62 protein-coding genes and 2 pseudogenes are annotated in these 54,503 nt (G+C 54.9%); 29 read left to right on the top strand and 35 right to left on the bottom strand.

Going from position 1 to position 54,503, the window contains the following annotated elements; genetic code table 11:
* Positions 1-280: 280 nt before the first annotated feature.
* From hsdR to BLW97_RS02640, 3 genes are read right to left on the bottom strand one after another with little or no spacing between them, the layout of a single operon-like run.
* Entirely contained in the window at positions 281-2,578 is a 2,298-nt protein-coding gene (gene hsdR / locus BLW97_RS02650) for an EcoAI/FtnUII family type I restriction enzme subunit R (RefSeq protein WP_075322211.1), read from the bottom strand.
* Between the two features lie 9 nt (positions 2,579-2,587).
* Positions 2,588-3,757, bottom strand: a complete 1,170-nt coding sequence (locus BLW97_RS02645) for a restriction endonuclease subunit S (RefSeq protein ID WP_242947822.1) — start codon at positions 3,755-3,757, stop codon at positions 2,588-2,590.
* Between the two features lie 32 nt (positions 3,758-3,789).
* The gene (locus BLW97_RS02640) at positions 3,790-5,244 is read right to left on the bottom strand and encodes a type I restriction-modification system subunit M (protein ID WP_075322209.1); all 1,455 of its coding nucleotides are present in this window, start codon (positions 5,242-5,244) and stop codon (positions 3,790-3,792) included.
* A gap of 75 nt (positions 5,245-5,319) precedes the next feature.
* Between BLW97_RS02640 and BLW97_RS02635 the strand changes: the two genes are divergently transcribed.
* The 3 genes from BLW97_RS02635 to BLW97_RS02625 all read left to right on the top strand — a co-directional run bounded on the left by BLW97_RS02635 (position 5,320) and on the right by BLW97_RS02625 (position 6,677).
* A complete protein-coding gene (locus BLW97_RS02635) occupies positions 5,320-5,730 on the top strand; it encodes a hypothetical protein (RefSeq protein WP_242947659.1) in 411 nt (136 codons plus the stop codon).
* Entirely contained in the window at positions 5,727-6,041 is a 315-nt protein-coding gene (locus tag BLW97_RS02630) for a CopG family antitoxin (RefSeq protein WP_075322207.1), read from the top strand. Before BLW97_RS02635 ends, BLW97_RS02630 begins: the two co-directional genes overlap by 4 nt.
* 168 nt (positions 6,042-6,209) lie before the next feature.
* Positions 6,210-6,677 carry a rhodanese-like domain-containing protein gene (locus BLW97_RS02625; protein WP_010641610.1) on the top strand — a complete coding sequence of 156 codons (468 nt, stop codon included), beginning with the start codon at positions 6,210-6,212 and terminating at the stop codon, positions 6,675-6,677.
* A gap of 37 nt (positions 6,678-6,714) precedes the next feature.
* Here the strand turns inward: BLW97_RS02625 and BLW97_RS02620 are convergent, their stop codons facing one another.
* Positions 6,715-7,518: a DNA-formamidopyrimidine glycosylase family protein gene (locus BLW97_RS02620; RefSeq protein ID WP_010641608.1), complete on the bottom strand. Its 804-nt coding sequence runs from the start codon at positions 7,516-7,518 to the stop codon at positions 6,715-6,717.
* A gap of 166 nt (positions 7,519-7,684) precedes the next feature.
* Between BLW97_RS02620 and leuS the strand changes: the two genes are divergently transcribed.
* The 19 genes from leuS (at position 7,685) to rfbB (ending at position 27,082) form a co-directional block, all read left to right on the top strand.
* Positions 7,685-10,150, top strand: coding sequence for a leucine--tRNA ligase (gene leuS / locus BLW97_RS02615; protein ID WP_075322206.1), 2,466 nt, complete (start codon positions 7,685-7,687; stop codon positions 10,148-10,150).
* Positions 10,147-10,665 carry an LPS-assembly lipoprotein LptE gene (locus tag BLW97_RS02610; RefSeq protein WP_075322205.1) on the top strand — a complete coding sequence of 173 codons (519 nt, stop codon included), beginning with the start codon at positions 10,147-10,149 and terminating at the stop codon, positions 10,663-10,665. The genes leuS and BLW97_RS02610 overlap by 4 nt, the downstream gene beginning before the upstream one ends.
* A gap of 1 nt (position 10,666) precedes the next feature.
* Positions 10,667-11,662, top strand: coding sequence for a DNA polymerase III subunit delta (gene holA / locus BLW97_RS02605; protein WP_031572519.1), 996 nt, complete (start codon positions 10,667-10,669; stop codon positions 11,660-11,662).
* 122 nt (positions 11,663-11,784) lie between these two features.
* Complete coding sequence (locus BLW97_RS02600; RefSeq protein ID WP_226825860.1) at positions 11,785-13,044, top strand: glutamate-5-semialdehyde dehydrogenase; 1,260 nt, start codon at positions 11,785-11,787, stop codon at positions 13,042-13,044.
* On the top strand, positions 13,013-13,960 hold the full coding sequence (locus BLW97_RS02595; RefSeq protein ID WP_075322204.1) for a biotin--[acetyl-CoA-carboxylase] ligase: 948 nt from the start codon (positions 13,013-13,015) through the stop codon (positions 13,958-13,960). The genes BLW97_RS02600 and BLW97_RS02595 overlap by 32 nt, the downstream gene beginning before the upstream one ends.
* Positions 13,915-14,679, top strand: a complete 765-nt coding sequence (locus BLW97_RS02590) for a type III pantothenate kinase (RefSeq protein WP_207650540.1) — start codon at positions 13,915-13,917, stop codon at positions 14,677-14,679. The genes BLW97_RS02595 and BLW97_RS02590 overlap by 46 nt, the downstream gene beginning before the upstream one ends.
* A gap of 79 nt (positions 14,680-14,758) precedes the next feature.
* Positions 14,759-15,646: an NAD(+)/NADH kinase gene (locus BLW97_RS02585; protein WP_075322203.1), complete on the top strand. Its 888-nt coding sequence runs from the start codon at positions 14,759-14,761 to the stop codon at positions 15,644-15,646.
* Positions 15,647-17,326 carry a DNA repair protein RecN gene (gene recN / locus BLW97_RS02580; RefSeq protein WP_075322202.1) on the top strand — a complete coding sequence of 560 codons (1,680 nt, stop codon included), beginning with the start codon at positions 15,647-15,649 and terminating at the stop codon, positions 17,324-17,326. It begins immediately after the preceding gene.
* A gap of 136 nt (positions 17,327-17,462) precedes the next feature.
* Positions 17,463-18,968: a sensor histidine kinase gene (locus tag BLW97_RS02575; protein WP_075322201.1), complete on the top strand. Its 1,506-nt coding sequence runs from the start codon at positions 17,463-17,465 to the stop codon at positions 18,966-18,968.
* A gap of 71 nt (positions 18,969-19,039) precedes the next feature.
* The gene (locus BLW97_RS02570) at positions 19,040-19,492 is read left to right on the top strand and encodes a hypothetical protein (protein WP_226852317.1); all 453 of its coding nucleotides are present in this window, start codon (positions 19,040-19,042) and stop codon (positions 19,490-19,492) included.
* On the top strand, positions 19,473-20,882 hold the full coding sequence (locus BLW97_RS02565; RefSeq protein ID WP_075322199.1) for a sigma-54-dependent transcriptional regulator: 1,410 nt from the start codon (positions 19,473-19,475) through the stop codon (positions 20,880-20,882). The genes BLW97_RS02570 and BLW97_RS02565 overlap by 20 nt, the downstream gene beginning before the upstream one ends.
* Positions 20,883-20,945: 63 nt before the next feature.
* Entirely contained in the window at positions 20,946-21,635 is a 690-nt protein-coding gene (locus BLW97_RS02560; RefSeq protein WP_031572532.1) for a DUF502 domain-containing protein, read from the top strand.
* Positions 21,636-21,760: 125 nt separating this feature from the next.
* Positions 21,761-22,672 carry a UTP--glucose-1-phosphate uridylyltransferase GalU gene (gene galU, locus BLW97_RS02555; protein WP_010641585.1) on the top strand — a complete coding sequence of 304 codons (912 nt, stop codon included), beginning with the start codon at positions 21,761-21,763 and terminating at the stop codon, positions 22,670-22,672.
* On the top strand, positions 22,662-23,546 hold the full coding sequence (gene rfbA, locus BLW97_RS02550) for a glucose-1-phosphate thymidylyltransferase RfbA (RefSeq protein WP_010641583.1): 885 nt from the start codon (positions 22,662-22,664) through the stop codon (positions 23,544-23,546). Before galU ends, rfbA begins: the two co-directional genes overlap by 11 nt.
* Positions 23,543-24,091: a dTDP-4-dehydrorhamnose 3,5-epimerase gene (gene rfbC / locus BLW97_RS02545; RefSeq protein WP_075322198.1), complete on the top strand. Its 549-nt coding sequence runs from the start codon at positions 23,543-23,545 to the stop codon at positions 24,089-24,091. The genes rfbA and rfbC overlap by 4 nt, the downstream gene beginning before the upstream one ends.
* Positions 24,092-24,154: 63 nt before the next feature.
* A complete protein-coding gene (locus BLW97_RS02540; protein ID WP_010641580.1) occupies positions 24,155-24,493 on the top strand; it encodes a DUF3579 domain-containing protein in 339 nt (112 codons plus the stop codon).
* The gene (locus BLW97_RS02535; protein ID WP_010641579.1) at positions 24,493-24,999 is read left to right on the top strand and encodes a hypothetical protein; all 507 of its coding nucleotides are present in this window, start codon (positions 24,493-24,495) and stop codon (positions 24,997-24,999) included. The genes BLW97_RS02540 and BLW97_RS02535 overlap by 1 nt, the downstream gene beginning before the upstream one ends.
* A 42-nt stretch (positions 25,000-25,041) precedes the next feature.
* Positions 25,042-25,932: a dTDP-4-dehydrorhamnose reductase gene (gene rfbD / locus BLW97_RS02530; protein WP_207650539.1), complete on the top strand. Its 891-nt coding sequence runs from the start codon at positions 25,042-25,044 to the stop codon at positions 25,930-25,932.
* A gap of 13 nt (positions 25,933-25,945) precedes the next feature.
* A complete protein-coding gene (gene rfbB / locus BLW97_RS02525; RefSeq protein WP_075322197.1) occupies positions 25,946-27,082 on the top strand; it encodes a dTDP-glucose 4,6-dehydratase in 1,137 nt (378 codons plus the stop codon).
* A 273-nt stretch (positions 27,083-27,355) separates the two neighbouring features.
* Here rfbB and def read toward each other — a convergent pair whose 3' ends face one another.
* From def to rluD, 8 genes are read right to left on the bottom strand one after another with little or no spacing between them, the layout of a single operon-like run.
* Entirely contained in the window at positions 27,356-27,862 is a 507-nt protein-coding gene (gene def, locus BLW97_RS02520) for a peptide deformylase (protein ID WP_024893563.1), read from the bottom strand.
* Entirely contained in the window at positions 27,862-28,383 is a 522-nt protein-coding gene (locus tag BLW97_RS02515; protein ID WP_075322196.1) for a glycine cleavage system transcriptional repressor, read from the bottom strand. Before BLW97_RS02515 ends, def begins: the two co-directional genes overlap by 1 nt.
* Positions 28,380-29,009: a methylthioribulose 1-phosphate dehydratase gene (gene mtnB, locus BLW97_RS02510; RefSeq protein ID WP_075322195.1), complete on the bottom strand. Its 630-nt coding sequence runs from the start codon at positions 29,007-29,009 to the stop codon at positions 28,380-28,382. The genes BLW97_RS02515 and mtnB overlap by 4 nt, the downstream gene beginning before the upstream one ends.
* Complete coding sequence (locus BLW97_RS02505) at positions 28,999-29,655, bottom strand: HAD-IB family phosphatase (RefSeq protein ID WP_040429679.1); 657 nt, start codon at positions 29,653-29,655, stop codon at positions 28,999-29,001. Before BLW97_RS02505 ends, mtnB begins: the two co-directional genes overlap by 11 nt.
* Complete coding sequence (locus tag BLW97_RS02500) at positions 29,655-30,827, bottom strand: RuBisCO large subunit C-terminal-like domain-containing protein (RefSeq protein WP_075322194.1); 1,173 nt, start codon at positions 30,825-30,827, stop codon at positions 29,655-29,657. The genes BLW97_RS02505 and BLW97_RS02500 overlap by 1 nt, the downstream gene beginning before the upstream one ends.
* Positions 30,824-31,375 carry a cupin domain-containing protein gene (locus tag BLW97_RS02495; protein ID WP_075322193.1) on the bottom strand — a complete coding sequence of 184 codons (552 nt, stop codon included), beginning with the start codon at positions 31,373-31,375 and terminating at the stop codon, positions 30,824-30,826. Before BLW97_RS02495 ends, BLW97_RS02500 begins: the two co-directional genes overlap by 4 nt.
* A gap of 6 nt (positions 31,376-31,381) precedes the next feature.
* Complete coding sequence (pgeF, locus tag BLW97_RS02490) at positions 31,382-32,131, bottom strand: peptidoglycan editing factor PgeF (RefSeq protein ID WP_075322192.1); 750 nt, start codon at positions 32,129-32,131, stop codon at positions 31,382-31,384.
* Complete coding sequence (gene rluD, locus BLW97_RS02485; RefSeq protein ID WP_010641558.1) at positions 32,121-33,080, bottom strand: 23S rRNA pseudouridine(1911/1915/1917) synthase RluD; 960 nt, start codon at positions 33,078-33,080, stop codon at positions 32,121-32,123. Before rluD ends, pgeF begins: the two co-directional genes overlap by 11 nt.
* A 28-nt stretch (positions 33,081-33,108) precedes the next feature.
* On the opposite strand from rluD, the gene BLW97_RS02480 reads away from it, so the two are divergent.
* Positions 33,109-33,855 (top strand): outer membrane protein assembly factor BamD, encoded by a 747-nt coding sequence (locus BLW97_RS02480; RefSeq protein ID WP_075322191.1) that lies wholly within the window; start codon positions 33,109-33,111, stop codon positions 33,853-33,855.
* Positions 33,856-34,000: 145 nt separating this feature from the next.
* On the opposite strand, the gene BLW97_RS02475 is transcribed toward BLW97_RS02480, so the two are convergent.
* From BLW97_RS02475 to BLW97_RS20355, 9 genes are all read right to left on the bottom strand, one after another.
* The gene (locus BLW97_RS02475; RefSeq protein WP_010641551.1) at positions 34,001-34,339 is read right to left on the bottom strand and encodes a P-II family nitrogen regulator; all 339 of its coding nucleotides are present in this window, start codon (positions 34,337-34,339) and stop codon (positions 34,001-34,003) included.
* Positions 34,326-35,987 (bottom strand): NAD+ synthase, encoded by a 1,662-nt coding sequence (locus tag BLW97_RS02470; protein WP_075322190.1) that lies wholly within the window; start codon positions 35,985-35,987, stop codon positions 34,326-34,328. Before BLW97_RS02470 ends, BLW97_RS02475 begins: the two co-directional genes overlap by 14 nt.
* Complete coding sequence (sucD, locus tag BLW97_RS02465; RefSeq protein ID WP_024893553.1) at positions 35,987-36,859, bottom strand: succinate--CoA ligase subunit alpha; 873 nt, start codon at positions 36,857-36,859, stop codon at positions 35,987-35,989. Before sucD ends, BLW97_RS02470 begins: the two co-directional genes overlap by 1 nt.
* Entirely contained in the window at positions 36,856-37,200 is a 345-nt protein-coding gene (locus BLW97_RS02460; RefSeq protein ID WP_010641548.1) for a hypothetical protein, read from the bottom strand. The genes sucD and BLW97_RS02460 overlap by 4 nt, the downstream gene beginning before the upstream one ends.
* 1 nt (position 37,201) lies before the next feature.
* A complete protein-coding gene (gene sucC, locus BLW97_RS02455; RefSeq protein ID WP_065973436.1) occupies positions 37,202-38,365 on the bottom strand; it encodes an ADP-forming succinate--CoA ligase subunit beta in 1,164 nt (387 codons plus the stop codon).
* Positions 38,366-38,375: 10 nt separating this feature from the next.
* Positions 38,376-39,665 (bottom strand): NADP-dependent isocitrate dehydrogenase, encoded by a 1,290-nt coding sequence (gene icd, locus BLW97_RS02450; RefSeq protein ID WP_075322189.1) that lies wholly within the window; start codon positions 39,663-39,665, stop codon positions 38,376-38,378.
* Positions 39,662-41,599, bottom strand: coding sequence for an aconitate hydratase (locus tag BLW97_RS02445; RefSeq protein WP_075322188.1), 1,938 nt, complete (start codon positions 41,597-41,599; stop codon positions 39,662-39,664). Before BLW97_RS02445 ends, icd begins: the two co-directional genes overlap by 4 nt.
* Positions 41,600-41,756: 157 nt before the next feature.
* A complete protein-coding gene (gltX, locus tag BLW97_RS02440) occupies positions 41,757-43,166 on the bottom strand; it encodes a glutamate--tRNA ligase (protein ID WP_010641544.1) in 1,410 nt (469 codons plus the stop codon).
* 6 nt (positions 43,167-43,172) lie between these two features.
* A complete protein-coding gene (locus BLW97_RS20355; protein WP_423230358.1) occupies positions 43,173-43,301 on the bottom strand; it encodes a hypothetical protein in 129 nt (42 codons plus the stop codon).
* 38 nt (positions 43,302-43,339) lie between these two features.
* Between BLW97_RS20355 and BLW97_RS20350 the strand changes: the two are divergent.
* Positions 43,340-43,747 (top strand): annotated as a pseudogene (locus BLW97_RS20350) (IS91 family transposase); the annotation flags it as partial.
* Positions 43,748-44,045: 298 nt separating this feature from the next.
* Here the strand turns inward: BLW97_RS20350 and BLW97_RS02425 are convergent.
* From BLW97_RS02425 to BLW97_RS02415, 3 genes are all read right to left on the bottom strand, one after another.
* Positions 44,046-44,621 carry a Swt1 family HEPN domain-containing protein gene (locus tag BLW97_RS02425; RefSeq protein ID WP_075322186.1) on the bottom strand — a complete coding sequence of 192 codons (576 nt, stop codon included), beginning with the start codon at positions 44,619-44,621 and terminating at the stop codon, positions 44,046-44,048.
* Positions 44,618-45,271 (bottom strand): DUF5343 domain-containing protein, encoded by a 654-nt coding sequence (locus BLW97_RS02420; protein WP_075322185.1) that lies wholly within the window; start codon positions 45,269-45,271, stop codon positions 44,618-44,620. The genes BLW97_RS02425 and BLW97_RS02420 overlap by 4 nt, the downstream gene beginning before the upstream one ends.
* 82 nt (positions 45,272-45,353) lie before the next feature.
* Positions 45,354-45,980: an FMN-binding negative transcriptional regulator gene (locus BLW97_RS02415; RefSeq protein ID WP_075322184.1), complete on the bottom strand. Its 627-nt coding sequence runs from the start codon at positions 45,978-45,980 to the stop codon at positions 45,354-45,356.
* Positions 45,981-46,126: 146 nt separating this feature from the next.
* Between BLW97_RS02415 and BLW97_RS02410 the strand changes: the two genes are divergently transcribed.
* The 4 genes from BLW97_RS02410 to BLW97_RS02395 all read left to right on the top strand — a co-directional run bounded on the left by BLW97_RS02410 (position 46,127) and on the right by BLW97_RS02395 (position 48,292).
* Positions 46,127-47,110, top strand: a complete 984-nt coding sequence (locus BLW97_RS02410) for an integron integrase (RefSeq protein WP_075322183.1) — start codon at positions 46,127-46,129, stop codon at positions 47,108-47,110.
* Between the two features lie 85 nt (positions 47,111-47,195).
* Positions 47,196-47,417 carry a toxin-antitoxin system HicB family antitoxin gene (locus BLW97_RS02405; RefSeq protein WP_075322182.1) on the top strand — a complete coding sequence of 74 codons (222 nt, stop codon included), beginning with the start codon at positions 47,196-47,198 and terminating at the stop codon, positions 47,415-47,417.
* A 243-nt stretch (positions 47,418-47,660) separates the two neighbouring features.
* Complete coding sequence (locus BLW97_RS02400; RefSeq protein ID WP_075322181.1) at positions 47,661-47,906, top strand: FitA-like ribbon-helix-helix domain-containing protein; 246 nt, start codon at positions 47,661-47,663, stop codon at positions 47,904-47,906.
* On the top strand, positions 47,903-48,292 hold the full coding sequence (locus BLW97_RS02395; protein WP_075322180.1) for a type II toxin-antitoxin system VapC family toxin: 390 nt from the start codon (positions 47,903-47,905) through the stop codon (positions 48,290-48,292). The genes BLW97_RS02400 and BLW97_RS02395 overlap by 4 nt, the downstream gene beginning before the upstream one ends.
* Positions 48,293-48,349: 57 nt before the next feature.
* On the opposite strand, the gene BLW97_RS02390 is transcribed toward BLW97_RS02395, so the two are convergent.
* From BLW97_RS02390 to BLW97_RS02355, 9 genes and pseudogenes are all read right to left on the bottom strand, one after another.
* A complete protein-coding gene (locus tag BLW97_RS02390; protein WP_031575770.1) occupies positions 48,350-48,625 on the bottom strand; it encodes a DUF2442 domain-containing protein in 276 nt (91 codons plus the stop codon).
* Positions 48,626-48,764: 139 nt separating this feature from the next.
* Positions 48,765-49,049 carry a Txe/YoeB family addiction module toxin gene (locus BLW97_RS02385; protein ID WP_226831181.1) on the bottom strand — a complete coding sequence of 95 codons (285 nt, stop codon included), beginning with the start codon at positions 49,047-49,049 and terminating at the stop codon, positions 48,765-48,767.
* Positions 49,025-49,267 carry a type II toxin-antitoxin system Phd/YefM family antitoxin gene (locus tag BLW97_RS02380; RefSeq protein ID WP_031575778.1) on the bottom strand — a complete coding sequence of 81 codons (243 nt, stop codon included), beginning with the start codon at positions 49,265-49,267 and terminating at the stop codon, positions 49,025-49,027. Before BLW97_RS02380 ends, BLW97_RS02385 begins: the two co-directional genes overlap by 25 nt.
* 165 nt (positions 49,268-49,432) lie before the next feature.
* Positions 49,433-49,525, bottom strand: a pseudogene (locus tag BLW97_RS20345) (hypothetical protein); the annotation flags it as partial.
* 157 nt (positions 49,526-49,682) lie between these two features.
* Positions 49,683-50,126: a DUF6884 domain-containing protein gene (locus BLW97_RS02375; RefSeq protein ID WP_010639615.1), complete on the bottom strand. Its 444-nt coding sequence runs from the start codon at positions 50,124-50,126 to the stop codon at positions 49,683-49,685.
* A 7-nt stretch (positions 50,127-50,133) separates the two neighbouring features.
* Positions 50,134-50,694 (bottom strand): GIY-YIG nuclease family protein, encoded by a 561-nt coding sequence (locus BLW97_RS02370; RefSeq protein WP_075322179.1) that lies wholly within the window; start codon positions 50,692-50,694, stop codon positions 50,134-50,136.
* Between the two features lie 97 nt (positions 50,695-50,791).
* On the bottom strand, positions 50,792-50,977 hold the full coding sequence (locus BLW97_RS20340; protein WP_010639619.1) for a type II toxin-antitoxin system HicA family toxin: 186 nt from the start codon (positions 50,975-50,977) through the stop codon (positions 50,792-50,794).
* 30 nt (positions 50,978-51,007) lie between these two features.
* Complete coding sequence (locus BLW97_RS02360; RefSeq protein ID WP_010639621.1) at positions 51,008-51,214, bottom strand: hypothetical protein; 207 nt, start codon at positions 51,212-51,214, stop codon at positions 51,008-51,010.
* A 493-nt stretch (positions 51,215-51,707) separates the two neighbouring features.
* Entirely contained in the window at positions 51,708-52,121 is a 414-nt protein-coding gene (locus BLW97_RS02355; protein ID WP_075322178.1) for a GFA family protein, read from the bottom strand.
* Positions 52,122-52,244: 123 nt separating this feature from the next.
* Here BLW97_RS02355 and BLW97_RS02350 point away from each other — a divergent pair, with 123 nt between their 5' ends.
* Complete coding sequence (locus tag BLW97_RS02350) at positions 52,245-53,198, top strand: IS1595 family transposase (RefSeq protein ID WP_075322177.1); 954 nt, start codon at positions 52,245-52,247, stop codon at positions 53,196-53,198.
* Positions 53,199-53,266: 68 nt separating this feature from the next.
* Here BLW97_RS02350 and BLW97_RS02345 read toward each other — a convergent pair whose 3' ends face one another.
* Together BLW97_RS02345 and BLW97_RS18895 are read right to left on the bottom strand one after the other, a co-directional pair.
* Positions 53,267-54,046 (bottom strand): PhzF family phenazine biosynthesis protein, encoded by a 780-nt coding sequence (locus BLW97_RS02345; RefSeq protein ID WP_010641537.1) that lies wholly within the window; start codon positions 54,044-54,046, stop codon positions 53,267-53,269.
* A 361-nt stretch (positions 54,047-54,407) separates the two neighbouring features.
* A partial coding sequence (locus BLW97_RS18895) for an ATP-binding protein (RefSeq protein ID WP_242947821.1) occupies positions 54,408-54,503 on the bottom strand: 96 nt, incomplete at its 5' end.

Below are 54,503 nucleotides of genomic sequence, written 5' to 3'. Positions count from 1 at the left end.
TATCTGGGTCAGTCTTCTGGCTATATTCCACTGCCGCGAGATCATCCCCCCGCTTTCGATTTTGCCGTGGTTCCAGGGCCTCAATAAGTATTGCTTCCAATGCAGGAATCAGCTTTTCCGCTGGATATGATGCTGGCATAACCCCAATACTGCCGGTCTCGTGGTAAACAGCGTTCACAGTAGCCGCTGGAGTAGCGCCCAGTGTAGTGTAACGGCATAGATGATTCCGCCAATACTTCATCTATGGCAGCACGCCATTTCTTGTCCGTTACGCTCATCTTTATTCCCTTTGCCGTGCATCATACAAATACCGCTGAAACCCGCTGAACACTTCCCTTACCTGTACCGGGGTGCCCAGCTCCGCAAACGCATCGGCGATAGCGTTGTTGTACTTCAGCCGGAGTAGGGGCGATAATTTTTCGGTATCCAGTTCCGCATCTCCCACTTTCACGTATTGCGCCAGCACAAAGTCCAGAAAGCCCCGCTGCTTGTCGGTGAACTGCTGGTCCATACTCTGCTTGGCGTGCTCAGCCCGCTCTGATCTGGGAACCGGCTGCAAGGCAAAGGCCACATAGGCCAGCACGTCATAGAGATCACTATTCTGCGCGTCGATGATTTGCTGCATCTCCATGAGCAGTTCCCGGTTATAGCCCTTCTCGGCCAGTCCCTGCAGAAAGCCCTTCCGCGTCTCAGGATCGCTCCATATCTGGCGAAGTGCGTCCTCATCCTTGAAGAACTCCGGCAGTGTGCCAAAGAGCCCTTCCAGAAACTGCGCTGCCGTAACGGGGTTGCCATCGGGTCCGAAATAGATGGTGGAGGATATGCTTTGAATGCTGCGCTCTTTCCCATCCCGCAGTTTCACCCGGATTTTGACGGGCCGCTCCGTCGGCGGTAAAGGTAGCCGGGGTTCCCGCACTTCGCCGCTTCCCCCTGTAGGTTCCGGTTCCAGCGGCTCGCCATCCCATTCCGGATCACCAAAATGATGATGCGCCTTCACGAAGTCATAGACGGTGAAAAAGTCCTTCCCCTCATACAGCCGGGTGCCCCGACCGATAATCTGTTTGAATTCGATCATGCTGTTGATTTGGCGAAGCAGAACAATATTGCGAATGTTCCGGGCATCGACGCCGGTGCTCAGTTTTTGGCTGGTGGTCAGGATGGTGGGGATATTTTTTTCGTTGTCCTGGAAGTCTTTCAGATACTGATCGCCCACGCTGCCGTCATTGGCCGTGACGCGGACACAGTAGAGGGGATCGGTGCTGGTCTTCTCCTGATTGATGATGTCCCGCACCAGGGCGGCATGCTCCTGATTGGCGCAGAACACCAAGGTCTTCTCGCGCTGATCGATGTGGCTCATGAAGAGCTTTACCCGATAGCGTTCCCGCTCAGGGATGACGATTTTGCGATTGAAGTCTTTTTCCAGATAGGTCTTGCCGCGCTGGATTTCGCCTTCGAGGAGATCATCATCGGGGGTGTATATGTATTCGTTGATGGTGGTGGCGAATTGCTTGACCTTGAAAGGGGTCAGGAATCCGTCATTGATGCCGTCCTTGAGGCTGTAAATATAGACCGGCGCGCCAAAGTACGCATAGGTGTCCACGTTGTCGTTGCGCTTGGGGGTGGCGGTGAGGCCCAACTGTACCGCAGGCGCAAAGTATTCGAGGATGCCGCGCCAGCTGCTTTCGTCCTTGGCGCCGCCCCGGTGACATTCATCCACCACGATGAAGTCGAAGAAATCCTGCGGATAGTCCCCGAAGTACGGCGTGTCACCGGGGCCACTCATGAAGGTCTGGAAAATGCTGAAAAAGATACTGCCGTTGGTAGGGACGCGGCCTTTCTTGCGGATATCCTCAGGAGCAATCCGCACCAGAGCATCTTCCGGAAAAGCGTTGAAGGCATTGAAAGCCTGATTGGCGAGGATGTTTCGGTCGGCCAGAAACAGAATACGTGGCCTGCGACTGGGTTCGCGGGAGATGTTCCAGCGGGCCTGAAAGAGTTTCCAGGCGATCTGAAAAGCAATGAAGGTTTTGCCGGTGCCGGTAGCCAGCGTCAGGAGGATGCGCTCCTGTCCCTGTGCAATAGCTTCCAGGACGCGCTGTACGGCGGTCTCCTGATAGTAGCGGGGTTGGAATGATCCGCCGACGCTTTCAAACGGAATGGCGGCAAAACGATCCCGCCAGGCATTTTCTACGGCATGAGTTTGATTCCAAAGTTCTTCGGGAGTGGGATAGCTAGTGATGTCGCCCTCGCTACCCGTTTCCATATCCATCCCATAGAGGAATTGACCATTGGTGGCATAGGTGAAGCGTATGGCCATTTTCAGGGCGTATTGCTTGGCCTGCATCACCCCTTCGGTATGGGGCAGATCGCGGCGCTTGGCTTCGACGATGGCGAGCTTCTCGTTGCGGTACTCCAGCACGTAGTCGGCAATTTCCGGCTTGCCGCGTTGTCCGGCACCCTGCAGTCGCCCCTGAGTGATCCGGTACTCCCGCAATACCCGGCTGCCCTCCACCACACCCCAGCCAGCCGCCTTGAGGGCGGGATCTACCAGTTGGGCGCGGGTGTCGGCTTCATTCATGGCAGAGTCCTATAGGTCGCCGTTGAAGGCTTGGTGTAGGAGGGATTGTTTTAGTTCGTCGAGGGCGGCGAGTTTTTGATGGTAGAGAGATTCGAGGCGTTGGGTTTCTTCACGCAAACCATCGAGGATGGTAACAATGTGGTGTTGTTCTGAAAGTGATGGAAAAGATATTTCTATCTGTTTTAGCAACCGTGCCTTAATACCCTTCACCGTCGCCCCAGTTCCCATAGCGTGAATACGCTGCTGAACTGGGAAAGACATGAGCAAATATTTTAGGAAAGTGTTGCAAAGCTTTTTATGATCTGGCTGCATGATGATTATGCGTTGCGCAAAAATGACTTTTTCATCTATATCGAGTTGAGCAATATTTGCTAATGGTGCCTCGGTAGTAAATAAAACGTCACCAAACTTAGGTATTCCGCGAGTCATCCAAGATTCATAGGACTCTGGCGCCACAAATTCCATCGGTATCGGCTGTAAATAACCCATTTTGACATTTTTTGCTGTGATTAGGCGCACTCCATATTCTGTCTTATTCGGGGTTTTACCACGATAGTCAATAAATTTTGTGATTTGCCCCAAAGTTCCTTCAACCCATCCCTCACTCCGCTGCGAAAACACTGTATTCATATGGCTCTCAAAGAGCTCGCGAGCATTCTGGAGATTCTTCTCGGCATTCACTTTTGCGGTTGCTATGCCTTCAAAGGCTTCGTCGAGGATGGCGACTAGCCGACGTTGCTCGGGGAAAGGTGGAATCGGAATAGGATAATCTTCAATAAAGTCCTTTGTGATTCGCTTATGGCCTACAGCTCCGGCCATTCTACTAGCACCTTCATTTCGGAACGATTGCCGTGACAGGTAATAATATAGCCATTCGGCATCAAGCTGTTCGTTTGCTCGAAACACAATGTATTCACTGGAACCAAACCCGATATTATTAATTAAATCTGATGCGATACCCAGTTTTCCATTCTCAAAACAAGGGGTAATTTTAGCTAGTAAAACATCGCCATTAGTAAAATAGGTATAGCTTCCTATCACGTCACTCATGGTTCTAGTCTGGTTAGTGATCAGATACTTCTGATCTATCCCTAAGGTTTCCATAGGTGCGAACGACACTAAAAAATCGGCATTCTGGCCCTTGCGAGCCTCTGACTTCGGTGGTTTTATAAGGCACACCTCTTTAAGGGGCTTAACGTCCCACCCATCCCTCACAGCAGCCCCCGAATAGCCGCCAGCACCTCAGCACTCTCCGCATCCAGTGCGGCAATCTCATCCAGAATCTCTTCCGGGCTACGCAGCACCTTTTCATCACCGCTATTGGGATTCTTGACCGACAGGTCATAGGTGCGAGTATCAATGCCGGACACGTCCACGGTCCATGACTGCGGCGAGTCGGCCTTGGTCTTCTGCAGCGCGACAAACTCCGCCAGGTCGTTGTCATTGAGGGGGTTCGTCTTCCCCATGTTCCGTCCGGGGTTGAGCTGGTAGTACCAGACCTTGCGGGTCGGCGCGCCCTTGTCAAAGAACAGCACCACGGTTTTTACTCCCGCCCCCTGAAAAGTCCCGCCCGGCAGATCCAGTACCGTATGCAGGTTACAATCTTCCAGCAGCAGTTTGCGCAGACTGACCGAGGCATTGTCCGTATTGCTCAGGAAGGTGTTTTTAATGACCACACCGGCCCGGCCACCCGCTTTCAGCATACGGATAAAATGCTGCAGAAATAAAAAAGCCGTCTCGCCGGTCTTGATGGGGAAGTTCTGCTGAACCTCTTTGCGTTCCTTGCCACCGAAGGGCGGATTCGCCAGCACCACATCCACCCGGTCTTTCGGCTGGATATCCATGAGATTCTCGGCCAGGGTGTTGGTATGGACGATGTTCGGCGCATCAATGCCATGCAGGATCATGTTCATGATGGCGATGACGTAGGCCAGGCTCTTTTTTTCTTTGCCGTAGAAGGTACGCTCCTGCAGCGTCTGCATGTCGCCGGTGGTCAGTCCCGGCTGGGCCTTGAGATAGTCGAAGGCTTCGCAGAGAAAGCCCGCAGAGCCCACGGCGCCGTCGTAAATCTTCTCGCCGACCTTGGGCGCCACCACCTGCACAATCGCCCGAATCAGAGGGCGGGGTGTGTAATATTCGCCGCCGTTACGACCGGCATTCCCCATGTTCTTGATCTTGGCTTCATACAGGTGGGAGAGCTCATGCTTCTCCGTCTGGGACCGGAAGCGCAGACCATCAATGATCTCCACGATCTCCCGCAGGTTGTAGCCACTTTGAATCTTGTTTTTGATTTCACTGAAGATTTCACCGATCTTGTACTCGATGGTGTTGGAGCCGGTAGCGCGGCGCTTGAAGCCTGACAGATATGGAAACAGCCGGATATTCACAAAATCCCGGAGGTCGTCCCCGGACATGGCCTTGTGGTGGTCCACCTTACCATCTGCCGTTTTGGGCGCCGCCCAGTGCTCCCAGCGGAAGGCATCCTCCAGAATGAAGGTGTAGGGACGGCCTTCCAACTCCGCCTCCATGGCCCGGTCCTGCTCCAGAGCATCAAGGTATTTTAAAAACAGCAGCCAGGAGGTCTGTTCGGTGTAATCAAGTTCGCTGGAGGAGCCTGCATCTTTGTGGAGGATGTCATCGATATTCTTGAAAGCCTGCTCGAACATGCGTGTCTCTTGCGGTCAGTGGTTGTTATGTATGTGACCTGAATATAAGGCATTGGAGGCACGGCGGGAAGGCGCTTGGCGGAATATTCCCAACAATACCATTGCGCAAATTGTACAGCCCCCAATCACGTAACTTTCGATCTCGCTCATACCTTAAAACCCTCCAGCCTGATGCCAAAAGGCACACATTTGATTTATACTGTACGACATGAAGCCAATCAACTGAATCCTGAGAAAAACCAACAGGTTATTTCAGATGGTGGGGTTTCGTTTGAGGGCATCGTTTTCTATTTACAGCAAGGCGCATTACTGGACGATATTGAGCATCCAAACAGAGACAAATATCCGAGTCAACGTATATTTGTGATCGACATAGATGGTTATGTGCATCTTGTACCCTATGTTGAAAACCGAAAAGAGATTTTCTTGAAAACAGTAATTCCGAGCAGAAAGACGACCCAACAGTATCTTGGAGAGAAATCATGACTGAGCCTAAACTAAGCAAAGAAGAAAAAGAAATTCTTGAAGAATTTGAAGCGGGTGAGTTCAAATCTGTACTCACGCCCGGGCGTATAAAAATGCTGCAAGCAGCTGCCGAGGAAACATTCAAAAAGGATAAGCGGATTAATATCCGGATTTCCAGCCATGATTTAGAGTCACTTCAAAGGCGAGCCCTTGAAGAAGGGATTCCATATCAAACATTGGTATCCAGCGTCCTGCATAAATATGTGTCTGGCGGACTTCGGGATTTAATGGCTAACAAAGCATCCCAGCGGACGCAAAAATCACGCCGCTGAATTTTGCCGTTGGGCAAACACATGACGAACCAACACCGAATAGCGATGCATCAACGTGCTTCAGCAAAAACAGTTCCGGCCGTAAGGTCGCCTTAAAATTCAGCAGGGCGTGCTATATTTGACAATGAAAGGCAGGGATAAGCATGATCCCGCCATCAGGAGACCGACATGAACATGACAACCGCCATGAGTACCGCAGAAATTCTTGAAAAAGCCCATGAACGCGCCAAGGCTGCAGGCAAACGCCATGCCGGTGATATGACGCCGGAAGAAGCCCACGCGCTGCTTCGCGAACACCCCGACGCTGTGCTGGTGGATGTCCGCTCGCATCCGGAGCTGGATTTCGTGGGCATGATTGAAGGGGGTAAACATATTCCCTGGCAGAACTATCCCGGCATGACGCCCAATCCGGATTTTGACCAGCAGATCAAAAAAGAAGTGACGCCCGATAATATCCTGCTGCTGCTTTGCCGTACCGGTGGCCGTTCGCTGGCGGCTGCCGAGCATCTGGCTGGCTTGGGTTATCACCACTGCTACAACATTCTGGGGGGCTTTGAGGGTAAGCAGGACCACCAGGGTCAGCGCGGCAAAGTCGAGGGCTGGAAAGCCAGCGGCCTGCCGTGGAAACACAAGTAAGGCCGGGCAGAAGCTTACCAGACCGGGACAGTTTGACTCAGCTTTGACAGGCCGGGCAGAACAGCGCGTTTTTACCACCCACCGATAGGGTTTCGAGGGCGGCACCACAGCCGGGACACTGGTTATCTTCCCGGTGCCGGGTGAGGAAGGTTTTGGGTAGCAGATTGGTTTTTGCCTGACAGCGAACTGCCCGGTCCAGCACCTTGGGAATCTGTTCCAGAAAACGGTCGCGCTCTTCGTCCGTCAGACTGGGGGCGGTGCGATCAGGACGCAGGCGCGCCTGGTACAGGATTTCATCGGCCCACACCGCACCAATACCCGGCGCAAAAGCATCATCCAGAAGAATATTGCGCAGGGCGCTGCGGCGGCGAGACAATGCTTCACGCAAAACCGCCAGTCCTTCGCCATGCACCATCAAAGGATCGGGTCCAAGCTTGGTCAGAAAATCCACATCGCTGTTTTCGTCGAGCATCCGCAGGCGATTACCTAACTGCGTGCCATGCAGGCGTAAGCGTTGATGTCCATTAATCTGAATTTCCAGAACGGCCCGCGCTTCTTCTTCACTTTCTGCCTGGGCAGGCCCGCGCTCCAAATCGACAGTGAGTTCGCCACCCAGCTGCATGGCCAGAATATCCTTGCGCGCCAATTCCAGAAACAGGTACTGACCATAGCGATGCAAATCGGTAATTGGTTTGCCCTTGAAAGCGGCTTCTTCAATGCCCGCGCCATCGGTCAGCAACTCGCCTTTGGCGTTATGCACCTGCATGACATTGACCCGCTTGTTGAGGATGTTGCGGCGTAATTTTTGTTTCAGTAATTCCAGTTCTGGCAATTCAGCCATGTTTTCTCCAAATTCGGTATTTTAATTGCTGTCGGGAGTTAGTCTAACCTGCATGGGACAATGCGCCAATGGCAGGAGACCGTTCCTCGCGCTGGAACATTGCGCCACTCGGGTGCCTGTGGCAACCTTTGTGCCACTTCAACAAATCGGCTGAACAACAGAATCCATGGATATTCCCGCCTATTCCCCCCAAGAACTTGAGCCGGCAGTGCAAAAACGCTGGCAGGAGCAGCAGTCTTTCCGTGCAGCCAGCGTGCCCGGCAAGGAAAAATTCTATGCTCTGGCCATGTTTCCGTATCCTTCGGGACAACTGCATATGGGCCATGTCCGCAATTACAGTATTGCCGACGCCATCGCCCGTTATCAGCGCATGCGCGGCAAGGATGTCCTGCAACCCATGGGCTGGGATGCCTTTGGTTTGCCCGCCGAAAATGCGGCTCTCAAAAATGGTCTGGCCCCGGCCGAGTGGACCATGGACAACATTGCCCATATGCGCGGGCAGTTGCAGCGACTGGGATTATCCTATGACTGGTCACGGGAATTAGCGACCTGCACCCCCAACTATTATCGCTGGGAACAATGGCTGTTCCTCAAGCTCTGGGAAAAGGGTCTGGTTTACCAGAAACTCAGCACCGTCAACTGGGATCCGGTTGACCAGACGGTGCTGGCCAATGAACAGGTGGTGGATGGTTGCGGCTGGCGCTCCGGTGCCCCCGTCGAGCGGCGCGAAATTGTTCAGTATTTTTTGCGCATTACCGCCTACGCCGAAGAATTGCTGGAGGGCCTGGATACCCTGAATGAAGGCTGGCCGGAACAGGTGTTGACCATGCAGCGCAACTGGATCGGGCGCTCTGAGGGGGCGGAAATTCATTTTCCCCTGGCGAGCGGAGAAGGGGTTATCAAGGTCTTTACGACGCGCCCCGACACCCTGATGGGCGCCACTTATCTGGCCGTAGCGCCGGAGCATCCTCTGGCCTTGCAGGCGGCAGAGCAGAATCCCGCTCTGGCTGAATTTCTGGAGCGTTGCCGGCATAGCTCGGTTTCCGAAGCCAGCATCGAAACCCAGGAAAAAGAAGGACATCCTCTCGGCCTGTTCGTCAAACATCCCTTGACTGGTGCCGAACTGCCGGTCTGGACGGCCAACTTTGTGCTGATGGGTTATGGAGAAGGGGCCGTGATGAGTGTGCCCGCCCATGACCAGCGTGACTTCGAGTTTGCCCGGAAATACAAGCTGCCCATCCAAATTGTCATTGCGGCAGAATCTGCGCCGCTTGAGGCAGCAGCCATGACTGAAGCCTACACGGGTGCCGGGACTTTGGTGCATTCGGGAGACTTCAACGGTCTGGATAGTGTGCAGGCAAAAACCCGTATCACCGAGGCCGTTGCCGAACGCGGTCTGGGCCGGAAAACCATCAATTACCGTCTGCGCGATTGGGGAATTTCCCGTCAGCGTTACTGGGGTACGCCCATCCCCATGATTCATTGTGAACATTGTGGCGTGGTGCCGGTTCCTGAGCAGGACTTGCCGGTCGTGCTCCCCACCCATTATCAACTCAAGGACCCCCGCTCTCCCCTGCTGGATGATCCGGAGTTTCTGAATGTGCCCTGTCCGCGCTGCGGGGCTCCGGCGCGACGTGAAACCGATACCATGGATACTTTTGTGGAAAGTTCCTGGTACTACGCCCGTTTCGCCTGTCCTGATGCCGACACCATGCTGGATGCACGCGCCGCCGAGTGGTTACCGGTGGACCAGTATGTGGGCGGGGTGGAACATGCCGTACTGCATCTTCTCTATGCCCGTTTTTTCAATCGCCTGCTGCGGGATGTGGGATTGTTGCCTGCAGATGCTGTTCACGATGAACCCTTCAAGCAGTTGCTCACGCAGGGCATGGTGCTGAAAGACGGCAGTAAAATGAGTAAATCCAAGGGGAACACCGTTGACCCTCAGGGACTCATTGATCGCTATGGTGCGGATACTGCCCGTCTTTTCATTTTGTTTGCGGCCCCCCCCGAACAACATCTGGAGTGGTCTGATGCGGCTGTCGAAGGGGCGCATCGCTTTCTGAGCCGCATCTGGCGTCTGGTCCATGAATATGGGGCAGAGAATCTGATGGTACCGGCAGAATTGTCTGACGAGGCGAAAGATCTGCGTCGCGCTGTTCATCAGTGCATTGAACGCGTCAGCCGCAATATGGAAGGTCGTTACCACTTTAATGTGGCTATTGCGGCCATCATGGAACTGAGTAACAGCCTCATGAAAGTCGGTGCCGATGCGCCCAAAGACTTGCGTGCCGTACTGGGCGAGGGATTGCGTGCCATTGTGCTGATGCTCTCGCCTTTTGCCCCGCACATGACTGAAACACTTTGGGAAGTATTGGGCCAGAAAAGCAATATCATCCATACCTCCTGGCCCAGCGCCGACCCCGAGGCACTCAAGTCGGACACGCTGACCCTGGTCATCCAGGTCAACGGGAAATTGCGGGAACGCATGGATTTTCCGGTGGCAGCGGACAATAAGGCCATCGAAAAGGCGGTGCTGGCCAGTCCCGCCATGCAGCGTCATCTGGAAGGTAAAACCGTGCGCAAAGTCATTGTCGTGCCGGGCCGTCTGGTTAATCTGGTGCTGGGATGAAAGCATGGCGCCAGCGTGGCATTTACGGGTTGATGAGCCTGCTTTTGCTCGCGCTGGCAGGTTGCGGGTTTCATTTGCAGACCGGATCAACCGTTCCGGCTAAGTTGCAGGGGATGCGTGTGTCTGGCAGCGGTCCCAGTGGCGGCACCCTGGCCGCAGCCGTTCACCGTGAATTGCAGCGCGACGGTAATTACAGCCGCGCGGATGGTCCTGTCCTGCAAATTGATAATGCCTATGTCTCGCAAAGAATTATCAGCATCAGCCCCAGTAGCGGCGTGGCTCTGGAATTTCTGGATACCCTCCATGCGCAATTCAGCGTCATGGATGATCAGAAAAAAGTCATTCTTCCCGCCCAGTCACTGCTGGTGGAAAACAGTTTCAGTTATAACAGCGGGAACCCTCTGGCTACCAATGAGCAACAAATTCGCATGGAAAGATTGCTGATGGAGCAGGGTGCCCGGCAGATTCTCCGGCGGGTTCTGAACAGTCCGGTCGTCCGTCAGTCCGGCGGCTGAGATGCGACTCAAGCCGGGACAGTGGTCAGGACACCTGCAGGGTAAGCTGGCGTCCGTCTACGGTTTGTTCTCTGATGAACCGCTGCTTTTGCAGGAAGCTGAAGAAGCACTCTGCCAGGTTGCTGCAGAACAGGGTTTTGCCCAACGCCAACGGCTGAATCATTCCTCCGCCCCTTGGGATGCGCTGCGGGATGAGCGGGATGCTGGCTCACTTTTCGCTGAACAACGCCTGCTCCTCCTGCGTCTGGACAGCATCAAGCTGCCCAAGGAAGGCGTCAGCGCCCTGCAGTACTGGCTGGCTTCGCCGCCCCCCGATGCCCTGCTCGTCTTCAGCGGCCCACGCCCCGATGCCAGCGTCCAGAAAACGCAATGGTTCAAGGCCCTGGAAAGCCACGGCCAGACCCTGTTGTTGTATCGTCCCGAAGGCGCAGACTGGATCCGCTGGATAGAACAACGCCTCAAACTGCAAAAAATGTCGGCAGATGACGAGGCCATCCAGTTGCTGGCGGATCTGAGTGCGGGCAATCTTGGGGCCTGCCATCAGGCCATTTTACGCCTACAGCAGATTTATCCGGGGCAGGCGGTGGATGTTGCCGCTATTCGTAACGTACTGGCCGACAGCAGCCAGTTCAATATTTATGATCTGGCGGATGCGACGCTGCGCGCTGAACCAACGCAAATTCTGCGCATTATTGATCGTCTGCGCAGTGGCGACGGTGAACCGGCCCTTTGTCTCTGGGCACTCCACAAGGATTTGCGGATACTGGCGGAATTACGCGCTGCCCATGTGGACGTTGATCAGGTTTTTCGCCAGAACCGGGTATTCCCTCCCCGCCAGAACTGGTTCCGCGCGGCGGCGCGGCGTTTGCCGGGTCATAGCCTGCTGGCGGGTATCCGTGAATGCCTTGAAATTGACGCCCGCATCAAGGGTCAGGACCCTACTCCGGTCTGGCCCGCCCTGACCGATTTATGCCTGCGAATTGCCGGATCAGCCTGAGAACGGCACAATAGAGCTAATATCCGCGCGAATGAATCCCCATTGGCAGGTCACATATTGCCCGACACGGAAGGTTCTTCGCTGAACTCATGTCAGCCAGGCTGACACGAAAGAGGAGACTGATGATGGATTTGCACCAGGAAATGGAAAAAATTGGCGAACGGGCGCGCAGCGCCCAACGGCGTCTGCAAAGTGCCGATAGTGCCGCCAAGGACCAGGCCTTGCGCCTGATGGCAGAATTTTTACGGCGTGATGCCGATAATTTGCAGCGTGCCAATCGCAAAGATCTGCGCAGTGCCGAAGAGGCGGGCAAGGATGCCGCCTTTATCGACCGTTTGCGACTGGATGAGACGCGCATTGAGGCGATGGCCCGGGGCCTCGAAGAAATTGCCGCACTTCCCGATCCTGTTGGTGAAATCACGGATTTGCGTTATCGCCCCAGCGGTATCCAGGTCGGTCATATGCGGGCGCCGCTGGGTGTGATTGCCATGATTTACGAGTCACGTCCCAACGTCACGGCTGATGCCGCCGGTCTCTGCGTCAAGTCGGGCAATGCGGTCATTTTGCGCGGTGGCTCGGAATCCCTGCACAGCAACATGGCTATTGCCGAACGCTTGCGGGCGGCTTTGGGTAAGGCGGGATTACCTCTGGATCTGGTGCAATACGTTAACACGGCAGACCGGGAAGCCGTCGGGGTGCTGATCAGCATGGATGCTCATGTGGATGTGGTCATTCCGCGCGGCGGCAAAGGGCTGATTTCCCGCATCAAGGCCGATGCCACAGTGCCGGTGATTATGCATCTGGACGGCAACTGCCATGTATATGTCGATGCCGATGCGAATGCCCGCAAAGCACTGAAAGTGGTGGTCAACGCCAAAACCCAAAGACTGGGCACCTGCAACACCGCCGAAAGCCTGTTGATCCACAAGGATCGAATGGAAGATCTGCTGCTTCCTATCGTCACGGCACTGCAGGAAAAAGGCATCGAAGTCCGGGCCTGCGAACGGAGCCTGCCACGCCTTGCAGGTGCCGTGGCAGCTACGGAAGAGGATTACGGCACGGAATATCTGGCGCCCATCATTTCCCTCAAAATCGTCGACGATCTCGACGCCGCTATTGCGCACATCAATCACTATGGGTCCCAGCATACCGAATCCATTCTGACTGAAAATTATACCCACGCCCGCCGCTTTTTGCGTGAAGTCGACGCGAGCTCAGTGATGGTCAATGCCTCCACCCGCTTCGCCGATGGATTCGAATATGGTCTGGGGGCGGAAATTGGCATTTCCACCAATCGTCTGCACGTCCGTGGTCCGGTTGGTCTGGAAGGGCTGACTTTGCAAAAATGGATTGTATTGGGAGACGGCCATATCCGCTCCTGAAGCCCCCACAGCGGCACTGCAAAAACTGCTGGAAGTTCTGGCTGATGTCGAGTGCGTTAACGATGCAGGGGTGGTGCCCACGGCCCTGCTTCAGGAAGCAGAGCATTGGGGGATTCCCCTGCGCCAGACTGCCGAGGGACTGCAGCTGGAGTATCCTCACCCGCCCCTTTCCCCCCCGGAAATTGCCGCTGTTGCCAACATTCCGGAAGCACAAATCCGGATACTGCCAGCCTGTGCTTCGACCAACAGCGCAATGCTGGACAGCGATGCCAATCCCGGTATTTGTCTGGCAGAAAGTCAGTGGGCCGGGCGGGGGCGGCGGGCGCGTCACTGGTCTTCACCCTTTGGTCGGCATCTGGCCATGAGCTATGGCTGGACGCAGGCGGCCAGCATTAACCCTGCCCTGACCCTGGTGGCTGGTCTGGGTGTTTTTCAGGTGCTGCAAAAGCGTATCAGCGGATTGTGGATCAAATGGCCCAATGACATTTGGATTGCCGGGGAAAAACTGGGGGGACTACTGCTGGAAGCGCGCCGCCTGCCCTCCGGGCAAAACCGCCTGGTACTTGGCCTGGGGCTGAATGTGCACGACGATCCTAGCCTGCCGGACACTGCCACGAGTTTGGCGCAACAGCAGCTCAACCTGTCCCGCAGCCATCTTGCCGGACAAATCATTCGCCGCTGGCAGGATGATTTCGTCCGCTTTGATCGCGACGGCCTGGAACCCTTTCTGCCGTTCTGGAATGAAGCGGCAGCGCCCATGATGCGCCAGATTGTGCAGATCAGCGATGCGCGGGGACATTATCCGGCAGAAGTACTGGGCATCGGGGGGGATGGTCGCCTGCAGGTACAGGAGCCGGACAAAGCCCCGGTATGGTTGAGTGCCGGCGACGTCAGCCTGCGGCCATTGGCATCATGATATTCATCGCCGTGGGCAATACCCGAACCCTGCTGGCGCAGAGCAATGATGGCCTGCATTTTCAGAGCATCAGCGCCGCAACCGCCCTGCATCCTGCGCATATTTTACAGCAATGGGAACAGCTACGCCCTCATGCAGAGGAAGAGACTTTTGCGCTGGGAGGGGTCGTGCCGGAAGCGTTGCAAACCTGGCGGGAATTATTACCCGAAACACGTCTTCGCGAACCTGATCTGGCGGTGTTCAACCAACGCGTCCCCAACGCCTATGTCCCCGGCGAAGCGCTGGGCTTTGATCGACGCTGCTGCCTGCTCGCTGCAGCTCAGGATTACCCCGCCCAAAGCAGCATCATCATTGACATGGGTACGGCTATTACCATTGACCTGTTTGCCGATGGCCGTTTCCAGGGCGGCAGAATCCTTCCGGGAATCACCATGAGCCTTCATGCCCTGTTTCTCGGCACGGCGCTCCTCCCCGACATGGATTTGCCCGTACCCGCCGCAGCTCTTGGTAACAGTACGGGTGCAGCCATCCAGTCCGGCGTGTTCCATTTATTTGCCGACGCCCTGCAGGGTGCCATCACCCATTTTCAGCAGATGTATCCCGACGCCCAGGTGCTACTGACCGGTGGTGATGCGGCGCTCTGGCAGGCGCAAATCCCCAACAGCCAGCATGTTCCCGATCTTCTGCTACGCGGTTTTTATGGATGGCTGCAGGCGTAATTATCGCCCTGAACTCCCCTACCCTGAAAACCGGCATTTTCCTCTTGGCGTTTGTAGCGCCCCCATGTAGGCTACTCCCATGACCAAGCCCTTCCAGCGCGTCCTGCTCGTCAGCAAATACCGTGATCCTTCGGTACTTCCGGGATTACGCCTGTTGCGTGATTTCATTCAATCCCAGGGGCGGGAAGTTTTTATCGAAACTCAATGTTCTGGCGAGATTGATGACACCCTTGGCCTGAAACGGATGGCTTTCAGCGAAGCCCGCGCGGAAACGGATCTGGTTATTGCCATTGGCGGCGACGGCACCCTGTTAGGCACAGCCCGAAATACGGCCAGCAGTGGCATAGCCATTCTCGGCATTAATCAGGGACGGCTGGGCTTTCTGGCGGATCTGTCCATTGACCAAATAGAAAGTGCCCTGCCGCCCATTTTGCAGGGTCATTATCAGCAGGATCAACGCCGGGTCCTGCATGCTGTGTTGTGGCGCGACAATCAACAAATACACAGCGGTCTGGCCATCAACGAAGTGTTTATTCATAAAGGCGGCGGTGAGAGCATGATTGAACTGAGCGTCCATATGGATGGCCGCTTTGTTTATACCCAGCGCGCTGATGGCGTCATCATTGCCACTCCAACGGGTTCGACCGCCTACGCACTTTCAGCGGGCGGTCCCATTTTGTCCCCCAGCCTCGCTGCCCTGCTGCTGGTACCAATCTGCCCGCACACCCTCACCGCCCGGCCCCTGGTCGTCGCCGATACCGTGGCCATCCGTGCCCGCCTGACCGCCAGTCGTCAGCCTGCAGCCCTCAGTCTGGATAGTCACAGCAGCGTTCCTCTGGCCGTCGGCGATGAAATTCACATCCGCCGTGCCCCCTGCTCGGCACGTTTTATTCATCCAGAAGAGAAAAACTTCTTTCAGATACTGCGGGAAAAACTGCATTGGGCCGAATCACCGGGAGAAGATTAAATGCTGCTCAGCCTGCAGGTTCGCAATTTTGCCCTGATTGACAGCGTCAGTATTGATTTTGATGCGGGTTTGACCGTACTCACCGGAGAAACCGGGGCGGGTAAATCCATTCTGGTGGATGCCATCGCCCTGCTCCTCGGAGACAAGGGGCATGCAGACAGTATCCGCCATGGTGCAGAGCAGGCCGAAATCAGTGCCGAATATGCCCTTGCCTCCAAACATGCCGCTCGCCAATGGTTGCGCGATCAGGATATGAATGCAGATGAACCGGTGTGCGTACTGCGCCGGGTCCTCCAACGCAATGGCCGTAGCCGGGCTTTTATTAATGGCTGCAACGTCACCCTTACCCAGTTGCGGGAGTTTGGTGAGTTTCTGATTGAGCTGCTGGGACAACATGAACATCAGAAGTTGCTCCACGCCGATCGCCAACTGGCCCTGCTGGACCGTTTTGCCGGGTTGGAAACCAGTCTGAATCAGGTGGCTGAAGCGCATCGGCTGTGGCGGGAACAGACGCTGCGCTGTCAGCAATTACGTGCGGAGCAAACCCGTCAGAATGAGCAGGCCGATTGGCAACGCTTTCAGCTGCAGGAGCTGGAAGCCGCACAGTTGCAGGAAGAAGAATGGGAAAGCCTGCGCAGCGAAGAACAGCGTCTCGGGGCGGTAGAGAAATTGCGTGAACACCTCCAGGCGGCACTGGAAGGCCTGGAAGGGGAAGCGCATCCAGCCAATCGGGCCCTGGCCGAAGCCCAGCGTCATCTCGGCGTGGCTTCCCAGCATGATGCCCGCCTGCAGGAAAATGAGGCCTTGCTCAATGCCGCGCTCATCCAGGTCGAAGAAAGCATTTCCAGTTTGCATACTTATCTGGCCGACCTGGAAGCCGACCCCGAACGTCTGGAAGAAATTGCCCGACGCTTGCAACAGTTGCAGGATCTTCAACGCAAGTATCATTGTGACTTACCGGGCTTAATCGCCAAACGCGATACCCTGCGTCAGGAACTGCAGGGAACAGAAAATCTGGAAAGCACACTGCTTGCCACTGAGCAGGCTTTACTCAAAGCCAAAACGACCTATGTTCAACACAGCCATGCTCTCACGACGGCCCGGCAAGCCCGTCAGCAAGCCCTGGCGGACGCGGTTGCCGAACAAATCCGTCAGCTGGGCATGCCCCATGCTCAGGTGGAATTGCGTTTATCCAGCCATCCGGAAGAAGAAAAATTCTGGCGCGACTCCGGCTGGGATCAGACAGAAATCTGGATTACCGCCAACCCCGGCCATCCGGCACAGGCCCTGGCCAGGGTGGCTTCCGGCGGAGAACTCTCGCGTATCAGTCTGGCCTTGCAGGTCATTCTGGCTGCACCCGAGCGCATTGACACCCTGATTTTTGACGAAGTGGATGTGGGCATTGGTGGCGCCGTTGCCGAACGGGTAGGACGCCTGCTTCGCCGCCTTGGCGCGCAACAGCAGGTACTTTGTGTTACCCATCTTGCCCAGGTGGCGGCACAGGGCCACCACCACCTGCACATTGAAAAACAGGTGCAGGATGGTCAAACCCTCAGCGCCATAAACCCCCTGCAAGCGGCACAACGTCAGCAGGAAATTGCCCGCATGCTCGGCGGCATTGATCTCAACTCAGCCGTATTCGAAGCAGCGGCCACGCTTCTGGCCAATGTGGACGCATAATCTCAAAAACGGCAGTTGCCGGGGGTGCTTTGCCGCTGTAGCCGATAATCTACACTAGGCCGCTGGACGCCAGTCGCATACACTGGTTTCCGACAATGCGCTGCCCATGTTCAGGGCAACCGGCATGGAGGAGTGGATGGCTGCGGACTTTATGGAAGAACAGAACACCGGACAAAAGATCATGGACTCTCCGGCTAAAGATCATCATGGCGCTATTTCGATTCCCCGACGCGTCCTGTTTTTTGCCATTATCATCCTGTTTCTGGTCGCGGGAGTCGTGTTTGCGGCCATTCAGGCGATTCATACCCTGGGCGACAGCAGCAATACGCTGATTGAAATTGGCTTGCCGCTGCAAAAGCAATTACTGGAAATTCATGGACAACAACGTCAGGCCGAATTTTATCAGGACCTGGCGCAGGTCCTGCCCCACTCTGGTTATGAAGCCACTTTTGCCCACCTGATTCATCACGAACAAACGTCTTTACAGACACTACAGACTGGCGCGACAGCCTACCCCCAACTTGCCAGCGCACTCCAGCAACTACAAGTGAGTCTGAACAATTATTTGCAGTCCGCAAATACACCAGGCTCAGGGCAAGCGGCTGTGCTCGACGGCAAAGCCAGCCGGACGGCTGTTGAAGCACGTTTTCATGATGTTCATCAGGCCATGCAGTCCTTGCTGCTCAGCCAGGGAGAAGCGGCAGCGGCAGCGCGTTCTCAGGCCGTGCAACTGCTTTATGCACTCGTAGTCATCACGGCGTTGCTCAGCCTTTTGATACCCTGGCGGGTTGCTACGGCCTTAACCCGACCATTAAAGGACTTCCGTCTGGCCCTGGAGGACATCGGGGCGGGTAAAGTCGCCCATGTTGCCAGTGATGGACCCCAGGAATTACGCGATCTGGCCCGCAGCATCGACAGCATGCAGGCCCGCCTGCGGGAAGAAGAGCGCCTGCGCCACCAATTTCTCAGCCAGGTCTCTCACGAACTGAAAACCCCTCTGGCCTCAGCCCGTTCCGGCAGTGAATTACTGCTCAGCGAGCGCATCGGCCCGCTTCTGCCACGGCAACGCGAAGTCCTCGAAATTGTCGTCCGTCAGGTCAAGGAATTATATGCGGCTATTCAGGAAATGCTCGACATGCATGCCTTACAGGCGCAATCCCTCGATTTTTCACCCCAAACTGTCAAAGTATCCGAGATTCTCGAAGATCTACAAAAACGCATGCAGCCATTGACTGAAAAAAAGCAGCAAACCCTCCTTTGTGAGAGCCATGCACCGCTGGAAGTGTACGCCGACCCACAACGCTTGCGGCAAATTCTCAGCAATCTGGTCAGCAATGCCAACAAATACAGCCCTGCCGGCGGTCAAATCCACGTGCAGGCCATTGCCGAACAACAGGGCGTTCTGTTTCGAATAGAAGATGAAGGCCCGGGCATTCCTGAAGCCTTGCTGGAACGGGTATTTGAACGTTTTTATCAGGTTCCGGTCAGTAACAGTTTACCCCGGGGTACCGGATTGGGATTGGCCATCACCCGCGAACTGGTAGCCGCTCAAGACGGCTGGATACACATTCAAAACCGTCCACAAGGAGGGCTCAGCGCAGAAATCTGGCTACCCTCTTTTCCTCAGAAGGCAGCCCATTGATGTACCGATTATTGCTTGCGATCCGCTCACTCGGCACCTTCAGTATCCTATTGTTTCTGGGAGCCTGTGCAATGATTCATCCGGCAGCACCTGCTCAGCCCCAAGCCGCGCCGCTGCCGCTCTCGGAAACGCCCCGACCAGAGCTGCTCAAGGCATTGCATGATTGCGGTCCCGCTACCTCCGCCAGTTGTGCCAATATTCATCTTGCGCTGGCAAACAGCTATCTCAGCAGTGGCCCTCTCAATAAAACTGCCCTGGATAACGCCGCCCGGGAGCTCAGCATGGCGGCACAGAACCAGGATCTGGCCAGCCAGACCCTACCCTTGCGGCGCAGCGTCAATGCCCTGCTGGAAAATATTACTCTTCTTAAACGAGACAAAGTCCGCATTCAGCAAAGTAAAGCTCAGGCCATCGCTGCACAAAATGCTGCGGATGCCGCACAAGCACGGCTTCAACGTCTGGAATCCCTGCTCCACCAGCATGCAGAAAAAACCCTGGAAGCGCATGGCGCGCCCTTACCCTGAGATGCGTAAAACCATGTCCACTATTCTCATTATTGATGATGATCCGGATTTCTTGAGGCTGCTGGGTTTGTGGCTGGAAAGTGAAGATTATCGGGTACTGAGTAGCAACAATCCGCAGCAAGGGCTGGAACTACTGGACCAGGAAAGTGTGGATTTGTTGATCACCGATTTACGCATGCCCATCATGGACGGGATGGCGGTTCTTGAAGCCGCTCAGGCTCGTGATCCCGATTTGCCGGTTATTTTGCTAACCGCCCATGGCACCATTCCTAACGCGGTAGAAGCCATGCGTGCCCAGGCTTTTGGTTATCTCAGCAAACCGTTCAGTAATGACGAGTTACAGACATTATGCACGGCGGCCCTGGCACAACGCCTTGCTGGCCGTGAACTCAGCAAGTTAAGGGCTGACCTACGCGCTCAGGCCGGGCAAAGCATCCTCCACCGCAGTCCGGTCATGGCCAGTCTGGTCAATGAAATTACCCGCATAGCCACTTCCCAGGCCAGTGTTTTTCTTTCTGGAGAAAGTGGGTCGGGCAAGGAACGTGTCGCCAGAGCTATCCACGAAGCCAGCGCCCGGAATGACCAGCCTTTTGTGGCCGTCAACTGTGGCGCCATTCCCTCCGAACTGGCCGAAAGTGAACTGTTTGGCCACGTTAAGGGGGCTTTTACCGGAGCCACTCAGGACCATATCGGGCTCATTCGCAGCGCCGACCACGGTACTTTGTTCCTGGACGAAATCGGAGACCTCCCCTTGGCTTTGCAGGTCAAACTGCTGCGGGTATTGCAGGAAGGGACCTTACGTCCAGTTGGAGCAAAAACAGAAATATCCGTGGATTTACGCGTTATCAGCGCCACCCATCAGGATATTCATGCGCTGACTACCAGCGGCGCCTTTCGGGAAGATCTATATTATCGCCTGCACGTCATTCCCCTACGGGTTCCCAGCCTCAGCGAGCGTCCCGAAGACATCCTGCTCCTTGCCCAATATTTTCTGGATCGGGAAAGCCAGCGCCTGGAACGCAATATTCCAGGGTTCAGCCCCGAAGCCATGGACAAGCTGATGCAGCGACCCTGGCCCGGAAATGTTCGAGAGCTGGAAAACGCCATCACCTTTGCCGCCGCCGTCACCGAAAAAGGTTGGGTCTCGGGAGAGGCCATTCCCGATGCCGGCCGTCAGGGTGGATCCAGCGCCTTCCCGCCTTTGCAGGATGCCAAAACGGCCTTTGAAAGGGTGTATCTTGAAAATCTGCTGCGTGCCACCGACGGCAATATTTCCCGGGCTGCTCGCATTGCTGGCCGCCATCGTACGGATCTTTACAAGCTCATGCGCAAACATGGCCTGGCCCCGCAACTATTCAAAAATCAGGAGGATCGCGATGAGACTCCGTAAACATCCACTACTTTCTGGCATTTTTTGTTATGCTGGTGCGGTCTTTGCTAAAACGGGGTCCCAATGACACTGCCAGTACCCGTTCAACCGCCTTCACGTTTTCAGCATCTGCATTTGCGCCGCTGGTTCGCCCAGGGCCTGCTCATCTCTCTTCCCATCGGCCTGACCATTTATGTGGTGTTATGGATTGGCGGCTGGCTCAACAACTTGTTTGAAGCGCCGATCAAGGCCATTTTCGGAATAGACATCCCCGGTCTGGGACTGGTCCTGACCTTGCTGACCATTCTGGGCGTTGGTTTTCTGGCTTCCCATGTCCTGACCGCATGGATTTTTGACTGGATGAACAAGGCACTGGCGCGAATCCCGGTTCTGCATAGCCTTTACAGCACCATTCAGGAAACGGTGGGATTACTGTTTGGTGGTGCAGACCGGGGCTTTCGCAGCGCCGTTCTGGTTCGGCAGGGGGGAGATATGGGCTACATCATCGGGCTGGTCACCCGTGACACCCTGCACGAACTACCGCACCTCCCCGAAGACTGTGTGGCCGTTTTTATTCCCATGAGTTATGGCGTCGGCGGCTTCACCTGCCTGATTCCCAGAGAAAAAATCATCCCGCTTCCGGACATGACACCCCAGCAGGCTTTACGTTTTGCCATGGCCGGTGGCGTCGGTGGTGGAAAAATAATTCGGGAAAAATCGGAACCCGGTATCCCGCACGAAGCTTCTGAATCCGACGCCGATTCTTCTTCATGAAGCTAAAACGGCCATTGGTCCGGGCGATTTGCAGCGAATTTGACCCGAGCTGTTCATGAAGTCAAACACTTTGCGGGAGGCGGGCTGTGTTCGTTATACTCGCCGCATACCAAAGGAGAACATGTATGGCTGAAGTGCGTAAAGCAGTTTTCCCCGTGGCGGGCCTGGGTACCCGATTTTTACCGGCCACCAAAGCCAGCGCCAAGGAAATGATGCCGGTAGTGGACAAACCTCTGATCCAGTACGCCGTAGAAGAAGCCATTGCGGCAGGCTGCGATCAGTTGATTTTCATCAGTGGCCGGGGGAAACGGGCCATTGAAGATCACTTTGACGTTTCCTACGAACTGGAAAACGAACTGGAAAAGCGTGGCAAAAAAGCCTTGCTGGAACAGGTGCAAAGTATTTTACCCAGTCATGTGAGTACCATTTTTCTGCGTCAGCCTTACCCTCTGGGGCTGGGCCACGCCGTACTGATGGCCAAGCCGGTTATCGGTGATGAACCGTTTGCCGTGCTGCTGGCCGATGATCTGATGCTCGGTGAACCACCTGTATTGGCGCAAATGGTCGAACAGCACCATCGCTATCAGGCCGGCATTCTTGGCGTCGAAGAAATCCCCCGTGAACACTCTACCCGTTATGGAGTGGTAGACGCCCGCCCGTGGGACGAACGTATTTTTCAGGTCAGCGGCATTGTCGAAAAACCCCAGCCCGAAAAAGCGCCTTCTAATCTGGGGGTGGTTGGTCGGTATATACTGCCCGCCCGTCTCTTTCATTTTCTGGAAAACACCCAGAGTGGCGCAGGAGGCGAAATCCAGTTGACGGATGCCATCGCCCATCTGCTCAGCGAACGTCAGGTGCTGGCCTATCGTTTTGCCGGTCAGCGCTTTGATTGTGGTGACAAACTGGGCTATCTCAAGGCCACCATTGCCTTCGGCAAATTACATCCCGAAGTGGGCGCCGATTTTACCGAGTATATGAATAGCCTCTGCCAGAGCCAGGGTAAGGCAGAAAATTCTGAGGCTGCTCATGAAGCGTAAGGGTATTCTCCTCGCCGGGGGTTCGGGTACCCGTCTGTATCCGCTGACCCAGGCAGTCAGCAAGCAGCTGATGCCGGTTTATGACAAGCCCCTGATTTATTATCCGCTCGCCACCCTGATGTTGGCGGGAATCCGCGAAATCCAGATTATTTCCACACCCAACGATCTTCCACGTTTCCAGCAGCTTCTGGGTGATGGTCGGCAGTGGGGGATGGATTTTTGCTATGCCGAACAGGCGCATCCTGACGGCCTTGCGCAAGCCTTACTGATTGCCGAAAACTTTCTGGCGGGGAGCCCTTCAGCACTGGTGCTTGGCGACAATGTTTTTTATGGACACGATCTCAGTGAATCCCTGCAGCAAACCAACCGGGCCGATAACGGGGCAACGATTTTTGCCTACCACGTTGCCAATCCCAAGGCTTATGGCGTGGTGGAGTTTGACCGTCAGGGTATTGCCATTGGACTGGAAGAAAAACCTGTCAAACCCCGCTCTTCTTTTGCGGTCACCGGCCTGTATTTTTATGATGCAGACGGGAGTCGTCTGGCCCGGGAAATCCGTCCTTCACCACGGGGAGAGCTGGAAATTACTGATCTGAATCGTTTATACCTCGAACAAAAACGCCTGCATGTGGAAGTGCTGGGACGCGGCACGGCCTGGCTGGATACTGGCACGCACGCTGACCTGCTCAGCGCCGGACAATTCATCCGCACTCTGGAAGAACGTCAGGGCCTGAAAGTTGCGTGTCCCGAAGAAATAGCCTACCGCATGGGTTATATTGATGCAGACACACTTACAGAACTTGCCGCCCCGCTGAAAAAAAGTGGTTATGGAGAATATCTCCTGCGCATCCTTGAAGAAGGGTCTCCGTTTTGATCATTGAAAAATTACGTATCCCCGAAGTGCTGCTCATTACCCCCAAAGTATTTGGCGACACCCGGGGATTTTTCATGGAAAGCTGGAATCAACGCCAGTTTAGTGATGCCGGTCTGAATCTGTCATTTGTGCAGGATAACCACAGCCGTTCTCAACAGGGCGTACTGCGTGGCCTGCATTATCAGATTCATCAGCCCCAGGGAAAGCTGGTACGCGTTGTTTCAGGTGCTGTTTTTGATGTGGCCGTAGATTTGCGCCGCTCTTCTTCCACCTTTGGTCAATGGGTCGGGGCCACACTCTCCGAAGAAAATCATCAGATGCTCTGGGTACCACCCGGCTTTGCGCATGGCTTTTATGTATTAAGTAATTCCGCTGACTTCCTCTATAAAACAACCGAATTTTACGCCCCGGAAGCCGAGCGTTGCATAGTCTGGAATGATCCGGATATCGGCATAGACTGGCCCCTCCTCACGGATTCGAACCCCCAGCTGGCCAGCAAGGATGCAGCCGGATGCTCTTTTGCAAAAGCAGAAACCTATTCGTGAACCCTTCATTCTCCATGCGAAGAGCGTTATTATCGCCCCTTTTCCTGAGGAGCAGCGGTATCCATGATCATCATTGATGGCGTAACCGAAAGCGGGGGCAAATTTCGTCCCTCAGCCTGGGCTGAGATGCTCATAGAAGGGGTGGGACTCGCCCATTTCGGTGCCGACCATAAAATTCATTACTTACCATTGATTGAGCCCGCCAACATAAATGGCAACGCGGCCATCATCATGGATGAAAGTCTGGAACAATTACGCCCCGAGGCCTTTGCGGAAATCATGCGTTTTGCCGCCGAAAATCGTTTGCAGATTCGCCGTGAAGAGGGGCACATAGCTGACCGCCAAAACAGTCAGAAAAGCACACATCGCCGGGCCCGCCCCGCGCAACGGCGGCCTTCCTGATGGCAGGTCATCCTAGTAAATCCAGTCGACTGCGTTTTGCCTGGGTGCTCGGTGCAGTCATCGTCATTTATGGCATACTGACCATTATTCTCAGTGTCCATGTCATTGATCAGCAGAGTGGTGCGCGCACCGATTTGTATGTGGCGCTGGAAACCCTGGACCAGATGCATCATGAAGCCATGGCATCAGCCAGCACGCCCACAGAACGCAAAGTCATTGCCGATGCCTGGCGGAATGAACGGGCTTTTGCGGCCAGGTCTCCACAGCAAGCACAGCAGATAGCTGATCAGCTTATCGTCAGCCTGAATCAGGAATATCCGCATAATTCCTGCGGACAATTAGGCCCTTCATTTGTAAAGGCTTCCGCCCTTCCTGAAGAGCATGCCTGCATGGTGGCGGTGGGCACTCAAAATGATCAGGTAACAGTGACCGGCTATGATACCCAGGGTATTGCCATGGACAACTTCTATGAATTTCTTTATGCCCCAACCGGCCGTTCTGACTAAATATCCCGAGGAAAATCCCATGAACGCTACCAGGAGCCAGGCATGACCACCGCCGGATCCGGAATCAAACGCGTCCTGTTGTTTGGTGCCAATGGACAGTTAGGCTGGGAACTCCAACGTCACCGTCCTGAGGCCGTTGAACTATGCGCCTTGTCCCGCGCCCAGGCAGATATTGCCATTCAGGAACAGGTGGAACAGGCTGCCGAGAGTTTTCAACCCGACCTCATCATCAACGCCGCTGCTTATACTGCCGTTGATCTTGCTGAATCGGAATCGGAAAAGGCCTACGCCATCAATCGGGATGGTGCCGTTCATTGTGCAGAGGCTGCCCGTAAACATTCTGCCCGGCTCATCCATATTTCCACGGATTTTGTATTTGATGGGAGTCAGGCGACCCCTTATCAGCCGGACAGTATCCGTCATCCGCTCGGCGTATACGGTGCCAGCAAAGCTGCCGGCGAGATAGAGATTGTCCGTATTCTGGGAAACAATGCGCTCATTTTACGGACCGCCTGGGTGTACAGCACCCACGGTAAAAATTTTGTCAAAACCATGTTGCGGCTGATGTCAGAACGGGACTCTCTGGGGGTGGTTGGTGACCAGATTGGCAGCCCTACCTGGGCGGCAGGTTTGGCGGCGGCCATCTGGAGGGCCTGCGCACAACCTGAATTCAACGGCATTCAGCATTGGACGGATGCCGGAGTGGCCTCCTGGTACGATTTTGCGGTCGCGATTCAGGAAGAAGCCCTGGCTTTGGGTCTGCTCCAGCGTAGCATCCCCATCGGTATGATTCCCGCCAGCGCCTACCCAACCCCGGCCCGCCGCCCTGCCTGCGCGGTACTGGATAAAAGTATCAGCTATGCGGCGTTAGGTGCGGCTCCACATTGGCGTCAGGCACTGCGGCAAATGCTCACCGATAACGATTCTGATTAGACAAGGAAACCCCATGACCGCAACCTCTTCTGCATCGCCCGCTGAAAAACGCCTGCTGGTCACCGGTGCCGCCGGTTTTATTGGCAGCAATTTCTGTCACTACTGGCTGAAGAATCATCCCCAAGACACGCTGATCGCTTATGACGTCCTCAGCTACGCCGGTAACCGCCATAATCTCGACGGACTGGAAACGCATCCCGATTTTCATTTTGTTCAGGGTGACATCAATGATGCGGCATTGCTTGAAAGCAGCCTGCGTGCCCATGACATCAATGTCATTGTGCACTTTGCTGCGGAAAGCCACGTCGATCGCTCCATTCATGATCCTGATGCTTTTATCCAGACCAATATCGTTGGCACCCATACGCTCCTCAAAGTGGCGAAATCGCTCTGGCTGGATGGTCCTGAAGGCCCTGTTCCCCATCGTTTTCATCATATTTCCACCGATGAAGTCTACGGCACCCTCGGACCCCAAGACCCTGCCTTTCGCGAAGACACCCCTTATGCGCCCAATTCTCCCTATGCTGCCAGCAAGGCGGGCTCCGACCATCTGGTCCGCGCCTATCAGCATACCTACGGATTAAACACCACGACCAGCAACTGTTCCAATAATTACGGACCTTATCATTTTCCTGAAAAACTTATCCCGCTGATCATCGTCAATATTCTTCACAATAAAGCCCTGCCCATTTATGGTGATGGTCAGCAGATCCGTGACTGGCTCTATGTGGAAGATCACTGCCGGGGGATCGCCGCTATTCTTGGTGAGGGCCGGGAAGGCGAAAGCTACAATATTGGTGGTTGTAACGAATGGGCCAATATCGACATTGTGCAACTGGTCTGCCGGAAGATGGACGCATTATTCGCCGGTAATCCCCGCTGGGCCGAACAATACCCCCGGGCCGCCCCGGCACTGGGACGCCGCAGCGAAGAGCTGATTCAGTATGTTCGTGACCGCCCCGGTCATGATCGCCGCTATGCCATTGATGCGGAAAAAATCACCCGGGAATTGGCTTTTGCACCTGCGGTGGATTTTCCCACCGGCATTCAGCGCACCATCCTCTGGTACCTGGAGCATCCGCAATGGTGGCAACAGGTCATGGATGGCAGTTATCGTCACTGGCTGGACACCCAGTACGGAGCCGAATAAGTCCGGCTTATGCAGTTTAACGCATATCCCCAGGACCACCATAACCGGGATGCCGGCTATCCTGAAAACGGCGGTTGCCGTGGGTGCTTTTTGCTCCGTTGTTCCTCGCCTGTTGTTCTAAGGCGCATCCTGCTGTCAGGAGAGAACTCGCCCTGCGGGCTCAAACAGCTCTCCTGACGGGCGCAGGATTTCGCCAAGAACAACAACGGCTCGAAACAAAAGTCGCGGCAAAGCACCCACGGCAACCGCCGTTTTCAGGATGATTGGTGGTTATTAGGATTTCTGATAATTCTTGCGGCGGAACAGATCGGTTTTTCGTGAAACCAGGCGGTCCAGAAACAGAAAACCGTCGAGATGGTCCATTTCATGCTGAACCGCCCGCGCCTCAAAGCCTTCACATTCAAAACTGCGCTCGCGTCCCGACACGTCCTGGGCCTGCACCCGAATGCGCTCAGCACGGATAACATTGCCGGTAAAATCCGGGACCGACATGCAGCCCTCGCGGCCCACAGCCATGCCTTCCCAGGCCATCAGTTCGGGGTTAATGAGCACCATCAGACCATGACAATCATCCCCCAGTTTGGGACGCACATCGACAATGACAATGCGCTGATGGCGATCTACCTGAGGGGCGGCAATACCGACGCCGCCCGGACCGGCGTACATGGTTTCGGTCAAATCCCCAACAAATTTTAGCAGCTCATCGTCAAAAACCTGGACGGCTTCGGCCTTGCGCTGCAGCCGCGCATCGGGATAGGTGAGGATGGACAGTACCGTCATCAGAATACGGCCGCTTCAATGGGGTGGACACCCACTTCTACCCCTTGTTTTTCGCGCAGGGGCAAAACCGCCTTGCGCACGCTTTCAATGCCATCGGGGGCATAACCCTGAATGACCATGACGTACAGTGGCCGTTCGGCGTTTCCGGAGCTCTCGCTTTCCAGATCAATCACATTAAAACCGATGGCGGCCAGGGCGCCGGTTACTCCAGCCACAATACCCGGATGATCGGCCCCATACACTGTGACCCGGGTATTGGGCAGATCTGCCGCGACCGCAACACTGGAGATAGGATCCAGGTGTACCCGTAAATTCAGGCGCTTGATGGCAGGATCCAGGGCCATTTCCACGGAGCCCAGGTCCCTGCTGTAGTCAATGACCTGCATGATGGTGAAATAGCCGCCCAAACGCATCATGGAAGCGTCACCAATGGAGCAGTCCGCCGTAAACAGCGCCTGGGTGACAGCTGCGACAATACCGGGGCGATCTTCGCCGATGACGGTGAGAAGCGCTTGACTCATGCCTGAACTCCTATAGCGAGGGCTTTAGCCTGTACGAGATAACGAAAACAATATTCCAGCAATTCCAGGTGATGGCGTGCAGACAACAAATCGCTCCCCCAGGCAGTCACGCCATGCTGGTGAATCAGCGCACCGGGCACCGGAGGAATGGCTTGCGTAAAAGCAGTATCCATATCTTTGGCAATGCGGGCAACATCCTGATGATTGGCAAAAACCGGCAGATCAATTTCGGGTTCCGCATCGGGAACCCCCAGTCCCTTGAGCATTTCCAGCGGCGGCAGACGGAGTTGCCCGTTTCTGGCGAAATGTCCGCAGAGATTGGCCTCAATGGAATGCACATGAAAAATCACCCGGGCTTCAGGAATATGTTGATAAATCACCTGATGGATGGAAGTTTCTGCCGAAGGTTTACGTCCGCCGGAAGCAAGCAGCACTTCTCCCTGGAGGTTTACGGAAACAAAATCTTCGGTGTCCAGCAAGTCCTTGGGACGGCCACTGGCGGTAATCCAGAAAGCCTCTTCAGCCATGCGCGCCGATAAATTACCGGCTGTTCCCAGCATCCAGCCTCTTTCATAAAAGCTTCGGGCAGCCAGTGCCAGCTCCTGTCGCAAATCTTCATGGTGCATCGGCACCCTCCTTCCACCAACCGCGTGCTGCCAGGGCAGCATTGACGTCATCCAGCGTTTCAAAGGGAATGAAAGCCTTGCCCTCTTCCTGCAGATATTGCGCCAGCCGATCACGGGCACAAACCAGAGGGCAGTCGCGCGCCACCCGCAGATCGGTGATGGAATCGCCAATGCAGAGCGCCGTCCGGGGCTGATAATGGGCGAGCACCTGACGCTTGGCCACCAGTTCATACGCATCCTGCCAGGGCGAAAAAACCCGCAAAGTCGGGCCGGAGCAATCCACTTCCAGCCCGTGAATCGCGTGAATATCGGCGCGATAAGGTTCCAGGACGATTTCTGCCATGCGGGTAAAGCCACCTGTCACCACAATAAAAGGCACAGCCGCCTGGCGGGCGGAAGCCAGTAAATGTTCCAGACCGGGACGCAAGGCTGTACCCCGGACAAAGTCTTCCATTTCCGGCCAGCGTTGGGAAGGAATGCCTTCCAGGATCCGGGGTAATCCTTCCCGCAGCCCCAAGCGTTGCGCATATATTTCCGGAAGAACCTGCGCGGCAGCCCCCGGGGCAAAATGCCGCATCAAGGCCACAAAAATCTCCTGCTCCGTGATGGTTCCATCAAAATCACAGAAAATGGCTTTGGACAGCATCAGGCGGCCCCCCATTTTTCCACGGCCGCCCGCAAAGGCCCGGCGGGCAGATCAGACAACTTCAGGGAAGCGCCCTCCTGCCAGCGTTCCAGCCCCTCATGAAAGGCCAGCACGCCGCTGGAGGGGCCCATGGGATGATCCATAATCCCGGTACCGGCGTTGAGAATAACCTCGGGGCCATAATCTTCCAGAATGGCACCCAACATACCGGGGTGCACCCCCGCCGAGGGAACTGGCGCCACGCCCCGCGCCCGTAAGGCCTCAACAATGGCCTGCTCGTCCGCCTCCGGAAAAGGCAAACTGCCATAATGGGCCGGATAAAGAACCGCATCTGCACCGGCACAGGACATTGCCGTCCCCAGTATGGCCGCATAGGCAAAACCATGATCGGGTGCAGCGCACCAGGCCCCGGCCAGAGCCGGATGCGCAAAAATCGGGACGTTCACTTCCGGATCTGCTGCCAGGGCTTCCAGCATGGGGAATCCATAGGCAAGCACATTCAGGAGCAGGGCGTTGGTACCCCGGGCAACCAACTGCCGGGCCAGGTCCTGAACCTGCCGGGCATCGCCGGAAAGATTCATGGCGTAAAGTAAATCCCTCCCGGTCCGATCGCGACGCGCCTCAATAATAGGTGCACAGGCTTCCCAGCGGGCCAGCGTCGCGGCTGAGGGCAAGTCCGGCAGAATTTCATCATCTTTGATGATATCCAGACCGGCCATCGCCACTTCCGCCAGAATTTCGGCATGGTCCTCGGCACTCAGCCCCAGAGCGGGCTTGAAAATGGCCATAATCAGGGGGCGCTCGGCTACGTTCAGTTTTTCGCGGATACCCGCCAGACCAAAGCGACAGGATTGCCCATACCCTTCAGGTAAGCGTATGGCCATGACCTTGGCCGGACCCGCCAGAGAATATTTCCCGAAAATCATGGTCAGCAGGCTACCCATGCGTCCATCCACATTTTCGGCGGGGAAACGGATGGTCGCCAGGTGTCGCCCCTCGGGTAAGTCATGCACTGCCAGCACTTCAGCGAGATGCCCGCGAAGCTGTTCTTCCCGGTGCTGAAAGCGCGTGTCCCAGCTTCCGGCAGTCTGCCCGATGGCAATGGCCTGAGCCTGCCGCTGCGCATCAACCCCGGCAGGAAACTGGTAATCCACCTCTATGTAGGCACTCATAAATCGTGAAAACTCTGCAAGGGACGTTCCGTATAATGGGGAGTCCATCCGCCTCGGGCACTGAAGTAACGGACCGCCTTGATCCGCTGGAGTTGATTGAGGCGGAACCAGTGCTCCACATCTGCCGGAACATGAATATAGTCGCCCGCCACCACCGTCAGCTCGACCTGCTGCGCATCGGGCAGCACAAAGCCAAAAACGCCTTCGCCATCGACGATGTAACGCACCTCTTCATCATCATGGGTGTGAATCCGATGAAAACGAGCGTTGAGTGCCTCCAGCTGGGGATGGCCGGGATAAAGCACGATCAGATCCCGGTCCTGATACCCTTTTTCGGATTGTAAGCGCCGAAACACCGCATCCAGAGTCTCCAGCAGCTTTTCCTGATTGTCGCTACTGAGTTCTGCCTGGGCCAACAGGCTGCGGCTGCTGTCCGTTGCAGGAACAGGCAGTTTTTCCAGAAGCACACCCAGCGGAGCCAACAGCCCGGCAATGATGTCGGGGTCCGTAACCAGCGCCGGATCACCGGCTCTGCGTAAAGTCGCCATGATGACTTATTCCCTCCAGATCAAAGATGCCATTCGTCCGGTCACTGCATCCCGCCGGTACGAAAAAAATTCGCTATCACTGAAAGTACACAGGCCCCCACCATAAATGGCCGTGACCCCAACCCGGTGCAGGCGCTGCCGGGCAAGCTGATAAATATCCGCCAGCCAGCGATCCCCTGGCCCGGCACGAAAGGCGCTGACAGCCTGCGGATCTTCCGCAACAAAAGCTGCCCGCAACTCAGGGCCCACTTCAAAAGCCTCAGGCCCGATTGCTGGCCCCAAGTATATCAGAACTTCCTTACCTGGCACCGCCAGCGCCGCCACCCCTTTTTCGAGAATGCCAGCCAGCAGACCCCGCCAGCCGGCGTGAAAGACCCCGAGATGCTGACCATCACGACTGCAAGCCAGCACCGGCAGACAATCAGCCGTCAATACCGCTAACACTTGCCCGGCAAGATGGGTGACCGCCCCATCAGCTTCGGGAAGCGCAGAGAGGTCTTGACCAGCTGGAATCTGCAGTAATTCCATACCATGTACCTGGCGCAGCCATTGTGGTTCTTGCGGCAATTTCAGCCAGGTACGCAGCATCTCGCGATTTTTAGCCACAGCCTGTGCCGCGTCTCCAACATGATCGCCCAGATTGAATGAGCGATAAGGACCTTCACTGTAACCCCCGTTGCGCCGGGTAATCGCGCTATGTACCCCGGCGGGCAGCGGCCAGTCAGGGATTAGAATAGATGGTGCCTCAATGGGCACGGCGGGCCTGCCGCAACAAATCCAGCAGTTTTTCCATTTCCTCCGGAAGTGGACTTTCCCAACTCATCAACTCTTCCGTTTCCGGATGGTACAACTTCAAGCGCCAGGCATGCAGGGCCTGTCGCCGAAACTGCTGCCAGTAAGCCAAGCCTTCAGCATCCAGACCCTGGGGCACGCTCATGCGCCCCCCATATACCGGGTCCCCGACCAACGGATGACCAATATGGGTCATGTGCACCCGGATCTGATGGGTACGCCCGGTGGCCAGACGCAAACGCAGGAAGCTGTGGCGGGGGAAGCGCTCCACCAGACGAAAATCGGTTTGTGCCGGGCGCCCGTCGGCACGCACCGTCATACGCAGCCGATCATGGGCATGGCGGCCAATGGGCTCATCCACCCGACCACCCCCGGTCATCGGGCCATTCACCAGGGCCAGATACTCCCGGTGCATGGTATGGTCACCCAACTGATCAATCAGCGACTGCCGCGCCATTTCGGTTTTGGCCACTACCAGCAAGCCGGTGGTGTCCTTGTCCAGACGATGGACAATACCACCCCGGGGCAGATAGGCGTTTTCCGGTAGATGCGCCAGCACCCCGTTTACCAGGGTACCATCCGCATGACCGGCACCGGGATGGGTCAACTGCCCCGCCGGTTTGTGGAGGACCAGAATGTGCGCATCTTCATACATAATATGCAGAGGAATATCCTGGGCCAGCCAGACACTAGGTTCGCTTTCCGGCCAATCAATGTCTACCGCTTCGCCTCCCTGGATGCGCAGGCTGGGTTTTTCGACGGCGCCGTTCACCCGAATATGGCCGTCTTTCAACAGGGTCTGGATCCGGCTGCGGCTGATGTCCGGAAGCAGGCCACTCAAAACCGCATCCAGTCGTTCACCGGCTTGATCCACTGGCAAAATCATGGGAAGTCCCGTAGTATCGTCGCTCATGGCTCGCCACTATAGACTATTGTCCTTCATGCGCAAACGCTTACTTATTTCATTTTGTTGTACTGCCCTTCTGGCCGGTTGTGCCAGCACTCCCCACAAAGGCGATCAGGCTGCGGAAACCCACGAATCGGCTGCCCAAATGTATCAGCCCGCCAAGCAAGCCATGGAACGCGGAGATTACACTTCGGCCATTCGCCATTATGAAGAACTGGAAACCCGCTATCCCTACGGTCCCTATGCGGAACAGGCACAACTGGATACTGCTTACAGTTACTACAAGAGTGGCGATTCCGAAGCCGCTGCAGCAGCCGCCGAACGCTTTATCAAACTGCATCCGGCCAACCCCCATGTGGATTATGCCTGGTATTTGAAAAGCATTGCCTACTATGAAGGCATCCAGGGCGCTGAATGGAATCCCAAACCCGCCGAAGAAGCCTTTAGCACTCTGCAGACCTTGGCCACACGCTGGCCCCATAGTCCCTATGCTGTCGATGCCCGTCTGCGCATGGCCAAAATCATCGATATTCTCGGGAAGCGCAACCTGGACATCTGCAAGTTCTATTATACGCGCCACGCTTACGTTGCGGCGGCCAATCGCTGTGATAACGTGGTCACCCGCTATCAGCTCAGCCCTTCAAGGGAAGAAGCCCTGTACTATCTGGTCCGCTCCTACCGGCATCTCAACCTCCAGAATCAGGCGGAAACCGTAAGCAAGGTGCTCGCCTACAATTACCCCAAAAGCAAATACCTGGGCGATCTGGGCACCGGCAACTGAGTAAGGCCATATACCCGAAAACAGCCCTTAGCTTGGAGATTTAACAGCAACTTTAGCCCGGGCTGTTCGCGTCAACAGCCCCTAGGCCAATGGCCGAATCAGGTGATCGCTTAGGGAGCAGCTGGCTGCACCCTGGTGAGCAGGATCAGACCGCCTCGGCACCTTCTTCGCCCGTCCGAATGCGAATAATTCTTTCCACAGCACTCACAAAAATTTTGCCATCGCCAATTTTGCCGGTACGCGCAGACTGTTCTATGGCTTCAATGGCGCGATCCGCCATGTCGTCGCCAACGACCACTTCCAGCTTGAGCTTGGGTAGAAAATCCACCACGTATTCCGCCCCCCGGTAGAGCTCGGTATGCCCTTTTTGCCGTCCGAAACCCTTCACTTCCGTTACGGTCATTCCGGCCAGACCAATTTCCTGCAATGCCTCGCGCACGTCATCCAGCTTGAAGGGCTTGATGATCGCCTCAATTTTTTTCATGGTGTTGCTCCTCGTTCAGCTTATGATGGCCACCCCAGGAAGCGTAGCCGTTGGTAATAGGATAGCGCCGATCTTTTCCAAATGCGCGAGTGCTGATGCGCACACCGGGAGCCGCCTGTCTTCTTTTATACTCGGCACGGTCAATTAACTTCAATACCCGCTGCACCGTGTCGGCTGCAAAACCGGAGGCAATCAGTTCTGCTGCAGACCGGTCATTTTCTACATAGGCCGCAATGATGGCATCCAGCACCTCGTAGGAGGGTAGACTGTCCTGATCCTGTTGATCGGGCGCCAGCTCCGCCGAGGGTGGCCGACTCAATACCCGCTCGGGAATGACAAGGGCATCTTGGTTGCGGTAGCGGGCAAGACGATAGACCAGGGTTTTGGGGATATCCTTGATGACCGCAAAACCACCCGCCATATCACCGTACAGGGTGGCATAACCCACCGCAATTTCACTTTTATTGCCGGTGGTTACCAGCAGGTGCCCAAACTTGTTGGAGTAGGCCATCAACAACCCGGCACGCACCCGCGCCTGCAGATTTTCCTCGGTGGTATCCACCGGGCGTCCCTCAAACAGCGGCGCCAAGGTCTGTAAGTAAGCCTGGAAAACCGGCTCGATGGAAATCAGATCGTAGGAAACCCCCAGACTCTGGGCCTCGGCAATGGCATCTGCAACGCTCATTTCGGCGGTATAACGGGAAGGCATGATCAGAGCATGCACCTGCTCCGCCCCCAAAGCATCCACAGCGATTGCCAGGGTCAAGGCTGAATCCACCCCGCCCGAAAGGCCCAGCACAATACCCGGAAAATGATTTTTACGCACATAATCGCGGACCCCCAGAGTCAGGACCGCATAAACCTCGGCCTCCGTATCGGCTGCCGCAATGAGCGCTGTATCGCCTTTAACCTGCAAACCCTGAGTGGTTTTTTCAAAATCCGTGAGGATGACCGCCGTTTCACAAATCGGCCCCCGGGCCACCAACCGACCCTGTGCATCCACCACAAATGATCGACCGTCAAAAACCAGCTCATCCTGACCACCCACCAGGTTCGCATAGCAGATGGGCATTTGTGTCTGAGTCGCCAGCGCCGCCAGCCGACCTTCCCTTTCCCCCTGCTTGTGCCGGTGGTAAGGGGAGGCATTGAGGACCACAAGTAACTCCGCGCCCTGGTCTCTGGAGGCCTGAGCCACTTCGGAACCACACCAGACATCTTCGCAAATGGCCACGGCGCAGGAGACTCCCGCACAGTCAAAAGTCAGGGGCTGGGTACCTGGCGTAAAGTAACGCAGTTCATCAAATACTGCGTAATTGGGCAGACAGTGCTTGTGGTAAACCGCTTCTACCTGACCATTTCGCAACAAGCTGGCACAATTATAAAGCCGCGTGTTGACGCGCTGGGGATGCCCCAACAACAAGGGTAAAGGCGTTTGCGCTGCCAGGGTTTTTACCGCTTCTGCGCAGGCCTGCACAAAGTCTTCACGCAGCAGCAGATCTTCGGGAGGATAACCGCATAAAGCCAGCTCCGGGGTTACCAGTAAATCGGCACCCCCAGCTTTTGCCTCCTGTGCTGCCTTCAGGATCAATGCCACATTCCGGTCGATGTCACCGACCCAGACATTGCACTGCGCCAGAGCGACGCGCATTAACGGCTCAACAAAGCTGCGGCGCGCATACCCAGTTCAGCCGGAGAATGCACACAATGTACCCCCGCCGCCTCCAGTACCGCGTATTTTGCCGCAGCAGTTCCGGCATTGCCGTCAATGATCGCGCCGGCATGGCCCATGCGCTTGCCCTTGGGCGCCGTTGATCCGGCAATAAAAGCCACCACTGGCTTGCTGACACTGGACTGAATATAGTGAGCCGCTTCTTCTTCCATGCGCCCGCCGATTTCGCCAACCATGATAATCAGCTCGGTTTGTGGATCCGCCTCAAAGAGCGCCAGCACCTCGACAAAACTCATGCCGATCAGTGGATCGCCACCAATGCCGACACAGGTACTCTGGCCGAGACCCAGGCGGGTGGTCTGCTCAACCGCCTCGTAGGTCAGGGTGCCAGAACGGGAGACGATGCCGACCTTGCCCGGACGATGGATGGAACCGGGCATAATCCCGATTTTTGACTGTCCGGGAGTAATAATACCGGGACAGTTGGGACCAATAAGACGCGCCGTCGAACCCGCCAGATAGTGTTTCACCATTAACATGTCATGCACCGGGATTCCCTCGGTAATGCAGACAATCAGTTCAATGCCCGCCGCAGCCGCTTCAATAATGGCATCGGCCGCAAAGGGAGAAGGCACATAAATCACACTGGCTTCGGCGCCGGTTTCCTGCACCGCATCAGCCACCGTATTAAAAACCGGCAAATTCAGATGGCGGCTGCCCCCTTTTCCGGGTGTGACCCCGCCAACCATGCGGGAGCCATAAGCCACGGCCTGCTGCGAATGAAAAGTTCCCTGCTTGCCGGTAAACCCCTGGCAGATAATACGGGTGTTCTGAGACAGCAATATGCTCATATATGCACCAAAACAAGAATCAACAGTAGAATAATGACGGCTTCACCCAGCAATAAAAGCAGTATGTAAGGATTGCGCCGGACAACGGGCCGGGTATGATTCACATCGCTACGCAGCGCGGCGAGATCCTGCCGGAGACCCTCCAGATCATCCACCTGGGCCACCGTTTTCAGTCGCTCGTCGAGAATCTGATCCAGAAGCACCGCCATTTCCGCCATGCGCTCGGCAGATTTTTGATCTGCGCCGCGTTTTACATAGGCATCGGCCAAACGCGAAATCAAGGGGCCGGAATTGCGCAATACCGGCCACAACCGCTGCAACCAGAAAATATTGATGGACACCTTAGCCCTGAGCGGCAGCCACCGCTTTCACAGCGGCATCCGTCAGACCATCGGCAGAAATCAATGACAGGCCACTTTCTCTCAACAAAGCCATCCCTTCCTCCTTGCGGGTCCCCTCCAGGCGCACCACTACCGGCAGATGGATGCCTACCTCGGCTGCGGCCTGAATAATGCCTTCTGCCAGCAAATCACAACGGGTGATGCCGCCAAAAATATTGACGAGAATGGCTTTGACCCGGGTGTCGGACAAAATCAGCTTAAATGCCTGGGTGACCTTATCTGCCGCCGCACCACCACCTACATCCAGAAAGTTGGCGGGTTCCCCGCCATGCAGCTTGATCATGTCCATGGTCGCCATAGCCAGACCGGCACCATTGACCATGCAGCCGATGTTCCCTTCCAGGGAAATATAATTGAGCCCAAACTGTCTGGCGGTAATTTCCCGACTATCCTGCTGGGTGGAATCAAACAATTCGTCAGATTCGGGATGCCGGTACAAGGCATTGTCATCCATAACCAGCTTGGCATCCAGCGCCAGCAGACGGCCATCGCTGGTAACCGCCAGCGGGTTGATTTCGACCATCAACGCATCCAGCTTCTGGGCAAGACGATACATGCCCTGCATGATGCGGGTCAGCTGCTGCACCTGACTGGTATCCAGACCAAACTCAAATCCCAGCTGTCGAGCCTGAAAGGGCAAAAATCCGGTGCTGGGATTAACAACCAGCTTTTTCAAGGCGTCCGGCCGGGTTACGGCCAGTTCCTCAATATCCATGCCGCCTTCCTGGGTGGCGAGAAAGGTAATTCTGGCCTGTGCCCGGTCCACCATCAGCGCCAAATACAACTCGCGGGCAATACTGCTTGGCTCCTCAATCAACAAAGCCGCCACATGCTGGCCCTGCGCACCGGTCTGGGCGGTAACCAATGGTTTTCCAAGCAGTTCCTGGGCAGCTTTTTCCACTCCGGCAATACTGTGAACGACCCGCACCCCACCGGCTTTGCCCCGGCCTCCGGCATGCACCTGGGCTTTCACCACCCAGGCCGGACCGCCCAGTTCACGTGCCTGATTCACGGCTTCACGCACCGAAAAAGCGGGAATGGCGCGGGGGACCGGAATCCCCTCTTCGGCCAACAAACGCTTGGCCTGATACTCATGCAGATTCATGAAAGTTCCTTTAAAAACGGCGGATCAGCGCTGCCGTAAAATCTGTGGTGCGCAATGCCGGCACATCACCCAGCAAGGCCGCCAGATCACCGGTGACGTCACCAGCCGCAATGGCGGCATTCATGGCTGCCACAATCGCCTGAGCAGCCTCTCCCCAGCCCAGATGCTCCAGCATCATGACGGCCGACAAAATCAGCGAACTGGGATTGGCCTTGCCCTGTCCGGCAATATCGGGTGCCGTACCATGGGTGGCTTCAAAAATCGCGTGGGTATCAGAAAGGTTGGCACCGGGCGCCATGCCAATACCCCCTACTTCTGCGGCCAGGGCATCAGAAACATAGTCACCATTCAAGTTCAGCGTGGCAACCACTGAGTAATCTTCCGGGCGCAGCAAAATCTGCTGCAGAAAATTATCGGCAATCACGTCCTTGATGATCAGCTTCCCGTCGGCAATGGCCTGCTGCTCAGCTTTTTGTCCTGCCGCCTTACCTTCTGCCTTGCTGATGGCGGCCTTTTGCCTCCAGGTAAATACCCGTCCGGCGAACTCCCGCTCCGCCAGGGCATAACCCCAGTCACGGAAACCACCTTCGGTGAATTTCATGATATTACCCTTGTGCACCAGACTGACAGAGGGCTTGCCATGCTCCAGAGCGTATTGAATGGTACGCCGGATCAGACGTTCCGAACCTTCCGTGGATACGGGCTTGATGCCAATGGCAGAGCTGTCGGGAAAGCGGATTTTTGTGACGCCCATTTCTTCCCGCAGAAAACGGATGATTTTTTCTGCTTCGGGACTACCCGCAGGCCATTCAATCCCGGCGTAAATGTCCTCGGAGTTTTCGCGAAAAATGACCATATCCACTTTTTCCGGATGCCGCATGGGGCTGGGCGTCCCCTCAAAATAACGCACCGGCCGGAGGCAGACATACAAATCAAGATCCTGACGCATGGCCACATTCAGGCTACGAATCCCCCCGCCCACCGGAGTTTCCAGAGGGCCTTTGATGGCGACTTTATATTCCCGAATGGCGGCCATGGTCTCATCGGGCAAATACTGCCCTTCACCATACAGTTGCACGGCCTTCTGACCGGCAAACAATTCCATCCAGGCAATCTGCCGCTGTCCTCCATAGACTTTGGCCACTGCCGCATCCACCACACTGCGCATGGCCGGGGTTACATCACAACCAATTCCGTCGCCTTCAATGAAGGGAATAATGGGTTGATCAGGCACCTGCAACACCCCATTCAGCAGTGTTAAGGGACTGCCTGTTGCGGGTTTCTGAATATGGGTCGTCATGACACCTGCTCCAGTTGTTCACTCGCCCAGGACAAGGCCCCACCCTTCAAAATCAATTCCAGATCACGGGCGCTGGCAAGCTGCGGCATCACTTCAATATCCAGACCCTGCGTCTCATCGCGCAAGATCAGGGATTTCCCCAGAGTCAGGCCCGACAGATCGAGGCCCAGCTGATCACCCGCCTGCACCTTGGCATAATCTTCAGCATGCACAAAAGTGAGCGGCAATATCCCGAAATTAATCAGATTGGCGAGATGAATCCGGGCAAAAGACTGTACCAACACCCCCCGAACGCCCAGATAGCGCGGTGCCAGCGCAGCATGTTCGCGGCTAGACCCCTGACCATAATTATGACCCGCCACAATAAAACCACCGCCGGATGCCTTGGCCCGACTCGGGAAAGTTTCATCCACCATATGAAAAACAAATTCGGAGATTGCGGGCAGATTGGAGCGCAAAGGCAGCACCTTGGCCCCCGCCGGCATAATATGATCGGTCGTGATATCGTCTTCGAGACGAATCAGCACCTCGCCTGCCAGATGCGCGGGCGCGGCCTTACCTGCCGGTAACTTGGCAATATTCGGACCGCGAATAATTTCAACCTCCGTGCCCTCAGGCGCAGGGGCCAGCACCATGCGATCATCCACCAGGAACTGTCCCGGCAAATCGACGTGAATAGGTGCCAAGCCCAAATCGCGGGGATCAGTAATCTCGCCAGTCAGAGCGCAGGCCGCACAGGTTTCCGGACTCGCCAGATAAACCTCGGCATTTTTGGTGCCGGAACGCCCGTAGAAATTACGATTGAAGGAGCGTACGGAAACCCCCTGGGTGGGTGGCGCAAAACCCATCCCGATGCAGGGTCCACAGGCAGATTCCAGAATACGTGATCCGGCACCAATAAAGTCCAGCAACCCGCCATCCTTGGTGACCATTTCCATGACCTGACGGGAACCCGGAGAAACCCCCAGACTGACCCCATCCGCAACCACCTTGCCCTTGAGCATCTGGGCGACGGTCATCAGGTCGGTGTAGGAGGAATTGGTACAGGAACCGATGGCTACCTGGGCCACCTTGGTTCCGGCCACTTCCCGCACTTTTTTGACATTATCCGGGCTATGCGGACAGGCAATCAGGGGTTCCAGCGTATCCAGATTGATTTCGAGCACTTCGTCGTAACTCGCATCCGCATCAGCCACCCACTCGGACCAGGTCGCTCCACGCCCCTGGGCGGCAAGATAGTCCCGGGTCACGCTATCACTGGGGAAAACACTGGTGGTTGCTCCCAGTTCCGCCCCCATGTTGGTGATGGTCGCGCGCGCAGGAACACTCAAATGTGCCACCCCCGGGCCGAAGTACTCAAAGACCTTGCCCACCCCGCCTTTGACGGTTTTCAGCCGCAATACTTCAAGAATGATGTCCTTGGCGCTGACAAAGGGTTGCAATTTCCCCGTCAGTTTGACACCCACCACTTCCGGCATATTCAGGTTGAAGGGCAAACCACCCATGGCCAGGGCAATGTCCAGTCCGCCCGCGCCAATAGCCAGCATTCCGGCACCGCCAGAAGTCGGCGTATGGGAATCCGAACCCAACAAGGTACCACCCGGCTTGGAAAACCGTTCGAGATGTACCTGATGACAAATGCCATTGCCCGGCCGACTGAAATGGACCCCGTATTTCGCGGCAAAGCTCTGCAGAAACCGGTGATCGTCCGCATTTTCAAAGCCGGACTGCAGCATATTATGATCGACATAGGAAACAGACAGTTCAGTGCGTACCCGAGGCAGACCCAACGCCTCAAACTGCAAATAGGCCATGGTTCCGGTGGCATCCTGGGTGAGCGTCTGATCAATACGGATAGCTATCGGACTCCCCGCCTTGAGGGTGCCACTCACCAAGTGCGCGGCAATAATTTTCTGGGTGACGTTCATAGCCATGAGCTGATCTCCTGAGCTGGAAAATACGATCGGGAACTGCGCTTGACTCCATCATCGCAAATGAACCGCCCGACGCCAAGTATCAGCAGCTGCTAAAATCCCTGAAAATTGGAAGGATGCGCGTAGATCACCCAATATAAATGGCTTGGGACTGCGCTCAGACCGCCGCAAGCCAGCTGCGAGCATGGCGGATACGGGCAAGCGTCTCGGCTTTTCCCAACAGCGCCAGGGTACCATCAATAGGCGGGGAAACCGCGCGCCCGGCCACGGCAACCCGTAAGGGCTGGGCGACTTTTCCCATTTTCCCATCGGCATGACTGACTGCCAACTCCTGAATGGCACTGTGAATGGCCGCCGCCGTCCAGACCGGCAAGGCTTCCAGATGCTGGAGGAGACTCTCCAGCAAAGCGCTCTGACCATGCAGATGTTTTTCTACATCCTTGATCTCACCTGTCACTGGAGCCAGATAAAACATGCTGGCGGCCCCGGCCATTTCTACCAGGGTCTTGGCGCGCTCCTGTAATAAGGCGACAACCGCAGACAAGTCCGGGCCTTGGGCCAGACTCGCCTCGGTGATGCCCTGGGCGTCCAGATATGGCCGTAAATGCTGAGCCAGCCCCTCGGGACTCAGCCGTTGCATGTGCTGGGCATTAATCCACAGCAATTTTTCCGGATTAAATGCCGAAGCCGCTTTATTGACGGTATCAATCTGAAAAAACTCAATCATTTGTTCGCGACTGAATATTTCTTCGTCACCATGCGACCAGCCCAGACGAATCAGAAAATTCAGCAGGGCGTCCGGCAAAAATCCCTGCTCCCGATATTCCAGCACGCTGACAGCACCGTGGCGTTTGGAAAGTTTCTGCTTGTCCGGTCCGAGAATCATCGGTACATGGGCGTAAACCGGAAGATTTGCACCCAAGGCCTGCAAAATCTGCATTTGTCTGGGAGTATTATTGAGATGATCATCGCCCCGGATAACATGGGTAATGCCCATATCCCAGTCGTCCACCACCACACAGAAATTGTAAGTAGGCGTTCCATCGGAGCGGGCGATAATCAGATCATCCAGTTCGCTGTTCTGAAAGCTGACCCGACCATGAATCAGGTCTTCCACCACCGTTTCGCCCGTATCCGGACTGCGAAAACGGATAACCGGTGCCACCCCCTCACGGGCGGTACTGCGTGTTCGGCAACGCCCGTCATAACGGGGCTTTTCGCCGCGCGTGCGTTGCTCTTCACGCATGGCATCCACTTCTTCACGGCTGCAATAACAGTAATAGGCAGTCCCTGCTGCCAACATCTGTGCCAGCACTTCCCGATAACGATCCATGCGTTGTGTCTGGTAAAAAGGGCCCTCGTCCCAATCGAGCCCCAGCCAGGCCATGCCCTCAAGAATGGCCGCCGTCGCTTCAGGCGTAGAGCGCTCCAGATCCGTATCTTCAATGCGCAGCACAAAACGCCCCCCCTGGCGGCGGGCATGTAACCATGAATACAGCGCGGTGCGGACACCCCCAATATGTAAATAACCAGTAGGACTCGGCGCAAAACGGGTACGAACAGACATGAGCAATCAACCTGCAGCAGTAAACATAGGGGTAAATGATAACAGGCACGGTCTAGCTTCGGTATCCTTGTAAACAATCCGATACGTTCCAAATATCAGCTCCCTGATGCGAGGCGAACCCACTTCAGGTACCATACGTCCACTTTTAGGGAAATCAGCTAACTGCTCCTGCGCTGCGCTGCGCTCGGGGGACGGTGCGCACCTTCAGCCACAATGACAAGCAATTGCAAGGCACGCCCGGCACCATCGCGTTGTTGCACACCCACACGCGGCGGCTGGATGGACCTTGCCAGATCATTACCCCATGGCATGGGTGGTGGATTGCAAATCCGTGGGCACCGGCGAGAAGGCACTCATCTATCTGGGGCGCTATCTTTCTGCACCCCAACTGCAAACGCTTGATCGCCTTGCTGCAGGTGCCGCTCAGATGCGCTCCGATCCAGACGGCGGCGTGGGTCAAGCCGCGCGCCCCCATTCTCTGCGCTTGCCGCGGTGCGGTGATGTTGATCGTGCGAACGCGGATTCGGTCAGGGTATTCAGAGGGCATGCCACCGCCCATAGCTCCCGAGGGAGTGCATTGACCATGTAAGCGCCACGCCCTTCGGCAGGCATCGGGAGCCAGCGCCCGCAAGCTGAGGCACCGGCTTGCCTTGAATCTGGGCAATTCGCAGCAGCATCGACCTGCCAACGAGTAAAATGAACATCGGCTACCGCAGCGTCAGGCACGAAGCCGGTGGAATAGCCCATATCCTCCCGGTGAAACTCCAAACCGGGGTACTTCCCAAATACATATTTTCTGTGCGGCCCTGTCGGCGCTCAGAACCGGGCTCGTCCAACAAACGGTTCAGATCGTGGCTTCGCACGATCTAACCTTATTCGTTAGCCTGCTTGCCTGATCCAGTCTCGAATATTCATGCCGATGCGTTCGACGTCTTCTTTGGCAAGCGACCCGCCATGCATGATGATATTGCGACTCTTCTCTAGAGTATTGAGGGTGGCCTTAGCCCACTCCATGTTTCCGAGAAGGTCGTCAAATACGTCCCAGTTAGTAACGATGATAGAGGACAGGTCGCCAAAATCACAATAATTGATTTCCTGTGCACCCCGTGCTCCATGCCACCGGAACTTTGCGTCTTCATCCATGCGGCTCTTAGAAGACTTTCGGATGCGTTCCGGAACCTTTTGCCACCAGTTTTCGCCGTTCGCCTCTGCCATTGCTTTTGTAACTAAATTGCGAACGGCGTTCTCAAATGCGTGAACGGCGGCGTACACCACAGACATCCTTTGCGCTTCTTGGAGGAGATCGGAATCCAAGAAGTCATAGGATAACGAGCGCTGCGCTTCTCGCGCTTCTTCTGCGCCAAAGTGACCTCGCCGCCACCGTCCGTTCTTGTCGAGAGCCTCTTCTGTAAGAACGCCGCGATAAACGAAAGAATAGAGATCTAGCTCTTTCATCCTAAGTGGTCTCGAAGGGACTTAAAGATCGCGTCGAACACTGCCTGATCTCTCGTTTCAGGAAGTACGATGTTGATGTGGTACTGAAGCCCTGAAACACGGATTTTGCCAGCGGCAATTTGTTGGGATTCCTGGGGTATTGATTTCTCAGAGCCAAGCTCTTGGGGTTGTTCCGCTGGCTCCTGCTTGGCAGGTTTCTCTGATTTCTTTGGTGTTGCGGTAACGCTGGTGAAGTCTGCGTAATCGCATAGTGCTTTGAACGTCTTTGCAATGTTTGAGATTACCAAGTCGGTCTTCTTTCCAGCGAAGAGGGTTCTTAGTTTGTTCTTTGCCTCTTCGACGCTGTAGGTGTTGGCCTTGGTGTTGATAGAGAAAAGGTCGGAGTAGCCTTCACGAATTCCATCCGCCAACAAGCGCTTTGACTGGCTGCGATCTAAAAATTCGAAATATCTCTGCTGCGGTGCGCCATCTCGATTGAGGAACCCTAGATCCTTTAGCATTCCGATGAATAGTCGGTCATTAGTCGATGTGAAGCCAAGATTCTCTAGGAACTTCAGTGAGAATCGCTCGGGAGGTTGCGCGTCAAGAATGGCGTCGAAGTACGCCGGAATTGCATTCGGTTTGAGGGTGTAGCTTTCAGCAAGTCCCATCACAACCTCCGATAAGTGATCTGCAGGCTAACGTAAAGTTGAGGGGCGCGCCGCTTTTGGCGCGTCCCTCTCGAATGCCATGTTAGAACTCAGCATGGAGAACCCCGGACATAAGCTTTGCCACTGCTACCTCAGTTTGATCGCTTGATTGACTCAACTTTTCGATTACCCTCTGCTGGTCTTCAAGCGGACGGTTTTGGCTGAGTTTGAACTTTGCTTGAACGTCTGTGATTTCAATTTCAAAGCCCACAATCATGTTGAGAAGTTTTGTGCGCCGTTCATCCGCAAGGTTTGGTTTCCACGGGCTTGGCATGTGAGACTCATAAACATGGGTTAGCCGTTCAACCAAGGCTTCAAGCTCGGACTCACTTTCGATGAGCCGGGGTTTTCCGCGCAGGTGAACCACTGCGTAATTCCATGTTGGGACGCCAGGCGACGAATACCACGAAGGGGAAACATAAGCATGTGGCCCTTGGAATACCACCAGAACTTCACCGCACGATGAAAAGTGCTGCCATTGCGGATTTGCCCGCGCCATATGGCAGAGCAGCTTGCCTTTGGAACCTGCGGCATGGTCAAAGATGAAAGGCAAGTGACTAACGAAAGGCACACCATCAGGAGCCGTGACCAGCATTCCAAAAGAATTGCTCTCGACAAGTGCCGAGATGCGTTCTGGATTTGTTTCTTTGAAATGTTCGGGGACGTACATGCCGATTCCTGAGTTCTAACGTAATTTAGATTCTGAAATGCTATCACCAAAACATTGTCTAATGCAATATTAGTAGTAATCAACATGCTTTATATTCATGACACTTCCCATTGCGCAATAATTTAGGACAGCCTAAAATTTCCCAGATGAAAAACACCCGACCAGATCCCAGCAACCCGCCCAAGCTTCTGGATCAGCTGCGCGCCCGCATCCGGACGATGCATTACAGTATCCGCACTGAAGAAGTTTATACTGATTGGGTGCGGCGTTTTATTTTGTTCCATCGGAAGCGCCATCCCCAAAATATGGGGGCCGCTGAGGTGGAGGCTTTTCTGAGTTACCTCGCCAATGAGCGTCACGTTTCGTCATCCACTCAAAATCAGGCCAAGGCAGCTCTGCTTTTTTTGTACAAGCAGGTGCTGGATATAGATCTGCCCTGGTTGGATAACATTACCAATGCCAAGCCTTCGCGGCATCTGCCCGTAGTGCTTACGCCTACGGAGGCGCGCGCCTTGTTGCACGAACTTTCGGGTACCATGTGGCTGGTTGCGGCATTGCTTTATGGAACCGGTATGCGCTTGCTGGAGGGGTTGCGCCTGCGCGTAAAGGATGTGGAATTTGAACGGCGTGAAATCATTGTGCGGGATGGCAAAGGGGCGAAAGATCGGGTGACTGTCTTACCCGAAAATATTCTACTGCCCCTAAAAAAGCATATGGAAAAAACCAAACTTTTGCACGACGCTGACCTTGAAAAAGACCTGGGGGCAGTTTTTATGCCGGATGCGCTGGCCGTAAAATATCCTTCCAGCGGTAAATCATGGGGTTGGCAGTATGTGTTTCCTTCCCCTGTACTCAGTGATGATCCCCGTTCTGGTGCACAAAGACGCCACCATATTCATGAGGCGTCGGTGCAGAGAGCCATACGCACGGCGGCGAGTCGGGCAGGTATTGTAAAGCCGGTCACACCCCATGTGTTACGGCATTCTTTTGCCACCCATTTGCTGCAGGCGGGTTATGATATTCGCACCGTTCAGGAACTACTGGGCCATAAGGATGTGAGTACCACCATGATTTATACCCACGTCCTGAACAAGGGTGGTCGCAGTATTATCAGCCCGCTCGACCAATAATAAAGCATCATGGGAAATGGATCTCAGTGAAAGCAAGCACAACACCACGAAATATCGGGCTGGCAATAATGTCCAGTAAGTTGATATGGCTACCTTGACTGTACGGTTACCCGATGACAAGCATATGCGTTTGAAAGCATTGGCCAAGCGCAAACACATTAGCATTAACAAGCTGATGGAAGAGCTTTCCACGCAAGCAATAGCAGAGTTTGATGCCGAAACCCGCTTTCGGGCCATGGCCGCTAGAGGTGATGTAACTAAAGGCCTTGCCGTTCTCAACATGCTCGACAGTGCTTTCTCGCTCTAACGCCTGGGCTCGTGCGTGTGGCCGCCGACCTGGCTTTCTGATTCAGCGACCTCTTGTTCCTCGCCAGCTACGAGGACGTGGCCCTGATGGCTTTTCTCCGAACGGTGAAGTCAGTTATTCAACGCGCCGCTTGTCAGAAGGTGTCCCTTTGACAGAGGGGTTAGCCTCTGCCTGCGAAGGTCACCGCCGTTGACCTTAACCAAGACCGAAACCATAATGGTGCCAATTTGGTTGGAGATTGGCATGCCTACGACTTTGACCCTGAAGGGTATCCCGAACGACGTATACGCGCGCTTGAAGGAGACAGCCGAAGCACACCGGCGCAGCCTTAACAACGAAGCAATCTCGGTACTTGAGACGGCGCTGCTGCCGCGCAAGGCGACTGCCTCGGACAGGATCACGCGCGCCCGCGCGTTGCGCGCACCACTGGAGCAGGGGGCATTTGCAGCGAAGGACATTGATGAATTCAAGCAGCAAGGGCGGCGATGATCGTAGTTGACTCGAACGTTATTGCCTACCTGTACCTGCCAGGCGAATTCACAGCGGAAGCCGAACGGCTGCTTGAGCGGGACCCTGACTGGGTTGCGCCGCTGCTGTGGCGCAGTGAGCTGCGCAATATACTGGCTCTGTATATACGAAAGAAGCTGCTTGAATTCGATCAGGCATTTCGTATCCAGCGTGAAGCCGAGACACTACTGGCGGATCATGAATACGACGTGGACTCATTTGAGGTACTGACTCTGGCCCGCGACAGCGGATGCTCCGCCTACGACTGCGAATTCACTGCACTGGCCAGGCAACTCGACGTAAAGCTCGTGACGATGGACGCCAAGCTGCGCCAAGCGTTCCCAGCGACGACGATAGGCCTATCATAGAGCTGACGGTTTGCATTAGCGGCGGTAAACTCCAACGTCTGAATTCGGTGGAGTTCGTCAGCGCGTCCGCCGGAATGATGGGTTGGGCTTGGCAACTAATGGGAACAAAGCTGGATTGCGGATAGATTCAACGGCAAGGTCAACATCAAGCAAGGGCCAATAAAGATGGGCAGAGGATTGCCGTTCAATTGTGGTGATTTGCTCAACCGTGGCTTGTTTGAACCACGGGAACTCGGCATATGAAACAAAAAGCTCGTCCTTGTCCAAGAGCAGCCAGAAGCCCTTGTTTGATACCAACGAAACTTCAATTCCCGAAGTGGCTATGCCAGGCATTGATGATCTCCTCGTGATGAGCATGAACCAAAGCCAACGCCTCATTGATCTGCTTATGAGAAAGCCCTTGATTCAACGCCGAGTTAAACGGCGCCCCGGGCGCAGCCCGGTAATCCATTTAACGATTTGTTATGTTTCTTTATTCATAATGTGTCCATAGTCGCAAAATCTTGACGATATGCTCCTGCTCCAGGACTTCGTACAAAATGCGGTGCTGTATATTGATTCGGCGGGAATATGCGCCGGCAAGATCACCAACGAGTTTTTCGTACGGCGGTGGATTTTGATAAGGATTCTCCTCAAGCACCTTCAGCAAGTTCACTGCCTTTTCCTTCAGGCCTGATGCAGCGAGCTTCTTCGCATCTTTTTGCGCGTGCTGGGTATAAACCAGCCGCCACCTCACCAATCGAGATCCTTCGCACATTCAGACGCTGGCGTTTTCATGCCCTCTTGAATCGACTCGCGCATTCCCGGGACGGCAAGCAAATGGAGCGTTTCAGATATCGCATTCCAATCTTCTTCCGAAATCAGAACAGCGTTACCGCGTTTGCCTTTTATGACAATGGGTTGATGAGAATCTGCGGCTTCATCGATAAGGCTGTACAGCTTCGATCTCGCCTCTGTCGCGTTGAGTATGGTCATGCTTCCCCCTCCCTGGATTTAAGCGTACGCTATTACGCACGGTTGCTCAAGGCCGATTTTTTAACATAACGTTCAACGTAACCGGCGACCGGAGCCTGAAGGACAGAGGGAACTTGCCAGCGTAGCTGGCAGGGCGTCCGGTTGACAGAGTAGCTGGGCACCTTGTTACGAGCGACCCGCCTCGGCATGAAGTTTCAAACCGAGAGCGCCGACGACCTTGAGAATTGTATCGAAGCCGGGTCTGCGTTCGCCGGAAAGCGCCTTATAGTTTTCCGCATTTCGACCATGGGGAGAATGTAGCCACGCGGTTACACATTGTTAATCTCCGCGACGGCGTTGAAAGGTGCCCAACGTTTGAGTTCAGCGGCGCCGCGAAGCGGAGTCGGATTGAATGAGTTGTGCGGCCGCTTGAACATTAGCCTACAGACAACGAGGTGTGCTGTAAAAGCCAACTCAGTTGCTTCCCGATTCGCAGCCCTTCCATTGGGATCGATACTTTTATGTCCCTATCGGAAAGGTGGCTGGTCAAGAACTCACGATACCGCACACCTGCAAAGAACACTACCTGTTTCAAGTCTGGAGCGGCTTCCGAAAGCTGAAGGGTTACATGATCGGCCCATGAGCGGCGATCCACCACCCTCATCGTGTTGAGCGTCCGCTCATATGGTGCAATTATTTGATCGGGAGGAACCAAACCGTACTCGGCAGATAGAATGTACCATGGATATAAAGATAATTCTGCATATCGGCGCGCTTTGATGAACCAATCAGAAATATACAAATCACGTGCCGCGCATGGCTGATTTCGTTTTTTGCCGACACAAGAAACAAGATAGATAGTGGAATTGTTGGATTGCATTGTCATCTCACTTCGCACAATGATGGTCACTACCACTTATATACCGTTTTTTGTAGGCGCTTCGCATGACCTTCAAATGGCGGGTAAAAGCTAATAGTTCAGGCCGTTTGTTCCCTTGAATGTTGAGTGGGTAATAGTATTCGCCATGAAGCTCGTTACACTCGATGGATTCTGCCTCTTCCCTTGTCGTTGTCGATCGCCAACTGACAGAGAGAGCGTCGAAATACTTGTCGATCTTTTCCACTCCTTCCGAGTAATCAAAGTCGTTCAGGGCAAGAAGAGTAAACCGGAAAGTCGAGAGGAAACCGGTCTGTAGGCAATTCAATGTCAACTTTTGAGCTGCATGCCATTGCACGCGCTGTGCGATGCTCTTAGCTAAACCGTGATAGAGGCACACTTTGCCATCTGGCGCTGTCCGTAACCGTAGTTTCGTGATGTCACAGAATTCGGCAATGCAAAAATGATCAAGTGCTATGCGTGGGAAATACCACCAGTAAACACCAGGGGTTGTAGGGAGATCCGACCATTTATGGTTGCGGAGCAACAAAAGTGGTTGAGGTTGAGTCATTGCACCCTTCTTGCGACACAACGTGCCAGCTCAGCCGACGGCGAAAGCGGGCGAAGCCCGCTGTAGCTGGTCGGCTGGAGCGAAGGGTTGAGCATCATCAGAATCGCAGTGCCGCAATGAAAACTTCGGGGGATATGTCGGCCTGACGAAGAACGCCAGCCAAGGTTCCAGTTTTGACCTCATTGTGTAGCGGCACAACGCACCCCCTTGATCTTCTACGCATGATGACGTGACTACCGGACTGGCGCGCCTTCTCGAAACCCAGATGCTCCAGCGCCTTCACAATTTCAGCTCCTTTGATACATGAGGCAGCCTAGGCATGGGCAGGAACGCTGAACATTGTTACCAGCGGATGGCCCTGCGCTGGCAGCGGAAACTCAGACAGATAAAGTGCTGTAGCTTCAGTCAGATTGACAATAGCCTCTTCGACCGTTTCGCCTTGGGTGGTCGTACCTGTCTCTGGATTTAGCGCGACATAGCCGCCTTCTTCGGCGGGGGTAAGAACAGCAGTCAGTTCCATAGCTTCGCTCCCAAGAAGACATTCATTGTCTCGCAATTGATGCTTGACGCCTAAAAAAATTTAGACTCAACAATGCTATCATCAAGCATTGTTTAATGCAAAATTAGCAGTAACAACACGCTGTATATTCATGGTATTTCCCATTGCACAACAATTTAGGACAGCCTAAAATCTTCCAGATGAAAAACACCAAACCAGATTCCAGCAACCCACCCAAACTTCTGGATCGGCTGCGCGCTTTCTGGCTCTAACGCCTGGGCTCGTGCGTGTGGCCGCCGACCTGGATTTCAGATTCAGCGACCTCTTGTTCCTCACCAGCTACGAGGACGTAACTCTGAGGGCTTCTCTCCGATTGGTGAAGCCCGCTAACCGACGTGCCACTTGTCAGTGTGTCTAATTGAGCGGGAAGGATTTTCAATCAAGCAACCCGACGCGTACTTGTGCAGCACACTGGCGATAACTGTCGGCCAAATAGACTTGATATGCACAATCGTTAGCTTTGTGCCGCCCCCTGCTTTTTAGGTAGCGCTGGATTCATGCAGTCCCATGGTGCAGCGCTACTTACATGAAAATCCATCGTTGGAACATAATTCGATGGGTCATCTAAAGTGCCGGCCTTTATACCCAGCACTCCTGGCATATGGCCGAACCTTGCGAACAATTGGGAACCACAGTTCGGGCAAAAGCCTCTTTTGTGAATATTTCCGCTATCTGCCTGAGATTCGTAATATTTTACTGCACCTGAAACAACCACATTTTTTTCAGGGAAAAGCATCGCCGGAATAAATGCACCACCTGATGATCTTTGACAGTCTTTGCAATGACAATTTCCAGTAAACACTGGCTCAATATCAACTGAATAGCTGATTTCCCCACAAAGGCACCGCCCGGAATATTTTGCATTCATAAAAGACTCCTACCTGTTAATGAGGACATAACGTGACCTGATTAGCACGATGTTTAAGCTGTACTTTCATACAGTAATTCATCCTGATATAATCCACTGATTCTTATGACAGTGAGGTGTTCCATGGCGATGAACCGCGTGCAGTTTCAGAAAGGCTTGTCTCTCCCCGATTTCCTGCAGCGTTTTGGCACCGAGGAACAGTGCGCGACGGCCCTGGAATCGGCGCGTTGGTCAGACGGATTTCATTGCCCCCAGTGTGAAGGTACCCGCCATTCTGTTCTGAAAGGCGGCTCGCGCAAGACCTTTCAGTGCAGCCATTGTCGCCATCAGACTTCGTTGATTGCCGGAACCCTCTTTCAAGGAACGCGTTTGCCTTTGATCCTTTGGTTTCTGGCCATTTACCTGATCAGCCAGGCGAAAACCGGGATGTCCGCATTGGCGCTGTGTCGCCAGCTCGGCGTAAGTTACCCCACAGCCTGGCGCATCCATCACAAGCTCATGCAATCCATGCTGGAACGCGAAGCCCTCTATACGCTGCAGGGTTCCGTACAAGCCGATGACGCCTACCTGGGCGGGGAACGATCCGGTGGCAAACCGGGACGGGGCTCCGAAAACAAGGTGCCCTTTGTCGCAGCCGTTTCGGTCGATGAACAGGAGCATCCTATCTACGCGCGCTTCACCGTCATTAAAGGATTTACTGGTCCCGCCATAGCAGACTGGGCGCGCACGACGCTGGATAAAAAATGCCAGGTCCTGACCGATGGTCTCCCTTGCTTCAATGGAATAGCCGATGCGGGACGGGGGCATGTGGTAATTGTCTCTGGTGGACGCAAGCCGAAGGATTTGCCTCAGTTCGGCTGGGTTAACACCGTGCTGGGCAATCTCAAAACGAGTCTTTCCGGTGCTTATCATGCCTTTAAGTTTCGGAAATATGCGCAACGTTATCTCTCCACCGTGACTTATCGCTTCAACCGCCGTTTTAATCTGGCCACCTTGCCCATGAGTTTACTTCGCGCCGCCATCAACACCGGACCAAGACCTGAGCACTGGCTCCGCTCAGCGGAATCATCGTGCTAATCAGGTAACGTGAAGCCAAGTGGCCGCACGCTCTCACGCAGTCGATATTGAGCTTATCATCATATATTTTACAAGAAAATTTCAGACTCCATAAACATGACCGCACAACCCGAGAGAAACACGCGGTCAGTTTTCACCTCACAAGTGATGTTACCACCACGCTTGGAAACCTGTTTGGCGGTCAGGATGTTCTTGCCCAGTTTATTGGCCCAGTACGGCGCAAGCGCACAATGCGCGGAACCCGTAACAGGATCTTCGGGAACGCCATACTTGGGGGCAAAGAAGCGGCTGACAAAATCAGCCTCCATACCGGGTGCGGTAATAATCACGCCGCGCAAATCCAGCTGAGCAAGGAGCGCTTGGTCAGGTGTGATGGCGCGAACAGTGGCTTCACTGTCAAACACGACCAGATAGTCGTCCGCAGCCAATACTTCAACCGGACGCTGGCCGAGCCCCTTGACCAAAATTTCGGAAAGCTGGCAGGGTGCAGGTGGTCGTGACGGGAAGTTCATTTTCAAGCGGGCGCCATTTTTTTCCACGAATAGCGCGCCGCTGCGCGTTTCAAAAGTGATAACCGCTTTGGCATAGCCAAGAATTTCAAAAATGATATGCGCTGTCGCCAGGGTTGCATGGCCACAAAGATCAACCTCCTTGAGTGGAGTGAACCACCTCAGCTGAAAGACTTTTTCAGCAGGAACGAAGAACGCTGTTTCGGAAAGATTGTTTTCCTCAGCAATTGCTTGGAGAAGCGAATCATCTGGCCACGCTGACAACGGAACCACAGCGGCAGGATTACCCCCAAAAACTTTATCCGTGAACGCATCAACCTGGTATTGCTTGAGCTTCAATGTGACCTCCAGAAAAACCTAACGCCCGAATCCAAGCCGGGCCGCTCTCACCGCAACCTGGTTCCCAGAGGAACAGATTGGTCAGGTACGCAGAGCGCAACTTCTCCACGCTCGTTGTGAAACCCTTTTATCAGACACTCGGACATCAATGGGCCAATTTGCTTGCATGGTTATCCATATGGAGAGCCGAAATCTATTTCCGGACCAGTGCGATTTCAGATAACACGGGAGACGACCCAAAACCCTTTTGCGTAGAATGTCCCACATACGTGAGCCGCAGGGTATAGGGTCCTTTATTAATCCATGGCTGTCAAACAGCGTTTAAAAATGACCAGGTAACAGCGTATATTTTTGACCAGTTTTAGAGGGGGTGGCTGCGACGTTTTTTGAACCGGTAAGAATCGTTTCCGGTCTCCAGAATATCGCAGTGGTGGGTCAGTCGATCGAGAAGCGCCGT

The sequence above is a fragment of the Acidithiobacillus albertensis genome, from assembly GCF_001931655.1.
Taxonomy (GTDB): Bacteria; Pseudomonadota; Gammaproteobacteria; order Acidithiobacillales; family Acidithiobacillaceae; genus Acidithiobacillus; species Acidithiobacillus thiooxidans.
The sequence above is the reverse complement of the archived record's forward strand: the minus strand, read 5'-3'. Positions and strand labels throughout refer to the sequence as shown.

What these genes read in the sequence shown, in the direction of transcription:
- BLW97_RS02420 (WP_075322185.1), bottom strand. Translation starts at nt 45,271, where the DNA reads ATGGGACTTGCTGAAAGCTACACCCTCAAACCGAATGCAATTCCGGCG.
- BLW97_RS02560 (WP_031572532.1), top strand. Translation starts at nt 20,946, where the DNA reads ATGACACTGCCAGTACCCGTTCAACCGCCTTCACGTTTTCAGCATCTG.
- BLW97_RS02425 (WP_075322186.1), bottom strand. Translation starts at nt 44,621, where the DNA reads ATGAAAGAGCTAGATCTCTATTCTTTCGTTTATCGCGGCGTTCTTACA.
- BLW97_RS02415 (WP_075322184.1), bottom strand. Translation starts at nt 45,980, where the DNA reads ATGTACGTCCCCGAACATTTCAAAGAAACAAATCCAGAACGCATCTCG.
- BLW97_RS02495 (WP_075322193.1), bottom strand. Translation starts at nt 31,375, where the DNA reads ATGGCGACTTTACGCAGAGCCGGTGATCCGGCGCTGGTTACGGACCCC.
- BLW97_RS02585 (WP_075322203.1), top strand. Translation starts at nt 14,759, where the DNA reads ATGACCAAGCCCTTCCAGCGCGTCCTGCTCGTCAGCAAATACCGTGAT.
- BLW97_RS02565 (WP_075322199.1), top strand. Translation starts at nt 19,473, where the DNA reads ATGGCGCGCCCTTACCCTGAGATGCGTAAAACCATGTCCACTATTCTC.
- sucC (WP_065973436.1), bottom strand. Translation starts at nt 38,365, where the DNA reads ATGAATCTGCATGAGTATCAGGCCAAGCGTTTGTTGGCCGAAGAGGGG.
- galU (WP_010641585.1), top strand. Translation starts at nt 21,761, where the DNA reads ATGGCTGAAGTGCGTAAAGCAGTTTTCCCCGTGGCGGGCCTGGGTACC.
- BLW97_RS02470 (WP_075322190.1), bottom strand. Translation starts at nt 35,987, where the DNA reads ATGCGCGTCGCTCTGGCGCAGTGCAATGTCTGGGTCGGTGACATCGAC.
- BLW97_RS02575 (WP_075322201.1), top strand. Translation starts at nt 17,463, where the DNA reads ATGGCTGCGGACTTTATGGAAGAACAGAACACCGGACAAAAGATCATG.
- BLW97_RS02370 (WP_075322179.1), bottom strand. Translation starts at nt 50,694, where the DNA reads ATGACTCAACCTCAACCACTTTTGTTGCTCCGCAACCATAAATGGTCG.
- rluD (WP_010641558.1), bottom strand. Translation starts at nt 33,080, where the DNA reads ATGAGCGACGATACTACGGGACTTCCCATGATTTTGCCAGTGGATCAA.
- BLW97_RS02620 (WP_010641608.1), bottom strand. Translation starts at nt 7,518, where the DNA reads ATGGCTGAATTGCCAGAACTGGAATTACTGAAACAAAAATTACGCCGC.
- BLW97_RS02380 (WP_031575778.1), bottom strand. Translation starts at nt 49,267, where the DNA reads ATGACCATACTCAACGCGACAGAGGCGAGATCGAAGCTGTACAGCCTT.
- holA (WP_031572519.1), top strand. Translation starts at nt 10,667, where the DNA reads ATGCGACTCAAGCCGGGACAGTGGTCAGGACACCTGCAGGGTAAGCTG.
- BLW97_RS02505 (WP_040429679.1), bottom strand. Translation starts at nt 29,655, where the DNA reads ATGCTGTCCAAAGCCATTTTCTGTGATTTTGATGGAACCATCACGGAG.
- rfbA (WP_010641583.1), top strand. Translation starts at nt 22,662, where the DNA reads ATGAAGCGTAAGGGTATTCTCCTCGCCGGGGGTTCGGGTACCCGTCTG.
- BLW97_RS02350 (WP_075322177.1), top strand. Translation starts at nt 52,245, where the DNA reads ATGGCGATGAACCGCGTGCAGTTTCAGAAAGGCTTGTCTCTCCCCGAT.
- leuS (WP_075322206.1), top strand. Translation starts at nt 7,685, where the DNA reads ATGGATATTCCCGCCTATTCCCCCCAAGAACTTGAGCCGGCAGTGCAA.
- sucD (WP_024893553.1), bottom strand. Translation starts at nt 36,859, where the DNA reads ATGAGCATATTGCTGTCTCAGAACACCCGTATTATCTGCCAGGGGTTT.
- BLW97_RS02385 (WP_226831181.1), bottom strand. Translation starts at nt 49,049, where the DNA reads ATGTGCGAAGGATCTCGATTGGTGAGGTGGCGGCTGGTTTATACCCAG.
- BLW97_RS02500 (WP_075322194.1), bottom strand. Translation starts at nt 30,827, where the DNA reads ATGAGTGCCTACATAGAGGTGGATTACCAGTTTCCTGCCGGGGTTGAT.
- BLW97_RS02625 (WP_010641610.1), top strand. Translation starts at nt 6,210, where the DNA reads ATGAACATGACAACCGCCATGAGTACCGCAGAAATTCTTGAAAAAGCC.
- BLW97_RS02445 (WP_075322188.1), bottom strand. Translation starts at nt 41,599, where the DNA reads ATGGCTATGAACGTCACCCAGAAAATTATTGCCGCGCACTTGGTGAGT.
- BLW97_RS02630 (WP_075322207.1), top strand. Translation starts at nt 5,727, where the DNA reads ATGACTGAGCCTAAACTAAGCAAAGAAGAAAAAGAAATTCTTGAAGAA.
- BLW97_RS02570 (WP_226852317.1), top strand. Translation starts at nt 19,040, where the DNA reads ATGATTCATCCGGCAGCACCTGCTCAGCCCCAAGCCGCGCCGCTGCCG.
- def (WP_024893563.1), bottom strand. Translation starts at nt 27,862, where the DNA reads ATGACGGTACTGTCCATCCTCACCTATCCCGATGCGCGGCTGCAGCGC.
- icd (WP_075322189.1), bottom strand. Translation starts at nt 39,665, where the DNA reads ATGACGACCCATATTCAGAAACCCGCAACAGGCAGTCCCTTAACACTG.
- BLW97_RS02590 (WP_207650540.1), top strand. Translation starts at nt 13,915, where the DNA reads ATGGTTGAGTGCCGGCGACGTCAGCCTGCGGCCATTGGCATCATGATA.
- BLW97_RS02360 (WP_010639621.1), bottom strand. Translation starts at nt 51,214, where the DNA reads ATGGAACTGACTGCTGTTCTTACCCCCGCCGAAGAAGGCGGCTATGTC.
- BLW97_RS02355 (WP_075322178.1), bottom strand. Translation starts at nt 52,121, where the DNA reads ATGAATGCAAAATATTCCGGGCGGTGCCTTTGTGGGGAAATCAGCTAT.
- BLW97_RS02475 (WP_010641551.1), bottom strand. Translation starts at nt 34,339, where the DNA reads ATGAAAAAAATTGAGGCGATCATCAAGCCCTTCAAGCTGGATGACGTG.
- mtnB (WP_075322195.1), bottom strand. Translation starts at nt 29,009, where the DNA reads ATGCACCATGAAGATTTGCGACAGGAGCTGGCACTGGCTGCCCGAAGC.
- hsdR (WP_075322211.1), bottom strand. Translation starts at nt 2,578, where the DNA reads ATGAATGAAGCCGACACCCGCGCCCAACTGGTAGATCCCGCCCTCAAG.
- recN (WP_075322202.1), top strand. Translation starts at nt 15,647, where the DNA reads ATGCTGCTCAGCCTGCAGGTTCGCAATTTTGCCCTGATTGACAGCGTC.
- BLW97_RS02390 (WP_031575770.1), bottom strand. Translation starts at nt 48,625, where the DNA reads ATGCCTGGCATAGCCACTTCGGGAATTGAAGTTTCGTTGGTATCAAAC.
- BLW97_RS02600 (WP_226825860.1), top strand. Translation starts at nt 11,785, where the DNA reads ATGATGGATTTGCACCAGGAAATGGAAAAAATTGGCGAACGGGCGCGC.
- BLW97_RS02395 (WP_075322180.1), top strand. Translation starts at nt 47,903, where the DNA reads ATGATCGTAGTTGACTCGAACGTTATTGCCTACCTGTACCTGCCAGGC.
- gltX (WP_010641544.1), bottom strand. Translation starts at nt 43,166, where the DNA reads ATGTCTGTTCGTACCCGTTTTGCGCCGAGTCCTACTGGTTATTTACAT.
- BLW97_RS02480 (WP_075322191.1), top strand. Translation starts at nt 33,109, where the DNA reads ATGCGCAAACGCTTACTTATTTCATTTTGTTGTACTGCCCTTCTGGCC.
- BLW97_RS02375 (WP_010639615.1), bottom strand. Translation starts at nt 50,126, where the DNA reads ATGCAATCCAACAATTCCACTATCTATCTTGTTTCTTGTGTCGGCAAA.
- rfbB (WP_075322197.1), top strand. Translation starts at nt 25,946, where the DNA reads ATGACCGCAACCTCTTCTGCATCGCCCGCTGAAAAACGCCTGCTGGTC.
- BLW97_RS20355 (WP_423230358.1), bottom strand. Translation starts at nt 43,301, where the DNA reads ATGGTACCTGAAGTGGGTTCGCCTCGCATCAGGGAGCTGATATTTGGA.
- BLW97_RS02515 (WP_075322196.1), bottom strand. Translation starts at nt 28,383, where the DNA reads ATGAGTCAAGCGCTTCTCACCGTCATCGGCGAAGATCGCCCCGGTATT.
- BLW97_RS02400 (WP_075322181.1), top strand. Translation starts at nt 47,661, where the DNA reads ATGCCTACGACTTTGACCCTGAAGGGTATCCCGAACGACGTATACGCG.
- BLW97_RS02535 (WP_010641579.1), top strand. Translation starts at nt 24,493, where the DNA reads ATGGCAGGTCATCCTAGTAAATCCAGTCGACTGCGTTTTGCCTGGGTG.
- BLW97_RS02610 (WP_075322205.1), top strand. Translation starts at nt 10,147, where the DNA reads ATGAAAGCATGGCGCCAGCGTGGCATTTACGGGTTGATGAGCCTGCTT.
- BLW97_RS02405 (WP_075322182.1), top strand. Translation starts at nt 47,196, where the DNA reads ATGGCTACCTTGACTGTACGGTTACCCGATGACAAGCATATGCGTTTG.
- BLW97_RS02540 (WP_010641580.1), top strand. Translation starts at nt 24,155, where the DNA reads ATGATCATCATTGATGGCGTAACCGAAAGCGGGGGCAAATTTCGTCCC.
- BLW97_RS02410 (WP_075322183.1), top strand. Translation starts at nt 46,127, where the DNA reads ATGAAAAACACCCGACCAGATCCCAGCAACCCGCCCAAGCTTCTGGAT.
- rfbD (WP_207650539.1), top strand. Translation starts at nt 25,042, where the DNA reads ATGACCACCGCCGGATCCGGAATCAAACGCGTCCTGTTGTTTGGTGCC.
- BLW97_RS02640 (WP_075322209.1), bottom strand. Translation starts at nt 5,244, where the DNA reads ATGTTCGAGCAGGCTTTCAAGAATATCGATGACATCCTCCACAAAGAT.